Origin of the sequence: Streptosporangium sp. 'caverna' (assembly GCF_003203775.1) — a bacterium.
GTDB classification, from domain to species: Bacteria; Actinomycetota; Actinomycetes; order Streptosporangiales; family Streptosporangiaceae; genus Streptosporangium; species Streptosporangium subroseum.
Window position 1 is genome coordinate 3,100,421 of sequence record NZ_CP029711.1, and the last position, 57,671, is coordinate 3,158,091.

General features: G+C 69.2%; 41 protein-coding genes (2 of these 41 running past the window's edge). 12 read left to right on the top strand and 29 right to left on the bottom strand.

Going from position 1 to position 57,671, the window contains the following annotated elements; genetic code table 11:
• The 3 genes from DKM19_RS13760 to DKM19_RS13770 all read right to left on the bottom strand — a co-directional run.
• Positions 1-1,058, bottom strand: partial view of an APC family permease gene (locus DKM19_RS13760; RefSeq protein ID WP_110696031.1) — the 5' portion only. 415 nt of this gene lie to the left of the window's left edge; the window shows 1,058 of its 1,473 coding nt (coding positions 1-1,058); it begins with the start codon at positions 1,056-1,058; its stop codon lies beyond the left edge, outside the window.
• Between the two features lie 28 nt (positions 1,059-1,086).
• On the bottom strand, positions 1,087-1,692 hold the full coding sequence (locus DKM19_RS13765; protein WP_110696032.1) for a GPP34 family phosphoprotein: 606 nt from the start codon (positions 1,690-1,692) through the stop codon (positions 1,087-1,089).
• Positions 1,693-2,513: 821 nt separating this feature from the next.
• Positions 2,514-3,257 carry a LysR family substrate-binding domain-containing protein gene (locus DKM19_RS13770; RefSeq protein ID WP_239514243.1) on the bottom strand — a complete coding sequence of 248 codons (744 nt, stop codon included), beginning with the start codon at positions 3,255-3,257 and terminating at the stop codon, positions 2,514-2,516.
• An 88-nt stretch (positions 3,258-3,345) separates the two neighbouring features.
• Between DKM19_RS13770 and DKM19_RS13775 the strand changes: the two genes are divergently transcribed.
• Both DKM19_RS13775 and DKM19_RS13780 read left to right on the top strand, forming a co-directional pair.
• Positions 3,346-3,684: a DUF5997 family protein gene (locus DKM19_RS13775; RefSeq protein WP_239514244.1), complete on the top strand. Its 339-nt coding sequence runs from the start codon at positions 3,346-3,348 to the stop codon at positions 3,682-3,684.
• Positions 3,685-4,057: 373 nt separating this feature from the next.
• Positions 4,058-5,029: a zinc-binding dehydrogenase gene (locus DKM19_RS13780; RefSeq protein WP_110696034.1), complete on the top strand. Its 972-nt coding sequence runs from the start codon at positions 4,058-4,060 to the stop codon at positions 5,027-5,029.
• 86 nt (positions 5,030-5,115) lie between these two features.
• Here DKM19_RS13780 and DKM19_RS13785 read toward each other — a convergent pair whose 3' ends face one another.
• Positions 5,116-6,039, bottom strand: a complete 924-nt coding sequence (locus DKM19_RS13785) for a LacI family DNA-binding transcriptional regulator (RefSeq protein WP_110696035.1) — start codon at positions 6,037-6,039, stop codon at positions 5,116-5,118.
• Positions 6,040-6,135: 96 nt separating this feature from the next.
• Between DKM19_RS13785 and DKM19_RS13790 the strand changes: the two genes are divergently transcribed.
• Together DKM19_RS13790 and DKM19_RS13795 are read left to right on the top strand one after the other, a co-directional pair.
• On the top strand, positions 6,136-7,149 hold the full coding sequence (locus tag DKM19_RS13790; RefSeq protein WP_110696036.1) for a zinc-binding dehydrogenase: 1,014 nt from the start codon (positions 6,136-6,138) through the stop codon (positions 7,147-7,149).
• Positions 7,150-7,239: 90 nt separating this feature from the next.
• Entirely contained in the window at positions 7,240-7,800 is a 561-nt protein-coding gene (locus DKM19_RS13795) for a cysteine hydrolase family protein (protein ID WP_110696037.1), read from the top strand.
• 211 nt (positions 7,801-8,011) lie between these two features.
• On the opposite strand, the gene DKM19_RS13800 is transcribed toward DKM19_RS13795, so the two are convergent.
• Positions 8,012-8,728, bottom strand: coding sequence for an RNA polymerase subunit sigma (locus tag DKM19_RS13800; protein ID WP_110696038.1), 717 nt, complete (start codon positions 8,726-8,728; stop codon positions 8,012-8,014).
• 216 nt (positions 8,729-8,944) lie between these two features.
• Positions 8,945-9,865, bottom strand: a complete 921-nt coding sequence (locus DKM19_RS13805) for an RNA polymerase sigma-70 factor (RefSeq protein WP_110696039.1) — start codon at positions 9,863-9,865, stop codon at positions 8,945-8,947.
• 398 nt (positions 9,866-10,263) lie between these two features.
• Between DKM19_RS13805 and DKM19_RS13810 the strand changes: the two genes are divergently transcribed.
• Together DKM19_RS13810 and DKM19_RS13815 are read left to right on the top strand one after the other, a co-directional pair.
• Positions 10,264-11,097, top strand: coding sequence for a LysR family transcriptional regulator (locus tag DKM19_RS13810; RefSeq protein WP_204358787.1), 834 nt, complete (start codon positions 10,264-10,266; stop codon positions 11,095-11,097).
• Between the two features lie 333 nt (positions 11,098-11,430).
• A complete protein-coding gene (locus DKM19_RS13815) occupies positions 11,431-12,378 on the top strand; it encodes a TauD/TfdA family dioxygenase (RefSeq protein ID WP_110696041.1) in 948 nt (315 codons plus the stop codon).
• 186 nt (positions 12,379-12,564) lie between these two features.
• On the opposite strand, the gene DKM19_RS51625 is transcribed toward DKM19_RS13815, so the two are convergent.
• On the bottom strand, positions 12,565-14,280 hold the full coding sequence (locus DKM19_RS51625) for a PQQ-dependent sugar dehydrogenase (protein ID WP_110696042.1): 1,716 nt from the start codon (positions 14,278-14,280) through the stop codon (positions 12,565-12,567).
• Between the two features lie 261 nt (positions 14,281-14,541).
• Here DKM19_RS51625 and DKM19_RS13825 point away from each other — a divergent pair, with 261 nt between their 5' ends.
• The gene (locus DKM19_RS13825; RefSeq protein WP_110705703.1) at positions 14,542-15,519 is read left to right on the top strand and encodes a LacI family DNA-binding transcriptional regulator; all 978 of its coding nucleotides are present in this window, start codon (positions 14,542-14,544) and stop codon (positions 15,517-15,519) included.
• Between the two features lie 75 nt (positions 15,520-15,594).
• On the opposite strand, the gene DKM19_RS13830 is transcribed toward DKM19_RS13825, so the two are convergent.
• The 8 genes from DKM19_RS13830 to DKM19_RS13865 all read right to left on the bottom strand — a co-directional run bounded on the left by DKM19_RS13830 (position 15,595) and on the right by DKM19_RS13865 (position 26,557).
• Entirely contained in the window at positions 15,595-17,976 is a 2,382-nt protein-coding gene (locus DKM19_RS13830; protein ID WP_162641477.1) for a glycoside hydrolase family 2 TIM barrel-domain containing protein, read from the bottom strand.
• A gap of 505 nt (positions 17,977-18,481) precedes the next feature.
• Positions 18,482-19,699 carry an RNA polymerase sigma factor gene (locus DKM19_RS13835; RefSeq protein ID WP_239514245.1) on the bottom strand — a complete coding sequence of 406 codons (1,218 nt, stop codon included), beginning with the start codon at positions 19,697-19,699 and terminating at the stop codon, positions 18,482-18,484.
• An 18-nt stretch (positions 19,700-19,717) separates the two neighbouring features.
• Positions 19,718-20,059 (bottom strand): YciI family protein, encoded by a 342-nt coding sequence (locus DKM19_RS13840; protein WP_089212075.1) that lies wholly within the window; start codon positions 20,057-20,059, stop codon positions 19,718-19,720.
• Positions 20,056-20,559, bottom strand: coding sequence for an SRPBCC family protein (locus DKM19_RS13845; RefSeq protein WP_162641478.1), 504 nt, complete (start codon positions 20,557-20,559; stop codon positions 20,056-20,058). The genes DKM19_RS13840 and DKM19_RS13845 overlap by 4 nt, the downstream gene beginning before the upstream one ends.
• A 252-nt stretch (positions 20,560-20,811) precedes the next feature.
• Positions 20,812-21,930, bottom strand: a complete 1,119-nt coding sequence (locus DKM19_RS13850; protein ID WP_110696045.1) for a sugar-binding protein — start codon at positions 21,928-21,930, stop codon at positions 20,812-20,814.
• A 68-nt stretch (positions 21,931-21,998) separates the two neighbouring features.
• Positions 21,999-23,297 carry a multiple monosaccharide ABC transporter permease gene (gene mmsB, locus DKM19_RS13855; RefSeq protein ID WP_110696046.1) on the bottom strand — a complete coding sequence of 433 codons (1,299 nt, stop codon included), beginning with the start codon at positions 23,295-23,297 and terminating at the stop codon, positions 21,999-22,001.
• The gene (mmsA, locus tag DKM19_RS13860; RefSeq protein ID WP_110696047.1) at positions 23,294-24,841 is read right to left on the bottom strand and encodes a multiple monosaccharide ABC transporter ATP-binding protein; all 1,548 of its coding nucleotides are present in this window, start codon (positions 24,839-24,841) and stop codon (positions 23,294-23,296) included. Before mmsA ends, mmsB begins: the two co-directional genes overlap by 4 nt.
• A 702-nt stretch (positions 24,842-25,543) precedes the next feature.
• Positions 25,544-26,557 carry a LacI family DNA-binding transcriptional regulator gene (locus DKM19_RS13865; protein WP_239514246.1) on the bottom strand — a complete coding sequence of 338 codons (1,014 nt, stop codon included), beginning with the start codon at positions 26,555-26,557 and terminating at the stop codon, positions 25,544-25,546.
• 593 nt (positions 26,558-27,150) lie between these two features.
• On the opposite strand from DKM19_RS13865, the gene DKM19_RS13870 reads away from it, so the two are divergent.
• Complete coding sequence (locus DKM19_RS13870; protein WP_110696049.1) at positions 27,151-32,760, top strand: GH92 family glycosyl hydrolase; 5,610 nt, start codon at positions 27,151-27,153, stop codon at positions 32,758-32,760.
• A gap of 348 nt (positions 32,761-33,108) precedes the next feature.
• Here DKM19_RS13870 and DKM19_RS13875 read toward each other — a convergent pair whose 3' ends face one another.
• Positions 33,109-34,977, bottom strand: coding sequence for a Xaa-Pro dipeptidyl-peptidase (locus DKM19_RS13875; RefSeq protein ID WP_110705705.1), 1,869 nt, complete (start codon positions 34,975-34,977; stop codon positions 33,109-33,111).
• Between the two features lie 483 nt (positions 34,978-35,460).
• Here DKM19_RS13875 and DKM19_RS13880 point away from each other — a divergent pair, with 483 nt between their 5' ends.
• Entirely contained in the window at positions 35,461-36,984 is a 1,524-nt protein-coding gene (locus tag DKM19_RS13880) for a S1 family peptidase (RefSeq protein WP_110696050.1), read from the top strand.
• Positions 36,985-37,061: 77 nt separating this feature from the next.
• Here DKM19_RS13880 and DKM19_RS13885 read toward each other — a convergent pair whose 3' ends face one another.
• The 13 genes from DKM19_RS13885 to asnB form a co-directional block, all read right to left on the bottom strand.
• A complete protein-coding gene (locus tag DKM19_RS13885; RefSeq protein ID WP_110696051.1) occupies positions 37,062-38,279 on the bottom strand; it encodes a threonine synthase in 1,218 nt (405 codons plus the stop codon).
• 308 nt (positions 38,280-38,587) lie between these two features.
• A complete protein-coding gene (locus tag DKM19_RS13890; protein ID WP_110696052.1) occupies positions 38,588-38,839 on the bottom strand; it encodes a formate dehydrogenase subunit delta in 252 nt (83 codons plus the stop codon).
• 3 nt (positions 38,840-38,842) lie between these two features.
• A complete protein-coding gene (gene fdhF, locus DKM19_RS13895) occupies positions 38,843-41,638 on the bottom strand; it encodes a formate dehydrogenase subunit alpha (protein ID WP_110696053.1) in 2,796 nt (931 codons plus the stop codon).
• Positions 41,635-43,194, bottom strand: a complete 1,560-nt coding sequence (locus DKM19_RS13900; protein ID WP_110696054.1) for an NADH-quinone oxidoreductase subunit NuoF — start codon at positions 43,192-43,194, stop codon at positions 41,635-41,637. Before DKM19_RS13900 ends, fdhF begins: the two co-directional genes overlap by 4 nt.
• The gene (locus DKM19_RS13905; RefSeq protein ID WP_369988799.1) at positions 43,191-43,712 is read right to left on the bottom strand and encodes a formate dehydrogenase subunit gamma; all 522 of its coding nucleotides are present in this window, start codon (positions 43,710-43,712) and stop codon (positions 43,191-43,193) included. Before DKM19_RS13905 ends, DKM19_RS13900 begins: the two co-directional genes overlap by 4 nt.
• Before the next feature lie 215 nt (positions 43,713-43,927).
• On the bottom strand, positions 43,928-44,851 hold the full coding sequence (locus DKM19_RS13910; protein WP_110696055.1) for a LysR family transcriptional regulator: 924 nt from the start codon (positions 44,849-44,851) through the stop codon (positions 43,928-43,930).
• Positions 44,852-44,991: 140 nt separating this feature from the next.
• Positions 44,992-46,557: an AbgT family transporter gene (locus DKM19_RS13915; RefSeq protein WP_110696056.1), complete on the bottom strand. Its 1,566-nt coding sequence runs from the start codon at positions 46,555-46,557 to the stop codon at positions 44,992-44,994.
• 350 nt (positions 46,558-46,907) lie between these two features.
• The gene (locus DKM19_RS13920; RefSeq protein ID WP_110696057.1) at positions 46,908-47,873 is read right to left on the bottom strand and encodes a PHB depolymerase family esterase; all 966 of its coding nucleotides are present in this window, start codon (positions 47,871-47,873) and stop codon (positions 46,908-46,910) included.
• A 115-nt stretch (positions 47,874-47,988) separates the two neighbouring features.
• Positions 47,989-48,762, bottom strand: coding sequence for a creatininase family protein (locus tag DKM19_RS13925; protein ID WP_239514247.1), 774 nt, complete (start codon positions 48,760-48,762; stop codon positions 47,989-47,991).
• A complete protein-coding gene (locus tag DKM19_RS13930; RefSeq protein WP_089212090.1) occupies positions 48,759-49,448 on the bottom strand; it encodes a FadR/GntR family transcriptional regulator in 690 nt (229 codons plus the stop codon). Before DKM19_RS13930 ends, DKM19_RS13925 begins: the two co-directional genes overlap by 4 nt.
• A gap of 237 nt (positions 49,449-49,685) precedes the next feature.
• The gene (locus DKM19_RS13935) at positions 49,686-51,935 is read right to left on the bottom strand and encodes a hypothetical protein (protein WP_162641479.1); all 2,250 of its coding nucleotides are present in this window, start codon (positions 51,933-51,935) and stop codon (positions 49,686-49,688) included.
• A gap of 500 nt (positions 51,936-52,435) precedes the next feature.
• A complete protein-coding gene (locus tag DKM19_RS13940; RefSeq protein WP_110696060.1) occupies positions 52,436-52,861 on the bottom strand; it encodes a limonene-1,2-epoxide hydrolase family protein in 426 nt (141 codons plus the stop codon).
• Positions 52,862-52,979: 118 nt separating this feature from the next.
• Positions 52,980-54,818 carry an asparagine synthase (glutamine-hydrolyzing) gene (gene asnB / locus DKM19_RS13945; RefSeq protein ID WP_110696061.1) on the bottom strand — a complete coding sequence of 613 codons (1,839 nt, stop codon included), beginning with the start codon at positions 54,816-54,818 and terminating at the stop codon, positions 52,980-52,982.
• A gap of 132 nt (positions 54,819-54,950) precedes the next feature.
• On the opposite strand from asnB, the gene DKM19_RS13950 reads away from it, so the two are divergent.
• The 3 genes from DKM19_RS13950 to DKM19_RS13960 all read left to right on the top strand — a co-directional run.
• Positions 54,951-55,586 carry a TetR/AcrR family transcriptional regulator gene (locus DKM19_RS13950; protein ID WP_162641480.1) on the top strand — a complete coding sequence of 212 codons (636 nt, stop codon included), beginning with the start codon at positions 54,951-54,953 and terminating at the stop codon, positions 55,584-55,586.
• 256 nt (positions 55,587-55,842) lie between these two features.
• Entirely contained in the window at positions 55,843-57,393 is a 1,551-nt protein-coding gene (locus DKM19_RS13955; protein ID WP_110696063.1) for an endonuclease/exonuclease/phosphatase family protein, read from the top strand.
• A 206-nt stretch (positions 57,394-57,599) separates the two neighbouring features.
• Positions 57,600-57,671: the start of an NAD-dependent epimerase/dehydratase family protein gene (locus tag DKM19_RS13960; protein ID WP_110696064.1), read on the top strand. Its footprint extends 924 nt past the window's final position; 72 of the gene's 996 nt are visible here — the first part of the coding sequence; the start codon lies at positions 57,600-57,602; its stop codon lies off the right edge, out of view.

Here is a 57,671-nt window from a genome sequence, read left to right on the forward strand (position 1 = left end):
ACGACGCTCTGCGCCACCGAGCCGTTGACCGGGGCACCGGTCCGGGGGGAAGTACGGCCGAAGGTCGCGGGCAGGACTCTCTCCCTGCCGAGGGCGAAGATGTAGCGGGAGATCGTGTTGTGGAAGGCGATCAGCGCGGCGAAGAGGCTCGTCACGAAGAGGAGGGAGCCGATGGTGGCGATGGTCGCCCCCAGGTGCTGCCCGGCCAGGTTGAACAGGAGGGCCGAACTCTGCTCGCGTGAGGTCTCGACGATCTTGTCCGAGCCGATCGGCACGGTCATCGCCCAGGACGACACGGCGTAGAGCCCGGAGATGACGGCGAGTGCGACGTAGGTCGCGATCGGCACCGTGCGCTTCGGGTCCTTGGTCTCCTCGGAGAACACCACCGACGACTCGAAGCCCGCGAAGGACGCGATGCAGATCGCGACCACCGCACCGATCCCGGGGACGAAGAGGTTCGACGGGTCGAAGACGTCGAGGCTGTAGCCCGAGGCCGCCGGGTTGATCAGGTCTGCGATGTCGAACACGACGACGACGGCTATCTCGGTCAGCAGCAGGACCGACAGGACCTTCCCGTTCACGTCGACCCGCATGAGGCCGAGCACCCCGGTCAGCACCCAGGCGACCAGCCCGATGACCCACCAGGCCGGAGAGCCGCCGAACCAGTCGGCGATCAGCGGCTGGGCGGCCGCACCGATCATGCCGTAGAGACCCACCTGGAGCGCGTTGTAGGCCAGCAGCGCGACCCACGCGGTCGCCACACCCACCGGCCTGCCGAGCCCCTTCGCGGTGTACGCGTAGAACGCCCCGGCGTTGACGACGTAACGGGCCATCGTCACGTAGCCGACGGCGAACAGGCCCAGGATGGCTCCCAGCAGGATGAAGGCGAGCGGCACGCCGGTCACGCCGGTCGCGGCGTAGGCGGCGGTCACCGAGCCACCGATGACGGTCAGCGGTGCCGCCGCCGAGATGACGAAGAACACCACCGACGGCACACCGAGGCGGTCCTGGGCGAGCGCGGCGGAAACGGCGCTGGCCCTTCGTTCTGTGACGGACATTGGGATCCTTGAAATGAGGGGGGTGGGTTCACCGGCGGCTGATGACGGAGTCACCTATGGCAGCCTCGGTCTGGGCGATCAGTTCCTGGAGCGGCGCGGGGAGGGCGGTGATCGAGTCGGAGAGGTATCTCGGGTTCTGCTCCCACAGGACGAGCCGGTTGCCGCCGGTCGCGACGAGCAGCCCCAGCAGGACGCCGTCCTGGACGCTGAGTGGCGCACGGCGTTGGATCGCCAGGTTGACGCGTCCGCCGGGCCACGCCGCGATGTTCACGTCGACCGGCACCTGCCTCCGCGACGGGCGTCTGCCGGGCGGGCGCAGCAGCCCGTCGGCGGTCATCCGGGCCGCCACGTCGGCGAGTGCCGTACGGGCGAGGAACTGCAACCAGGTACAGAAGCGATGCGAGGGTTCGGCGACGATGTGGTCCAGGGCGGTCCTGGTGAGCGCGTCTCCGGGCGGCGCCGCGTCGAGAACGACGAGCCGTGTCTGCCCCGCCGCCAATCCCACGGTTACCCGCCCGGCGAGCATCAGTTCTCCCAGGATGGCGGCGGCCAGCCCCAGACCGGTCAGGCGGGCATGAAGCCTCATCCGGCCGGTCGCGTTGTCATGCATGACAAAGAACAGATCGTTGGCCAATCGGGTTCCTGAAAGATCAACTCCAACCACGAACGGCGATCGTATAGCTAAATCATTAAATTTGTCATTACGCGAACGAAGTTCCGGAACCGGACATAGATCGGCCAGGCGAGAATCGAAGAAACGGACAGATAGCCAATAATCTGGAGCTATGTCGAGAGGTATCTCGAAGACTTCGGTAAATCCAAGAATTTACATATTTATGGCCAGCTGCGGTCGGGCGTCGGGAAGTGGCCCGCCAGGAATCACCGGAGCCGGAACCACCCTGGTCAGGTGGATCCCGAAAGCGCGGCCCCGCGAATCCCGATGGATCTCCATGGGATTTTAATGCGGGGATTTTTGGCAGTTTGGGACTGGCGTAATACTGCGCGGGCTTCCTCATCCCCCGTCGCGGTGGTAACGGGCGTCGTACGCGTCCGCGCGGAGTGCGGAACCGCGCTCGGGTGCCTCACCGTTTCAGATGTTGTGGTCCGTCCGTACCGTTTCAGACGGTACGGACGGACCGCACGCCTTCAAGGCCGCGCTGGTTCAGGCGGCGCGACGGGCCGGCGGAGTGCTTCGGCGACGGTGTGCAGGGCTCCCACGCTCGTCGTGTGGGCGGGCCCGCCCGGCGCCCCCGAAGGATGCGCAGTAGATGTCACCTGCCCACAGTCCGTCGAGCCGGCGGAATTCCGCGTATGGGTCTGTCACCATGACTCCCTAGATCAGACAGGCGTCATGGTGCCAACCGTCACCGACAAGGATCATGCTGTCCGATGGCGGAAGTGGTTCTGACGAGTCCGGGCAGAGGGGATCGCCGAGTGCCGAACTGAGTGACAAGGTCACCGAGGCCGGTTGCCCTTCTTTTTACGGCCGGCCGGCACGGCCCGGCGACCGGAGCCATTCTGCGCGGGTTTTTTCTGTGCGGGTTTTTGTGCCTGCCGCTGTGCCGGTTTCTCCGCAGGCGAGGCGGGAGTACGGCCCCGCGAGCTGTTCACCGTACGGCCGCGGATGATGCCGATGAAATCTTCCACCAGGTCGGTGGTCGCGTCCGTGAGCCAGGTCAGCGCAACCTGGGACTGCGGCGCGTCCGACACCGGCCGGTAGGTGAGATCCCTGCGGCGGTGGAGGCGTGCCAGTGACTCCGGAACCAGGAGAATCCCCGTGCCGGCCGCTACCAGCTCGACCGCGTCCGCCGTTGTGGCCGGGCGGGTGAACGCGGGCAGCCCGGGCCGGACGGTCCACTCGATGGTGTCGTCCAGAGGATGGAACACCTCGTCGTCGACGAGGTCGGCGACGGTCACCTCGTCGGCGGCGGCCACCGCGTGGTCCTTGGGCACCATGACCACCGTGGTCTCCACGTAGAGAGGAATCACACTGAGCCCGTCCCGGTCGACCGGGAGCCTGGCGAATCCGGCGTTGGCGCCGCCGTTCCGCAGGAGTCCCGCCACCTCGGCGGGGGGAACCGCGACCAGGATGATCGGCACGTCCGGTGTTCTCTCGGTCCAGACGTTGACCCATTTCGCGGGTGTCACCCCGGGCACGTACGCCAGTCGAAACAGTCTGCCGATCTCTCCATCAGTCACTTCCTCAGGGTACCGATGTCAAGGGAACCTGTTTCGGCTGACTACTCTTGACGCCATGACCTCGCCCAAACCGAAGAACATTCAGACGATGAAGCCCGCGACCGCGGCCAAGAAGCTGGGTGTCCCCCTCTCGGCCACTCCCGCCGAGTTCCAGGCGAGTGTCGTCTCCAGGGACGAGCTGAACGAGTGGCAGTCGACGCCGCCCGCCTGGCTCGCTGACCTGCGCCGCAACGGCCCGCACACCAAGCAGGTCATCGCCGCGAAGCTCAAGGTCTCCATTGCCGGCCTGCTCAGAGGCGGGATCACCGAACCGCTCACCACCGCTGAGATCGATGCGCTGAAAGCGGAGAACCCGGAGTGGCTGGAACGCGAGCAGTCCAGCCTGATCGCGACCCGCAAAGAGGCACTCCGCCTCAAGCAACGCTAGACAGCTGAGATCCCGCAGGTCTCCGACCCCGGACACGAGAAGATCAGGCTCTCAGCCATCTGGTGAATTTCGCTCGCTGTGGGCGATCGGGCATCTCTCGCGTGCGCCATGGCGGACGCGGAGAGGGTGGAACCCGACGAGCATGGTCTGGAGCGGGATCGGTTGGCCGCCGGGGGCGGCGGATCGAGTTCCTGCTGGAACGGCATCTGCCGCCGGCCCCTGCACGAGCTCTGGGCGTGGGCGTCTGCGTATTGCCGTGGACGGAGTCGGAGCCGTGTGCTGCCGTACATGACCGCTTGACCTCGACCGCGGTTGAGGTTGAAGACTTCTCTGCGCCGGTGTTGAACAGGGTGAGCGCAGGGGAGCGGTTGACGTGCGAGTGGTGCAGGCGACGCAATTCGGAGGTCCCGAGGTACTGGTTCCGGGCGAGGCGCCGGACCCGGTCGCCGGACCGGGACAGGTTGTGGTCGACGTGTCGGTCGCGGGCGTCACGTTCGTCGAGACGCAGATCCGGCGTGGTGTCGACAAGTGGCACGGCAGGCCCGCGCTGCCGTACGTGCCGGGAGGTACGGTGGCCGGCCGGGTGGGTTCGGTGGGGGAGGGCGTGGATCCGAGCTGGTCCGGACGGCGCGTGATCGCCGATCTCGGGGAGACCGGCGGATTCGCCGAGCGCGCGGTGGCCGTCGTGGAGAATCTGATCCCGGTGCCGGAAGGGCTGGGGCTGCCCGAGGCCACCGCCCTGCACACCGACGGCAGCACCGCGTTGGGTCTGGTCGAGGGAGCTCGGATCCTTCCCGGGGAGTGGGTGCTGGTCGAGGCGGCAGGCGGCGGTGTCGGGACCCTGCTGGTGCAGCTGGCCCGGGCGGCCGGTGCCAGGGTCGTCGGAGCCGCGCGCGGCGCGCGGAAGCTGGACCTGGTTCGCGATCTGGGCGCGGATGCCGTGGTCGACTACTCCGATCCGGACTGGGCGGAGCAGGTACGCGAGGCGACCGGTGGCGCGGGACCCGATGTGGTGTTCGACGGGGTCGGCGGAGAGATCGGTCGGGCCGCGTTCGAGGTGGCGGCGGACGGCGGACGCCTCTCCGTCCACGGTGCCTCCAGCGGCGAGGTCACGGCGATCGATCCTGCTCAGGCGCGACGGCGCGGGGTCGAGGTGATCGGGATCGAGCAGCTCTTCGGCTTCGGGCCGAGGATGCGGGGCTGGGCCGAGCAGGTGATGGCGGAGGCGGCGGCGGGCCGGATCAGGCCGATCATCGGGCAGACCTTCCCCCTGGAGCGCGCCGCGGACGCGCACGCCGCGATCGAGTCACGCGGTGCCCTGGGTAAGACCCTGCTCCTGATCTGACGGTGTTCCAGGGCGGCGCTCCCCGCGGTCAGGGTCATCCCGGCCGGGGGACGGTGCGCTCGTCAGGCCCGGTGAGCGCACCCGGTTCAGGCCGAGGCTCGCCGGATCACGCGTGCGGGCGCCGGCATGGCGTCGCCCGCCGGCAGCCCCAGCGCGGCACGGGCGGTGCGCCGGCCGTAGGCCCGGGCGTCGATGTGCACGGTGGTGAGCGCCGGCCGCCAGAGCGACCCGTGCCGGGTGTCGTCGAAACCGATGACCGCGAGATCCTGCGGGGCGGTCAGGCCGAGGTCCGCCATCGCCGCGAGCACGCCGAGCGCCAGGTCGTCGGTGAGGGCGGCCACCGCGCTGATGGGCGCGTGGCGGATCACCGCCCGCAGGTTCTCCACGGTGGCGCCGGCCTCGTCCACGGGGAGCCGCTGCGGCTCCGGCATGTCGAGCTCGCGGGCCGCCGCGCGGACGTGCCTGTCCAGCAGCGCCATGATCGGGTCGGGCCGGATGGGTACCGCGGTCGCGATCACGAGGTGGCCGCGCGAGCGCAGGTAGGAGACCTGGGTCATGGCATGGGCGGCGAGGCCGTCGATCCAGCCGCCGTCGGCGACCTCCCGATCCGGCCGGGAGTAAAGCGCGGGCAGGTCGATGACGGCCCGTGGCGAGACGGCGTCGAGGACGGCGCGGGTGGACTCGCGGGACCGGTCGCCGTAGGAGACGAGCAGCCCGTGCCCGGCTGCGGAGAGCTCTTCGTCGAGGCCGTCGATGAAGCTCTCCAGGCTGTGGCCGCGGGGCAGACCGCCGGCCTCGAGCACGACGATCCGGGACGCGCCTTCGCGTAGCGCCCGGGCGATGGAGTGGGGCACGTAGCCGAGGTCCTCGGCGGCGCGGCGTACCCGTTCGCGGGTGGTCTCGGGGATGGTCTGGTCGGCCGTGTCGTTCAGCACGAAGCTCACGGTGGTCCGTGACACCCCGCTCGCCTGGGCGACGTCCCGCATGGTCGCGCGCCCCGTGCCCGGCATCGACGGCACCTCCTCAAACTCTTTTCCCACGTGTACGCTACCGCATCAGGCAACTAACACGATTTAGTTGACATTGGGTGATTCCGGAGGATGTCAATGAAGACGGTGATGGTCACAGGGCCGGGGCAGACGGCGGTGGTCGACGTGGAGCGCCCCGAGATCGGGCCGAACGACGTCCTGGTGAAGATGCGGGCCTGCGGCATCTGCGGCTCCGACGGTTTCTACATCGCGATCGGCGGCATCCCGCCGCGGCAGGGCGCCACGCCGCTGGGACACGAGCCGGCCGGCGAGGTCGTCGAGGTGGGCGCGGCGGTGGAGGGGCTGGAGGTGGGTGACCACGTCGTGCTCAACCCCATGGCGGCCGGCGACGGCATCATCGGCAGCGGCGGCGCGCAAGGTGGCCTGTCTGAGTACGTCGCGGTCAAGGACGCGAAGGTCGGCGTCCACCTGGTCACCGTCCCGAAGGAGATCCCGTTCTCCGTCGTGGCGCTGAACGAGCCGATGGCGGTCGCCCGGCACGCCGTCAACCGCACCCAGCCCAAGCCCGGCGACAAGGTCGTCGTCTTCGGCGCGGGCCCCATCGGCCTCGGCGCGGCGATCGGCTACAAGCTCCGCGGCGCCCATGTCGTGGTCGTCGACATCGTCCCCAACCGCCTGGAGAAGGCACTCAAGATCGGCGCCGATGCGGTGATCAATTCCGCCGAGGAGGATGTCACCAAGCGGCTGATCGAGCTGCACGGCCAGGCGCCCCCGAGCTTCGCCCAGGGCGAGCGGTCCGGCACGGACATCTACCTCGACGCCGCCGGCGCCCCCGTGGTCATCCAGACCGTGACGGACATGGCCCGGCAGGGTGCCACGCTCGGCATCGTGGCCGTGCACAAGAAGCCGGTCGAGCTGGACTTCGGCGCGATCCTCACCACCGAGCTGACCATCGTGCTCTCCATGGGGTACCCCACCGAGATCTTCGAGGTCACCCGCGACATCGCCGAGAACTGGGAGAAGTACGCGCTCATCGTCAGCGACACCATCCCGTTCGAGCAGGCCGAGCGCGCCCTCGCCCTCGCCTCCACCCCCGGCGCCGCGGAGAAGGTCGTGGTCACCTTCGACTGACGGCCGCCCGCCGCGGACCCGGGTAGGAACAGGATGAACGCCCAGGTCACGCGTCATGATCGTACGAACCCAACTAGAGAGGGAACGACAGTGTCTCAGAGCGCTCTGCTCGTCATGGATGTCCAGCGGGTCGTTGTGGACCGATACCCGGATCCTGACTACCTTCCGCGCCTGCGCGAGGCCACGGAGGCCGCCCGCGCGGCCGGCCTTCCGATCATCTACGTGGTCGTCGGATTCCGCCCGAACTATCCCGAGGTCAGTGCCCGCAACAAGATGTTCGGTGCGCTCGCACTCGGCGGCCGAATGCCCGCGAGCAGCGACGAGGCCACTCGGATCCATCCCGACCTGGCACCGCGGCCCGAGGACATCGTCGTGACCAAGCGCCGCGTCAGCGCCTTCGCCGGCAGCGACCTGGAGATCGTCCTACGGGCGCGCGAGATCGACCACTTGGTACTGACAGGCATCGCCACCAGCGGCGTCGTGCTGTCCACCCTCCGCCAGGCGGCCGACCTGGACTTCGGCCTCACCGTCCTGGCCGACGGCTGCCTCGACGCCGATCCCGAGGTGCACCGGGTGCTGACCGAGAAGGTCTTCCCCTCCCAGGCGGACGTGACGACCGTGGCCGACTGGGCTGCGAACCTTGCCCGCTAGCTCTCGCATGAGAGCGGTCTTGTCATCGGCATTCCGGAGGGTGGCCGCGCGAGCCGACGGCGACGGCCACCACGGGCACGGGCCGGGAGCCGTAGAGCACGCTCCACGTCCCGGTCGTCGGCAGCCGGCAGGGCGATCGCAAGCATCAACCTGGGTCCGGATTGATCCTTTCATGCCGAGGCCGGGCGGGGAGCCTGTGGCGAGGCGCCGGTCACGGACGGTGCCAGCGCTGTAACTTGTCGGGGTTCAACACGATCCACACGGCGGTGACCTTGGTTCCGGCGACACTCAGGCTGACCACCGCCACGGCCTGGCCCGCCCGGCGCAACGCCAGACCCGTCCGGCCGTTCACGGACGCGACGGCCACCTCGGTGCCCGGCTGACCGGCCAGCAGGGCCGTGACGAACCGAGCGACCGCGTCGGCGCCGCAGGTCGGGCGTACCGCGGCACGCAGCTTGCCGCCACCGTCGCTCACGACCATCGCCTCCGCGGTCAGAACCGCCCTCAGCGCCGCCGCATCCCCCGTCGCGCACGCCGCGGCGAACCGGCGCGCGACACGATCATGCCTGGCGAGCATCGCTGGGCGGGACCTGACCTGGTGCCCCGCCGGGCCGATGGGCTCGGGCCGACGCACCGGAGCGCCGGGCGCCGCGGCCGAGCCTCGTCGCGGGACGTCGACGGGGGCGTGGGCCGACGCGGCAGCGGCCAGCACCTCCAGGCAGATGCCTCCGGCGACCCGCGTCAACCAGGCACGCGGCACCGCGATGCCGGAGCGTTCCTCGTCACCGAGGGTGTACCAGCGGCGATAGGTCTCCTGGACGATCCGGTCGGCGGTTTCGGCCGAACCGAACATCCACAGGGCGATCTCGAGCAGATGCTGCCGCTCGTCGAGCATCTCCGCCAGCGTCCCGGCGTTCACCTCGGCCATAACCCGCCGCCTTCGCAGCCGGGAGAGTACGTCTGGGAGCGGCGAAGCTCCTGTGTCCACGTCGTGGAAGGGCCGGCGTGGCCGCCGGCCAACGGGGTCGTCCGCACGATGTCCTCTGTTCTCTGGGCGTCAGCAGCTAAGACCGGATAACCCCTCCCGGTGTGACGGCCACCAGAACGATCACGAGAGGCGGCCGCTCCGATGCGGCGGCCCATGTCAGCCGCGTTGGTGCTCCTTGGAACGTGACCGTTCGAACGCGTCGAGTTTGGCCGGGTTGACGATCCACATGACGTGATGAATGCCCTGCGGCGAACCCTCGATGGTGAGAAAGGCGACGTCGTCGGTGCGATTGCGGGGGACGAGCACGCCGGCGCGTCCGTTCGCTTCGACCCAGGTGATGTCGCCGCCTGGCCAGTACTTCTGCGCGCACGCGGCGATGAATTTCGCCACGCGTGTGCTGCCCAGCAGGGGGAACCGCGCGGACCCCCGGGTACCGCCTCCGTCGGAGGAACTGACGACATCCGCGGTGAAGAGGTCTTCGAGGGCGGCGACGTTTCCTGTCTGGGCGGCGGCGAGGAAGACCTTCAACAGGCGCCGGTGCTCGATCTTGTCGATGGGCTCGCGTCGTACGGCGTTCAGATGTTTGCGGGCGCGGCTCACGAGCTGGCGGGCATTGGCCGGGCTGAGCCGCAGGATGTCCGCGATCTGTGGGTAGGGGTAAACGAAGGCCTCGCGAAGGATGTAGGCGGCCCGCTCCGTGGGGGTGAGTCTCTCGAGCAGCAGCAGGAAGGCGATTTCGAGCGCTTCGCCGCGTTCGGCTCCCACCGCGGGGTCGAGGCTGGTGTCGATGGGTTCGGGAAGCCAGGGTCCTATGTAGGCTTCGCGTCGCGCGCGGGCGGATTGGGCGACGTTGATGGACAGGCGTGTGGTGATCAACGCCAGAAAGGCCGGGGGATTTTTGATGGTCGCACGGTCGGTGTTCTGCCAGGACAACCAGACTTCCTGAAGGACGTCCTCGGCTTCCGCCGCGCTGCCGAGCATCCGATAGGCGATGCCGAACAGGCGCGGGCGCAGCTCGACGAAGGCGGACGCGGCCTGTTCGAGTGCGCTCGCCTGTTCCCGGGGTTCCGCATGCATGGTTACCCGCTCCTTCGCCGCGTCGGCGTCAACTCATCCACATCGGTTCGCAGTCGGGCCATCGCCGCCCGACGATCAGCCACACCGCGGGGCGGAGCGTGGCCAGACTGCTGCCTCATGGCTCCGGCCGCGGCGGCGTCGCGTGCACCTTGGCCTGTCGTCGAGGAGCGTGTCACCAGGCACACGCTCCTCGACCACAGGCCGGGGGTCTCAAGGCGAGGGAACTGCGGCTTCCGGAGAGCGTCCGATCACGCAGTCCTTTTTGCTACTTTTCAGCTCCTTTGACCTTTTTAACGCCTTGGGGGAACCTCCCGTTCCGCAGCGAAGGCGATACTTGGTGAAGACTGTCATCTCGGATCGAGATGGAATACGCCGGGGGGAGTATGGATCTACGACAGATGGAAGTCGTCGTGGCGGTCGCCGAAGAGGGCGGGTTCACCATGGCGGCGCGGCGTCTGCACGTGGTCCAGTCCGCGGTGTCCGGTGCGGTGCGTGCGCTGGAACGCGACCTGGGGACCCCGCTGTTCGACCGCACCACCCACCGGGTGGTCTTGACCCCGGCCGGCGAGGCGTTCGTACCGGCCGCACGCGCGGCGTTGCGGGCCGCGGATCAGGCACGGGCGACGGTCGACGTCGTGAGGGGACGGATCACGGTCGGCACGATGCAGGGTGTCTGGGGCGGTCTCCACAGAGCGCTGGCCACCTTGAGGGAAGAGCACCCGGGCGTGGTGGTCCGGCTCCAGCAGGCGTCGGTGACCGATATCCGGCAGTCGTTGCGCGAGGGCACCGTGGACCTGGCCGTGGTGGCACTGAGTCGCCAGCAGCAGCGGGGACTGGTGACCAGGCTGCTGTCGCGCGAGGAGATGGTGCTGGTGACCTTGGCAGGGCCGCCACTCGACGGCAACGATCCGGTGACGCTCGCCGAGGTGGCCCGCCTGCCCCTGGTGGACTTCCCGCCCGGCTGGGCGATCCGTCATTCGGTCGACCGGGCCTTCCGCGCGGTTCACCTCGAGCGCAGCACCGCGTTCGAGGTGAACGACATCCTCGCGGCCGCCGAACTCGTCCGCCACGATTTGGGTGTCTGCATCATGCCGGAGTCGATCGCCACCCGGTTTCCGGACCTGGTCATGCGCCGGTTCGCCCAGCATGGGCCGAGCTGGAAGATCATGGTGGTACGGCCTCGTAAGGCGCCATCGCCGGCGACCGCCGCCCTGCTGAGGCACATCGCCTGACCTCGACGGGAAGCCGCGTTGGACACGATGAGTCATGGAATGATTTCCATCCGTGACGGCCGACTTCGTCTCGGATGTGTCGAACGACGTGATCACGGCGGGCGGAGTCGCCCCGCCGAGACCGAGTCCGGCCGGCGGATTCCGTCTGGTCGGCAGGGGGTCGTCGGCGGCGCGATCGCGCCTTTGAGGTGAGATGTGGCGACATTTGTGGATCCAGGGTTGAGCGTAGGAAAATTCCCTAGTAAACATGTAGGGATAGTTGACATTGCCTTTTTCGCGGCACACGCTGTGATACGGCCCACCCGCACATCGCCCATCGAAAGGTGTCAGGGAATGACTCAGCTCCATGAACACGAGACGCCCGTCGTCGCCGACGGCTCCTACCAGCACATCGACGTCACGCAGGTCGGCGGGGTGATCGGCGCGGTCGTCGGCGGCATCCGGGTGGGCGGCGACGCCGACGCGGCGGCGGTCGCCGAACTGCGTGCCGCGCTGCTGCGCCACCGTGTGATCTTCCTGCGCGACCAGCAGCACGCCACCGACGCCGACCAGCACGCGTTCACCAGGCTGCTCGGCACCGTCACCAAGCCGCACCCGACGGTGACCGGCGACGGTGAGGCCGTACTCCCGATCGACTCCGAGCAGGGCAAGGCCAACAGCTGGCACACGGACGTGACCTTCGTCGACCGGATCCCGGCGATCAGCGTGCTGCGCGCCATCACGCTGCCGCCCTACGGCGGGACCACGGTGTGGGCCAACACGGTGGAGGCGTACCGGCGGCTGCACCCCGGCCTGCAGGCGCTGGTGGGCCAGCTGCGCGCGGTGCACTCGAACCTGTACGACTACGCGGCGCAGCGCCCGCAGATCGGCGGGATCGACGTCAGGGAACAGGATTATCGCGAGCAGTTCCGGAGCAGCGAGTTCGAGACCGAACACCCCGTCGTCCGCATCCACCCGGAGACCGGCGAGCCGTCCCTGCTGCTCGGCCACTTCGTCAGGTCGTTCGTGGGCCTGAGCAGCGCCGATTTCCACGATCTGTTCTCCCTGCTGCAGCGGCACGTCACCCGCCTGGAGAACACGGTGCGGTGGAACTGGCGCGACGGGGACATCGCCATCTGGGACAACCGGGCCACCCAGCACTACGCCGTCGCGGACTACGACGACCTGCCCCGGCTTCTCCACCGCATCACCCTGGCCGGTGACATCCCGATCGGCATCAACGGTGACACCAGCGTGGTCCGCAAGGGCGACGCCAGCGCCTACTCACCCATCGCCGCCTGAGCGGCGGCCTGTCCGCGGACGTCCCCGGCCGTCCGGCCGGGGAAGCGGCACGGCGATGGACTCGCACGCGATTCGGCGAGGCCTGGCCGAGGGGGCTTTCCTCCTCGGACCTGACGGGGCTGACCGAACGCCACGTACACCGAGAGACGCCACCCGGCGGTTTTGCCGGGTGGCGCGCTGGCTCTCTCAGGTGCGGGCGGGACTCAGGGGGCTCGTGCACTGGTAGCCGGACGGTGTCTGGGTGTTGCCGTTCGGGCGGCTCGCCTGGAAGCCGAAGGTGGTGTTCTGGCCGGGGCTGAGGGCGCCGTTGTGCCCGGCGCTCCTCGCGGTGACGGTCTGCCCGCTGACGGTCAGCGTGGCGTTCCACGAACCGGTGACGGTGTGGCCGCTCGGCAGCGTGAAGGTCACCGTCCAGCCGTTGATCGCGGAGGTGCCGGTGTTGGCGACCGTGACCGGCTGGACCACGTACCCGTTCCCCCACTGCGTCTGGACGGTCGCCGTCACCGAGCATCCGCCGGTGCCTCCGCCGCCGCCCGGGGTGGTGGTGACCGTCGCCGTGTTCGACACCGGCGAGAGGTTGCCCGCCGCGTCGCGGGCCCGGACCTGGTAGCGGTACGTGGTGTTCGCGGTGAGCCCGGTCTGAGCGAACGAGGTGGTGGCCGAGGTGCCCACCTGGGTGAAGGTGCCGCCGGACGCGCCCGGCGCGCGCAGGACGTCATAGCCGGTCACGCCCACGGCGTCGGTGGAGGCGGTCCAGGCCAGGGTGGTGCCGGTGGAGGTCGTCCCCGACGCGGCGAGGCCGGCCGGCGCGGTCGGCGCGGTGGTGTCGCCGCCCCCGGTGGTGGCCGGCGGGACGCGGACGATGCGGTCGTCCTGTGCCACCGGGGTGCCGCGGCCGTCCCGGTTGCTGGTCGTCACCCAGAGCCAGCCGTCAGGCCCGACCGCGACCGTGCGGAGCCGCCCGTAGGCGGACTGGAACTCGGCCAGCGGTGTGCCGGACGGCGTACCGGCACTGGTCAGCGGCACCGTCCAGAGCCGCTGGCCCCGCAGCGCGGCGACGAAGAGCGTGTTGTTGGCCCAGGCCAGCCCGCTCGGCGAAGCCTCGGCGGTCGTCCACGTGACGATCGGGTTGCGGAAGGAGGGGTTGGTGCACGTGCCCTCGCACGTCGGCCAGCCGTAGTTGGAGCCCGCGACGATCTGGTTGACCTCGTCCCAGGTGTTCTGCCCCAGTTCGGCGGCGTACATCCTGCCCTGGGAGTCCCAGGTCAGGCCCTGGACGTTGCGGTGGCCGTAGGTCCAGACGCGGGAGCCCGCGATCGGATTGTCCGCGGGCACACCGCCGGTGGGCGTCATACGCAGGATCTTCCCGGCGGGGCTGTTGACGTTCTGCGCGTTGGCGGAGTTGCCGGCGTCGCCGGCCGCCACGTAGAGCATGCCGTCCGGCCCGAAGGCGATGCGGCCGCCGTCGTGGAAGGTGTTGCTCGGGACCCCGGAGAAGAGCACCGTCTGCGTCTGAGGCGCGGTCAGTTGCAGTCTGACCAGGCGGTTGTCCCCGGCTGTGCTGGTGAAGTACGCGTACACCCAGCCGTCCTGGGCGTAGGCGGGCGACACGGCGATGCCGAGCAGGCCGCTCTCACCCGAGGCGCTCACCCCGCTGATGGTGGCGACCGCCGTGGGCGTCTGGCCCGGCCGCACCTGCATGATGCGTCCGGTGTTGCGTTCGGATACCAGCGCGCTGCCGTCCGGCAGGAACGCCAGGCCCCAGGGCACCTGAAGGCCCGTGACGGAGACCTGCGCCCGGGAGAAGTCGAAGCCGCCTATCACTTGGGCGCGGGCCTCGGGAGCGGTGACGAGCAGCGCGAGCAGAGCCATGATCAGGGCCGGGATGACGCGGGCACGCATGATGGAGACTCCTTGGCCGGGTCACTGTGCGGATGCCAGCACCGTAGGCACGCGGGCCGCGGGATCTCAAACGCCGTGATCGGCTCGCCCTGACAACCTGGGAGGACGACCCCGCGCCGTTGAAACTTTCATATAATCAGCGAAAGTTGCGGACCAGCGGATGCCCCGGTGACCCAATGGTGGAGCTTGCTTTCTCTCGCGGCTGCGCGTTTTCGCCGGCGGTTACCATTGGGCGAGGTCGAGCACCGCGACGAGGGGACCATGACACCAGCCGCCAAGCGCGCCACCAGTGCGGACGTCGCCAACGCTGCGGGCGTTTCCCGAACCACGGTGAGCTTCGTGCTCAATGACAAGCCCGGATACTCCATTCCGGAGGAAACCCGCCGCCGCGTCCTCGACGCCGCCGTGCGCCTCGACTACCGTCCCCGTGCCTCCGCGCGCTCCCTGGCCGCCGGGCGGAGCGACATCGTGCTGCTGGCCATCCCCGACCTGCCGATCGGCGCGGGCATCAGCCGCTTCGTCGAAGAACTCGCGGGCGCCCTCGCGGAGCACGGCCTGACCATGGTCACCCACCTCGCGGGCGCACGCGGTCAACTCCTGCCGGACGTGTGCGCGGCAGTGGACGCCTCCGTGGTGGTCGGCTTCGACGCGTTCGACGAGGACACCGTCCAAGCCCTCTACCGAGCGGGCGCCGACGTGGTGCTTCCACCCCGCGTCGCCTCCTCTCCCGCGTTGCAGCCGATCGGCCGGCTGCAGGCAGACCATCTGATCGGCCGAGGACATCGGCGGCTCGGCTATGCGATGCCTGAGCATTCCAACTTGCGGTCGATGGCCGAGGACCGGCTGGACGGCGTCGTCGGGGCCTGCCTCGATGCCGGTCTCGAGCGTCCCACGGTGCTGAGCACCAGCCTGGAGATCGCGCGCGCGGCCCAGGCCGTGGCCGGGTGGACCGAGCGATCCGTAACCGGTGTCTGCGCCTTCAACGACGAGACCGCGATCGCGGTGCTCGCGGGCATGCGCGCGCACGGTCTCGCCGCCCCCGGCGACCTGGCGGTCATCGGTGCCGACGACATTCCCACGGCGCGGCTGACGGCTCCGCCGCTCACCACCGTCTGCTTCGACCTGCCCGAGGTGGCCCGCCAACGTGCCGAAGAGATCATGGCGGTCCTGTCCGGCCGCGAATCGTCGGCCGTGTCCACCTTGGCTGACCTTCAGGTCGTCCAGCGCTCGTCCACCTGAGCGCCGTGCCCGCGTAGACGTCACGGCCGGCCGGACGCGGCAACGCGCCCGGCCAGACCTGCGTTCCGGTGGACCCTAGGCTGCGGGCTGTACCTGGAACACCGTGCTCGTGTCATGGAACAGCGTTCCCTCGCCCGGCTTCTTGACCGTGATGTCGAGATAGAGGGGTTGCCCGGTGGCCGGGGTGGTGAAGGTGATCGGATACTGCTGACGGCTGCCCAGCCCGACCTTCAGGTCGGCGCTGCCCGAGGCGACCGGCCGGCCGCTCGCGGAACCGGTACGCAGGCTCCACGAGACGGTCAGGCGTTCACCGGAGAGGGAGTCGTTGAACACCGTGAGCCGGCGCGTGGTGGGGCCGGGCGTGATGACCGCGGGCGTGGTCGGCCACGCACCGGCCTCGTTCGACAGCTTGTTGGCGTTCCAGAAGGCCGAGTCGATCACCGCGACGGGGTTGAAGGCGTTCTGGATGAGGCGGAGGGTGGGGTTCGACCAGGGGTCGGGAAGGTTGTCCTCACCGTAGATCGGGTGGGGACCGTTGGGATAGCCGCTCTCCAGTTTCATGTCCGTCCGCTTCACGCCGGGGATGTGCGAGGCCCAGCCGGACAGCAGGGTGTAGGGCCGGGCCTCGGAGCCGCCCTGCTCGCGCATCCGCATGGTGGCGGTGCCGAACCAGGTCAGCCCCTGCGGGGTGCTGTCGGCGGGCCAGATGAACTCACCCTGGCCCTGTGGCTTTCCGGCGGGTCCGTCGCAGACGCTCTCGTCGTACTTGCCGAATGAGGAGTCGTGGTAGTGGCAGAAGACGGTGTAGTTGTCGTGGGGCAGGTCGGGCGACTCACCGTCGGTGCTGATCGGCCGCGTGGTGTCGTAGCGCATGACGGTCTGGTAGAGGGTTTCGTCGAAGGCGGGTCCGGCGCCGGGGTTGGCGAAGAACTGCACCTGAGGCTCGTTGGCCTGGCTCCAGCGCAGCACCGACGCGTGGTTGCGGTCCCGCTGGACGAGAGCGGCCAGGTGATTGACCATGTTGTCGCGGCCGGAGTCGAAGTTCTCGCGGTTGTTCGAGCCGCGGATGGCGGTCTCGTCCTGGATCATGAGCCCCATCTCGTCGGCGACATCGAGCATGTACGGCGTCGCCGGGATCTGGTGGATCCGGACGCTGTTGTAGTTCAGCCGCTGGTAGTTGTCCACCGCCTCGGGCCAGCCGCCGTTGTCGCGCGACGGCTTCAAGAACCCGGGGTGGGTGTCGTAGGCGTCGCTGCGGCCGTGGTAGTCGATGTTGTCGTAGTTCGCGCCCTGCAGGCTGTCGCCGCGGAAATTCACCCGCACGCCGTTGAGCTCGTAGTGGTCGCCGACCTGGGCCAGTTCACGGAACCCGAATCGGACGTCGTACTGCGACGGCTGCGTGTGCCGGCCGCCGGTGGTGACCGCGAGGTGCAGGTTGTGCAGCTCGGCGCGGTAACCCTGGCGGTAGGGCACGTTGGGCCACCAGAACGAATCCGGGCCCGCGCGCCAGGCCGGAGCCTCGACGGTCACCGTGGTCGTCGTGTTGGCCGGGACGGTCACGTCGCGGCGTGGGATCGCGGGGTAGTTCCAGTTCTCCCGGTTCCACGAGCTGAGCGCGCCGCTCAGGGTGACCCGCTGCGACCGGGACGTGCGGTTGGCGATGGACACGTCATAGCTCAGCCGGCGCTTGCTCACCGAGGTACGGACGACCGCGTCGCTGATGGAGACCGCGGGGAAAACCTCGAGGTCGGCCGAACGGAAGATGCCCTGGGCGACGTCGTCGGACCAGGAAGCCCCTTCGGGGACCAGATACCGGCCGTCCGGGCCGACGAGCGCCTTGCGACCCTCGACGGTGACCTCGATGCGATGCGTTCCGCCCGGCCGGACGAAGCCGGTGAGGTCGAACGTGGAGGCGGTGTACGCCGTCATGTTGGTGCCGACGGTGCGTCCGTCGACCTTGAGGGTCGCCCGGTGGTTGACGGCGCCGAAGGTCAGCCGGGTGACCTGATCGGCGGCGAGGTCGGGTACCCGGATGGTCCGGCTGTAGACGGCTCTGGACAGGTCGGCGTAGCCCTGCTTCAGCCAGCCGCCGCCGGGGACCTGGATCGTGGTCCGCTTCCCGCTCGCCGCCGAGTTGACGCACGTCATGGGGCCGGTCGTCGTGCCGAACGAGCCGCCGCCGGTACAGACGGTGTTCGTCACCGGCGTGAAATCCCAGGTCCCGGCGAGGCTGACCGTCTTCGCCGGCGCAGCACCGGCGACGCCGTTGAGATACCCCGCCTCGAACGTCGGTTGGCTCGTCCTGCCGGCGTGCGCCGTGGCGGGACCGGTGGACTGGCCGAACGAAGGTGTGGCCGGGCCGGCGATCAGCCCGATCGCCAGTACGGCGGCCGCGGACCGCAGTCCCTTGCGGAGAACCCGCGCCGGCCAGGGGAGAAGAGCATTCGATCTGCTCACTGAGACTCGTTTCTGTGGGGTGTGCGGTTGCGGAGGAATGCTCCGGCCGCGCGAGTGCCGACACGGCATCGCGTGGTTGCTCATGGGTCGGAAGGCCGCCGTTTTCTCGCGAATCCGGCGGACGCGAAGCGATTCGCTGATGAGGAGTCCGGCGGTGCAGGAGCGGCGGCGACCAGCATGACCGGGAGGTCGATTTGGGGTGTAAAGCTCCTACAGGGCGTTGTTAACGCTAACATCCTCCACTAGTAACGCGCGTTAACAGTGACAAAGCTGGAGTTAACCGCACCTTGTGAGGGTGGCGAAAGCCATGTGGCGACGACGTGGCCAATTTGTTACTGACGTCGCCGCGCCGCCGCGGGCGGCCAGGAGCTCGCCGGCGCTCCGCCGCTCGCACACCGCCACGACGACGGAAAGCCGGAGTGGAGGCGCCTACGGGGCTGAACATGCCGCCCAGGTGCCGCCCAACGGCCAGCCGATGATCACCCGCGCACGGGCGGTTATCCCGTCAGCGAAGCTGTAGCCGGCTGCGCAGGAAACGACGTTCGGCGTCGGTGGGTGCGAGATCGAGCGCCGCGCGGTAGCCGTCGGCCGCCTCCTGGGAGCGGCCGACGCGTCGCAGCAGGTCGGCGCGTGTGGCGTGCAGCAGGTAGTAGTCGTTGAGCTGTCCGGCCCGGGCGATCGCGTCGACCAGCGGCAGCGCCGCCTCGGGACCGTCGGCCATGCCGATCGCCACGGCACGGTTCAGATCCACGATCGGGCTTGGGGCGATGCGCGCGAGCTGTGTGTACAGCCCGACGATCTGTGGCCAGTCCGTTTGGGCCGCGACCGGCGCGGTGGCATGACACGCCGCGATGGCCGCCTGGAGCTGGAACGGCCCGGCCCGGCGCCGGCGTAGCGCTCGTTCGCAGATCGCGGCGCCCTCCGCGATCTGCGCCTGATCCCACAGCGAGCGGTCCTGCTCGGCCAGGGTGACCATGTCGCCGTCCGCGTTCATGCGCGCCGGCCTCCGGGCATCGTGCAGCAGCATCAGCGCGAGCATGCCGTGCGTTTCGGGCTCGTCGGGCATCAACGCCGTCACCACCCGTGCGAGACGGATGGCCTCCTGGCACAGCCGGGCCTTCTGCGGGTCCCCGTACCCCTCGTTGAACAGTAGGTAGAGCACGTGGAGTACGGCGGGAAGGCGGTCCGGCAGCAGGTGCGCGGGCGGCACCCGGAACGGGATGCCCGCGTGCGCGACCTTCTGTTTGGCGCGGAAGATGCGCTGGCCCATGGTGCGCTCCGGCACCAGGAACGCACGCGCGATCTCGGCGGTGCTCATGCCGGCCAGGCTCCGCAGGGTCAACGCCACCTGGGCTTCGAGACTCAGCGACGGATGGCAGCAGGTGAACATGAGCTCCAGACGCTCGTCGGGGATCTCACTGTCGCTCAGGTAGGGCGACGGCTCCGGGTTCATCGCGGCCGCCTTCCGCAGCTTCGTCGCCTCAGTGGAAGCGCGACGCATCCGGTCGATCGCGCGGTGGCGTGCCGTGGTGGTCAGCCACGCCAGTGGCTGGTCCGGTATGCCTGATTCCGGCCACCTCTGGAGTGCCTGCGCGAACGCGTCCTGCGTGCACTCCTCGGCCAGATCCCAGTCGCCGCCGGTGAACCGGATCATGGTGGCCACGATCCGGCTCCACCCGTCGGCGTAGATCCCGGCGATCCGGTCCCTCGCCTGAGCCGTCACCGACGTCGTCCGTCTTCGCTAGTCCTGGTCGTCGGGCCAGAACGGGCGCAGCTCGATCATCCCGGCCCACGCCATCGGGTGCTTGGACGCGATATCGATGGCCTCGTCGAGGTCGGCGCACTCGATGATGTCGAAACCGGCTATCTGGTCCTTGGTCTCGGCGTACGGACCGTCGGTCAGCAGCACCTCGCGGTTGCGGACGCGGACCGTGGTCGCGTCGCTCGCCGGCCGGGTGCGGTTGCCCATCAGCCGGATCCCCTTGCCGTCCATCTCCGTGACCCAGTCCTCCACGTCCGGGGCGCCGTCGTCCTGGCCGGGCTTGTAGTCGGGGTCGGTGCACACCAGCATCAGGTACTTCATCGGACTGCTCCCATCGTGGAATCGGCGGCGGCCATCGCGGAGATCGTGGTGGTCATGTTTCGGCACAGGGTGACCAGACGGCTGTCGAGCATCCGCGGGTCGGCCTCGGCATCCGCGCGGGCGCCGCTGGCGCCGGGGCCGTGGGTGAACGAGTGGTGGACCAGGGTGCTTCCCGGCTCGCCGCCCTCGCGCAGCTCGTAGCGCCACGTCGAGCCGACCAGATCGGCGTCGTCGAGAACGCTCCAGGCGAAAACGCCCGGCCGCTCCGCTTCGATGACCACGCAGGTCACCTTACTTTCAAATCCGCTCGGAAACCGGTTGCGGCCGATGAACCGGGCACCCGGAGCCGGGGCCTGGGTGCCGTCACACCAGCTGCCGCCGGTGGCCTCCGGGCTCCACTCGCCGATCCGGTCCACCGCGGTGACCAGGTCCCACATCCGCTCGCGCGGTATCGGGACGGTCAGGGCGACCGCCACCTGTGCACCAGTGACCATGTCCATGAGTGTTCTCCTCTCGTTGGTCATGTGGATGACGAACGAGAGAGGCCTTCTACTACAGGCTCACCTCAAGATTTTTTGAGAAGCCGGGCGGGCGGGCGTATCCGGATTCTGTGCGAAGCCGGTCGGGCGGGCGCGTCCGGTCACGGGGAAGATCCCTTTGCCGGTCGAGCGACGCCGCCCGGCAACAAATATGGGTCCCCGGCGTGGAGCTTCCGGGGACCCATGAATGCGGCTGACTACAGCCGGGCGCTGCTACTTGGTGAGCGGGGCCAGGTCGGGGTCGTTGGCGTACGCCTCGACGACGTTCTCCTTGGTCACGATCAGGGGCTCCAGCAGGTACGACGGGACGACCTTCACCCCGTTGTTGTACGACTTGGTGTCGTTGACCTCGGGTGCCTTACCGGCCTGCAGGTCCTTGACCATCTGGATGCTCTGCTTGACCAGGTTGCGGGTGTCCTTGTTGATCGTGGAGTACTGCTCGCCGGCCACGATCGACTTGACCGACTCCGGCTCGGAGTCCTGGCCGGTCACGACCGGGATGTCCTTGCCGGCACCCTTGACCGAGGTGATGATGGCGCGGGCCAGCGTGTCGTTGGGGGAGAGCACCCCGTCCAGGGTCTTGCTGCTGTAGGTGGAGGTCAGCAGCGAGTCCATCCGCCGCTGGGCGTTCTCGGCCTTCCAGCCGTCGGTGGAGGTCTGCTTGATCTCGGTCTGGCCGGAGCCGACCACCACGTCGCCGGAGTCGATCTGCGGCTTCAGCACGCTCATCGCGCCGTCGAAGAAGACCGCCGAGTTGTTGTCGTCCGACGAGCCGGAGAACAGCTCGATGGTGTACGGGCCGGTCGGCTTCTTCGCCTTCATGCCATCCAGCAGTGCCTTGCCCTGGAGCTCGCCGACCTTGAAGTTGTCGTACGCGACGTAGTAGTCGAGGGCCTGGGTGTTCTTGATGAGCCGGTCGTAGGCGATGACGGTCGCGCCGGCCGCCTTGGCCGCCTCCACCTGGGTGGACAGCTGCGCGGCGTCGGTCGCACCGATGATGATGACCTTGGCGCCCTTGGTGACCATGGCCGAGATCTGCGCCTGCTGGTCGGCGACGGTGGTGGAGGAGCCGGCGTACTGCACGTCGGACTGGAAGCCGGCCTCCTTCAGGCCGTTGGTGAACAGGTCACCGGCCAGAACCCAGTTCTGCGAGGTCTTCGCCGGCAGCGCGACACCGATCAGAGCGTCGGCCGCGAAGCCCTTAGCGGCTTCGGTCGAGCCGCCGGCGTTGGTACCGGTGCTGGTGTCCGCCGAACGCTCGGAGGCGCAGGCGGTGAGTGCCAGGAGCGCGATGGCGCCGGCCGCCACGCTGCGGACGATGGTATTGCGCATTTTTCAGGTGCCCTTCTTCGAAGTAGGACGGGGCGGAAGCCTTCCGCCCGTCAGTGGTGGTCCGGCTGTCAGCCGGCCACCGGACTTTTGCCGCGCTCCTGGTCCGCTCCGGTGCCAGGCGCAGGGTCGGCCGGTGCCTCCCTGCGGAATGGACGCGTCAGCGATTCGATGATCGAGAAGCGTCCCTGCTTCTTGTTGTAGACGTCGAGTGCGACGGCCAGCAGCAGGACCAGACCCTTGATGATCTGCACCCGGTCGGACCCCACACCCATCAGCTGCAGGCCGTTGTTGAGCACGGCCATGACGAGGCCACCGACGATGGACCCGCTGATCGTGCCCAGGCCGCCGGAGACGGCCGCACCACCGATGAAGACGGCGGCGATCGCGTCCAGCTCCCAGCCGATGCCGTCCTGCGGCCCGGAGGCGGCCGAACGGGCGACGAAGATCATGCCGGCCAGGGCAGCCAGGACCGCCATGTTCATCATCACCAGGAAGTTGACCCGCTTGAGCTTGACGCCGGACAGCTCGGCGGCCCGGGAGTTGCCGCCGACCGCGTAGATGTGCCGGCCGCCGGCCGTGTTGCGGGTGAAGAACGAGTAGATCACGACCAGGACGCCGAGGATGATTCCAGAGATGGGGAAGCTGGTCCCGACTCGTCCGCCGGCGAACTGCAGGGTCGCGAACACCACCACGACGAGGGGGAAGGCGACCCGGATCGCTGAGATCCACATCGGGGCGACGTCGGCCGACATCTGCTGCCGGACCCGGCGGGCCCTCCACTCCCGGACCACCACCGCCACGCCGACCAGCAGGCCGAGCAGGAGCGTGAGGTTGTTGTACCCGGTGTTCGGGCCGATCTCCGGCAGGAAGCCGGCACCGATGGTCCTGAACCCCTCGGGCACGGGAATGGTGTCGGCGTTGCCGATGAACTGGTTACCGCCCCGGAACAGCAACATGCCGGCCAGGGTGACGATGAACGCCGGAACTCCGACGTAGGCCACCCAGAAGCCCTGCCAGGCGCCGATGACGACGCCGACCGCCAGACCGATCAGGATGGCCAGGAACCACGGCACCGAGTAGTCCTGCATGACCTTCGCGACCACGATGCCGACAAACGCGGCGATCGAGCCGACGGAGAGGTCGATGTGCCCGGCGACGATGACCATCAGCATCCCGATCGCCAGGATCAGGATGTACGAGTACTGGCTCACCAGCGAGATGAGGTTGCCGGAGTTCAGCGTCAGGCCGTTGGTCAGGATCTGGAACAGCAGGACGATCGCCACCAACGTGAAGATCATCCCGAACTGCCGGGCGTTGGAGGTCGTCCCTCCGAACAGGGACTTCTGAAGTTCTTTCACGCGGCTCATGATCGCTGTGCCTTCTTCACTGAGGTCATCTGCTTCATCAGGAGTTCCGGGTCGGCATCTCGCCGGGCGATGTCGCCGGTTATGGTCCCCTCGAACACCGTGTAGATCCGGTCGCACAGGCCGATCAGCTCGGGTAGCTCCGAGGAGATGACGATGACGCCCTTCCCCTGGTCGGCGAGTCGCTGGATGATGCCGTAGATCTCGTACTTGGCGCCGACGTCGATGCCCCGGGTCGGTTCATCGAGGATCAGCAGGTCGGGATCGGTGAACATCCACTTCGCCAGCACCACCTTCTGCTGGTTGCCACCGGAGAGCTTGGTGACCCCCTCGTCGACGGTGGGGGCCTTGACCCGCAGGCTCGTCCGGTAGCCCTCGGCCGCCTGATACTCCCGCACCGAGTCGACCACGCCGCGGGTGGAGACCTTGGACAGCTTGGCGGACACCATCGAGGTCTTGATGTCGTCGAGCAGGTTCAGGCCGATCGACTTGCGGTCCTCGCTGACGTACGCCAGGCCGTGCGCGATGGCGTCCGACACGGACCTCAGCACGATCTCCTGGCCGTCCTTGAAGATCTGCCCGGAGACGTAGGTGCCGTACGACCGGCCGAAGATGCTCATCGCCAGCTCGGTGCGCCCGGCGCCCATCAGGCCGGCGAACCCGACGATCTCACCGCGGCGCACGGTGAAGCTGGAGTTCTTGGCCACCAGGCGGTCGGCGGAGATCGGGTGCCGGACCGTCCAGTTGCGTACCTCGAAGAAGACCTCGCCGATCTCGGGGGTGTGGTCGGGGAAGCGGCTGTGCAGCTCCCGGCCGACCATGCCCCGGACGATCCGGTCCTCGTCGACGCCGTCCGCCTTGATGTCGAGGGTCTCGATCGTCCGGCCGTCCCGCAGGATGGTGATGGAGTCGGCGACCTGAGCGATCTCGTTGAGCTTGTGGGAGATGATGATCGAGGTGACGCCCCGCTGCTTGAAGTGGCGGAGGAGATCCAGCAGATGCTGGGAGTCGGCCTCGTTCAGGGCGGCGGTGGGCTCGTCGAGGATGAGGAGCTTCACGTCCTTGGCGAACGCCTTCGCGATCTCCACGAGCTGCTGCTTGCCCACGCCGATGTCCTTGATCAGCGTGTCCGGGTCCTCCTCCAGGCCGACCCGGGCCATCAGCTCCAGTGCCTGGCGGTTGGCGACCTTCCAGTCGATCACACCGCCGCGGCCCGGCTCGTTGCCGAGGAAGATGTTCTCGGTGATGGACATGCCGGGCACCAGGGCGAGCTCCTGGTGGATGATCACGATGCCGGAGCGTTCGCTGGCCCGGATGTCGGAGAACCGGCTCTCCGTGCCCTGGTAGAGGATCTCACCGGAGTAGGTGCCGTACGGGTAGACCCCGCTGAGCACCTTCATCAGGGTGGATTTGCCGGCGCCGTTCTCCCCGGCGATCGCGTGGATCTCGCCGGCCCGCACCACCAGGTTGACGTCGGAGAGCGCCTTGACCCCGGGGAACTCCTTGGTGATGGAACGCATCTCCAACAGGACGGGTGCGTCGCTCATGACCGGCTCACCCCGGTTGGGGCCTGTGCCGGGTACGGCCGCGAGACAGCGTTGTCACCGTCTCTGGGCCGCCAGAGGGATCCGCGCGTGTCCGGCTGCAGGGGTCCGCGCCAGGTCACCACCGACATGGTTGCCTCCGGGGGTTCGTCATCAGTTCGTCCACTTTGCTGCAGCTTGAAACATATCTCGAAGACGAGAGTGTTCCGCAAAGCTCAATTCACTCATTTTTCGAACGATTCGCTTGGTTGGGTAGAGGCGTGTGGTGCTGCCCCTGTCGTACGTGGTTACGCGTAGCCGACCGTCGACGAGGGGCGAGTTCGGCCGCGTCGTCGTGGGTGGCAGGCAACGAAGTCCGCTGGAAGCGATCGTGTGGGGGCACTCGGTCCCGGCGCCTGCCGGCAGGAGGATCCATGCCTGAGCGGATTTGCTGACGAGCCACGGTGCCGCAGGAGGAAAGAATCAGTGATCGTAACGATTTTGATTCCTCCGATCGGTCGTGACATCGTTGTCAGGCAGGCAGCGGATAGAGACTCCTCCCGTGTTACGGGCGTGTCAATCGGACCACCCCCAATGTGGCCATTTCGTGACGTGTCGCAACACACAGTGAGATTTACCCCACATGATCCTTTGGTCGGTCCCGGCCTCGCCGGCGCACCTCGCGCCGGACCGGCGGCGATCGGTCGCGGTGCGTGGTCGTCCGGCTCAGCGCGGCGGGACGCCCCGTTCGACCAGCTCGGTGGGCAGCACCACGGTGCGCGGCCAGGACCGGTCTCCCTCGATCCGCCGGAACAGCAGCTCGGCGGCGGTCCGGGCCAGCTCGCGGGTGTCGTAGGCGATCACGGTCAGCGGATACGGCATCAGGCGGGCCAGGTCGAAGTCGTCGAACCCGACAAGCGCGGCGTCGCTGCCGCGGCGGCACAGCTCCTCGACCACACCGAGCGTGATGCGGTTGTTCATGCTGAAGAAGGCGGTCGGCGGGTCCGGCTGGTCGAGCAGCTCGGCGACGACGCGGGACGCCGCCGCCGGGTCGCGGATGCCCTCCCTGACGAGCCGGGTGTCGTACGGCGCGCCGGTCGGGGCCAGCGCGTCCTGCGCGCCGTCAAGCCGCTCGCGCATCGTGTAGACGCCGATCGAGTCGAGCAGGATGCCGATCCGCCGATGACCCGCCTCGACGAGCCGGCCCACCCCGGCCCGCGCGCCCCCGCGGTTGTCGAGCAGCACCGTGTCGGCGAGCACCCCGCCAGGCGGCCGGTCGAGAAAGACCATGGGGGTGCCGAGCTCGACCTCGGCGCGCAGGAAGGAGTGGTCGTGGCCGGCGGGCACCACGAGCAGCCCGTCGACGCGGCGGGCGCACATGTCCCGCAGCAGTTGCTGCTCGCGCGCCGGGTCCTCCTCGGAACTGGCGATGATGAGCATCGTGTCGTGCTGCCGGGCGACCTCGGCGGCGGCTCCCGCGATCGCCGCGTAGAACGGGTTGGCGATCTCCTCGATCAGCAGGCCGATCGTGGCGGTCGTCTGCCCGGAGCGCAGCGAGCTGGCCAGGTGGTTGCGGCGGAAGCCGAGCTCGGCCACGGCGGCGAGCACCCGCTCGACCAGCTCGGGCTGGACATTCGGCGTGTTGTTCACGACCCGCGAGACGGTCTTCAGGCTCACTCCGGCCAGGGCCGCAACGTCCACCATGGTGGGCCGTCTTGTACGGCCGACGTCGCTGGTCATGTGACGAACCATACCGACACGCCGTCATCCGGCGTGACAACGTTGTCCGGGCTGTAGGAGGCTCCGCGCCCGGTCTCGCCTCGGCCGTCGGCCCCGGCGGAGCAAGGTCACCGCCACGCCGGTCACCGCCGACGGGACCATCGCCGAGCGCAGGGCAACGGCCGGCTCCCAGGACCTCGAAGCGACCTGGCGGCCGGTGGCCGAACGCGCCTCGCAAGCGCCGCGGCGGTCGCGACGCTGCCCCGCTCACCTGACCCGGCCCGGCGACCTGGGGAAACAGACGGACTGTTTCAGGGAGGTTACACGATCGAGTCTTGACAACGTTGTCTTCTGGGGGAAATCTTAGCTGCGCTTTATAGATCCACACCCGGGCAGCTCCTGCGCGAGCCCGCCATCCCCCATGGAGCTTCCGCATGGTCCAAGACCTACGTCCCGGCACCGACGGCGTCTGACGACGTCGATGCCCACACCGGCGTACGGCAAGCCCGTCCCGAGTGCCCGGTAGGCACACTCTCGCTCCATCACGGTCGACCAACCGTTTGCCCCCCGACGTTCGACACTCTCGACCCATATCGAGTCAAAAGGCCCCCGCCATGTCGTATCCCCCCTCTGTCCGCCCCCTGTTTATCCGACGGTTCGCCGCGGTCGCGGCACTGTCGCTGCCGTTGTCACTACTCGTCGCCGCATCCCCCGCTAGCGCATCGGCGCCGCCGGGCAACTTCAACTCCTCGTTCGAATCGGCCGACCCGCAACCCGCGACGAGCACCGTCGAGGTCACGAACGGCCGGCCGGTCCAGGCGAACCTGAGCGGATCGAACCCCGGCCTGCCCGGCAGCCTGCGCGGCCAGGTCGGCGCGGTGACCGCGAGCGCGGAGAACCCGCCGGGCGAAACCGCCGTGAAGCTCAAGGACGACGATCCGTCGACCAAGTGGCTGGCGTTCAACCCGACCGGCTGGGTGACCTACCAGCTGGACAAGCCCGCGGCGGTGGCGAAGTACTCGCTGACCTCCGCGGGCGACGCGCCGGGCCGCGACCCCAAGGACTTCACCGTGCAGGGGTCGAACGACGGCGGCACGTGGACCGACCTGGACAGGCGGACGGGGGTGAGCTTCGGCGGGCGGTTCGCCACCAACGTCTACAGCTTCACCAACACGACCGCTTACGCCTACTACCGGCTGAACGTCACCGCGAACTCCGGTGACCCGCTCATCCAGCTCTCCGAGTGGAACATCAGCGACGGCTCGGACACCAGGCCGCCGGCCACCCCGATGGTCAGCGTCGCCGGTCCCGGACCGGTCGACGGCGCCAACATGAAGCCGGGGGCCGGATTCACCGGAGTGACCGCGCTGCGGTACGCGGGATACGCCGAAGCCGCCGGTCGCTCGTACGCGACCAACAAGCTGTTCGACGTCGACATCCCGGTCGGGCCGAAGACCCGGCTCTCCTACAAGATCTTCCCCGAGTTCACCGGTGCGGACGCTCAGTACCCGTCCACCCATGTAGCCGTTGACCTGCACTTCACCGACGGCAGCTACCTGAGCGCCCGTTCCCCCCTTGACCAGCACGGCTACCCGCTCACGGCCGCCGGGCAGGGCGCGTCGAAGGTGCTCTACGTCAACGAGTGGAACGCGGTGCAGTCCGAGATCGGGTCGGTCGCGGACGGCAAGACGATCGACCGCATCCTGCTCGCCTACGACGCCCCCCAGGCCACCGCCTCGACCCGTTTCCAGGGCTGGCTCGACGACATCACCCTCACGGGCGTCGCCACCCCGATCGACGGCTCCAGCCTGACCAACTACGTCGACACCCGGCGCGGGACCAACGCGACGGGCGGGTTCTCGCGTGGCAACAACCTGCCGATCTCGGCGGTGCCGAACGGCTTCAACTTCTTCACGCCCGTCACCAACGCCGCGTCCAACTCGTGGCAGTACGACTACCAGCGAGGTAACAACGCGGCCAACCTGCCCACGCTGCAGGGACTCGCGATCTCGCACGAGCCCAGCCCGTGGATGGGTGACCGCAACCAGATGTCGGTCATGCCGGTGCCGGCCGGCGGCTCGCTCACCGGAGCGCCCAGCGCCCGGGCACTCGCCTTCAGCCACAACGACGAGGTCGCGCAGCCGGACTTCTACCGGGTCAAGCTGCAGAACGGCCTGATCGCGGAGATGGCGCCCACCGACCACGCCGGGATCATGCAGTTCACCTTCCCGTCCGGGCAGGCCACCGGAAGCCTCGTCTTCTACAACGGCACGTTCACCATCGGTACGGACGGCACGTTCACCGGCTGGGTCGACAACGGAAGCGGCCTGTCGGCCGGTCGCAGCCGGATGTTCGTCTCCGGTGCCTTCGACCGGGCGCCGACGGCGTCCTCCGCCACGTCCGCCACCTTCGACACCTCCGCGAAGCAGCAGGTGACGATGCGCATCGCGACGTCGTTCCTCTCGGCCGACCAGGCACGCAAGAACCTCGACCTGGAGGTCACCGGCAAGAGCTTCGACCAGATCCGCGCCACCGCCGCGGCGGCGTGGAAAGACCGGCTCGGCCGGATCGAGGTGCGGGACGCGACCGAGACGCAGCTGGTCACGCTGTACTCGAACCTGTACCGGCTGAACCTGTACCCGAACTCGCAGTCGGAGAACACCGGCACCGCCGCCCAGCCGCGCTGGCAGTACGCGAGCCCGGTGTCGGCGCCGACCGGCACCTCGACCGCCACGCAGACCGGCGCGAAGATCGTCGACGGGCAGATCTACGTCAACAACGGGTTCTGGGACACCTACCGCACCGTGTGGCCCGCCTACTCGCTGCTGTACCCGGACATCGCGGCCAAGATCGCTGATGGGTTCGTCCAGCAGTACCGCGACGGCGGGTGGGTCGCCCGTTGGTCGTCACCCGGCTACGCCGACCTGATGACCGGCACCAGCGCGAACGTCGCGCTGGCCCAGGCCTACCTCAACGGCGTCAAACTGCCCGACCCGCTCGCCGCGTACAACTCCGCGGTCAAGGACGCGACCGTCGCCTCCGGGCGCGGCGCGGTCGGCCGCAAGGGCATCGAGACCTCGCTGTTCCTCGGCTACACCCCGACCTCCACCGGCGAGTCGGTGTCGTGGGCGCTGGAAGGCTTCATCAACGACTACGGTCTCGGCAACATGGGCGCGGCCCTGGCCAAGGACCCGGCCACGCCGGCGTCGGAGCGCAAGCGGATCAAGGAAGAGTCGCAGTACTTCCTGGAGCGTGCCCGCAACTACGTCAACCTCTTCGACACGAAGACGAAGTTCTTCCAGGGACGCGGCGCCAACGGCACGTTCCTCACCGGCGACCCGCTGGACTGGGGCGGCGTCTACACCGAGACCAACGGGTGGAACTTCGCGTTCACCGCACAGCAGGACGGCCAGGGACTGGCCAACCTGTACGGCGGGCAGAAGGCGCTGGAGCAGAAGCTCGACGAGTTCTTCGCCACCCCGGAGAACGCCGACAAGCCCGGCGGGTACGGCGGCACGATCCACGAGATGATCGAGGCGCGTGCGGTGCGCATGGGTCAGCTCGGCATGAGCAACCAGCCGTCGCACCACATCCCGTACATGTACACCTACGTCGGCGCGCCGGCCAAGACGCAGGCGATCGTGCGGGAGATCCTGCAGCGCCTCTACGTCGGCGGCGAGATCGGCCAGGGCTACCTGGGTGACGAGGACAACGGCGAGATGTCGTCGTGGTACATCCTCAGCTCGCTGGGCCTCTACCCGCTGCAGGCGGGCTCGTCCAACTGGGTCATCGGTTCGCCGCAGTTCACTCAGATGACCGTCCACCGGCAGAGCGGCGACATCGTCGTCAACGCGCCGGGCAACAGCACGAAGAACGTCTACGTGCAGGACGTGAAGGTCAACGGGAGAGAGCAGCGCGATGTGTCCATCGACTCGTCCGTGCTCGCCCATGGCGGCACGATCGACTTCGAGATGGGCCCGAAGGCTTCGTCCTGGGGCGACGCCAAGAACGAGGCACCGCCGTCACTGACCAAGGGCGACGAGGCGCCCAAGCCGTTGCAGGACACCACGGGTCCCGGTCTCGGCACCGCGACCACGAGCGACGGGCAGAACGCGTCGAAGCTGTTCGACGACTCGTCGACCACGCAGATGACCTTCACCTCCGGCACGCCGCAGGTGAACTGGACCTTCCGCAGCGGCAAGCAGACGCCGACGTACTACACCCTGACCTCAGGGGCGGGCCCGGGCGACCCGGCGAAGTGGAAGTTGGAGGGCTCCAACGACGGGATCACCTGGACCGGGATCGACTCTCACAGCGACGAGGTGTTCTCGTCGCGCAACCAGACCCGGCCGTTCAGAATCAGCCATCCGGCGCAGTTCGCGCAGTTCCGCCTGGTCGTGACGGAGACCGTCGGCGCCGCGCAGACCAACCTCGCCGAGATCGAGCTGCTCGCCGGCGGCGACGTCCAGCTGGGTGGCGGCGCCATCACGGTCCTGGCCGAGAGCAGCGTGCACGCGACGTCCGGCGCCGCGGTGTCGGTGCCGCTGGCCTCCGTCACCGGGGGCACCGCGAGCGGCTACCAGGCCACGGTCGACTGGGGTGACGGCTCACCGGCCACCGCGGGCACCCTGTCCCTGAGCTCGCGGGGCGTGTACAGCGTCAGAGGCTCGCACACCTACGCCAAGCCGGGTTACTACCAGGCCGGCATCACGGTGACCGACGGCACCGGCCTGGGCTCGGGAACGGTCGGGGTCGACGTGGCCTACGCGCCGAGCTCCGGCCTCACCGCGGCCTTCGACACCGTCTGCATCGGTGACGAGGGCGTCCAGGCGGCGAACTGCGACGCCAAGTCGTGGGCGTACTCGCGTGCCGCTCTCGCGGCGGCGGGTGTGACCCAGGGCCGCCAGCACGACGTGCCCGGCACGGCGCTGCACTTCACGCTGCCGGCGATCCCGGCGGGGCAGATGGACGACGCGACCGGCAACGGCAAGAAGATCGTGCTGAACCTGCCGGACGACGCGAAGAGCATCGCGTTCATCGGCGCCGGCACGCAGGGCAACCAGAGCACCACCGGCACGGCGACGTTCAGTGACGGCAGCACGGCCGCCGTCCCGATCCAGATGAGCGACTGGACGCTGGGCGGCAACCCCAGTGGTACGCCGTCCTACGGCAACGTCATCGTCGCCAAGACCGCCTACCGGCTGCTCGGCACGAGCCGGGACGGCGCGCAGCCGTTCCTGTTCGCCACCGCGCCGTACCAGATCCCGGCGGGCAAGAAGCTCGTCTCGGTGACCCTGCCGGCGCAGACCGGTGAGCCGGGCTCGACGGGCAGGATCCACGTGTTCGCCGTCGCCGACGACGGCACTCCCACCCCGGTGCTGGAGACCACCGCGCCCCAGGGCCAGACGGCCACCCCCGGTCAGGCCTTCTCGGCGGACCTCGGTTCGGTGACCGGTGGCGTCCCCGGCTCGACGGGCTACCAGGCCCGCGTCCAGTGGGGTGACGGAACGGTTCCCGCCGACGCCACGGTCGGCTCGTCCGGTGCGATGAGCGGACAGCACACCTACACGCAGGAGGGCACCTACACGGTGCACGTCACCACATGGGACACGCTGTCGAGCGGTACCTCGACGTTCACCGTGACCGTGAAGCAGACCGGGGCGCAGCCGTCGATCTCGGTGTCGGCATCCGCCATCGTCGCCGCCGGTGACCCGATCACCGTCGACGGCAGCGGGTTCGCCACCGGAGAGCGGGTGACCGTCAAGCTCGGCACCGAACAGGCGCGCAGCGTGACGGTCACGGCCTCGGAGAAGGGAGCGGTGCACGCGTCGATAGCGGCGTCCGATGACGCGCAGCCCGGCCGGTACTCCGTCACCGCCGCCGGCACGTCCTCGAAGACGCCGGCGACGGCGACCGTCCAGGTGGCCGAGGAGCCGGCGGCGCCCGAGTACCGACCGCAGGTGATGCTGTCGACCACCTCGGGGCCGCGCGGTACGGCGATCGTCGTTGACGGTTCCGGGTTCGCGCCGAACGAGGCGGTCACGATCGGTTTCGGTGACGGCCTCTCGTCCGGCACCGTGCACGCGAACGGCGACGGTGTCGTCTCCGGCGCGACCGTCAGCGTTCCGGGGGCGGCGAAGCTGGGTTCGACCGACATCACGCTGGCCGGCGCCAAGTCGGCGACCCGGGTCGAGCTGACCTTCGAGGTCACCGGCTCGAACTAAGCAAAAACAGTTGAAACCGCAGGAGGGCGGGGGCCGTATCACGGCCCCCGCCCTCCTGCGTTCTGCGTCCTGCGGGTCAAGGGGTCGCAGGTTCACGTCCTGTCATCCCGGCCAGGTTTCGCCGGTCGGAAGGGGCGCCACCCGATAGGGAGACACCGAGTCACCGCGGAACGATCCACAACAAGCGCTGGACGCTCTTCCCCGTGTGTCCCCGATAGGTCCCCTGATAGGGAGGCACCGAGTCCACCGCGGAGGCGCGTGTGCACCGGCAGGAAGCCACTTCACAAAAGCCGGACAGGGCGGGCCGCCGAGTGGCGGCCCGCCCTGTCATCGGGATCGGGAGTGGGATCAGCCGTTCGCCGCGGTGAACGCGGCCGCTCCGCCGACGATCGGCAGCTTGACCGTGCTCTTGACCGTGTCGAGCTGCAGCGTCGCGCCGGGGGCGGGCCGGATGGTGTACTCGTAGTCGCTCGACAGCAGCACGATGCCGATGCGGTGTCCCGTCTGGAACACATAGTCATGCGGCTGCATGTCGAAGTCGAGGTTGTACGTCCTGCCCGGCCTGATCGGCTCGCTCTCCGAGAGCGACTTGCGGTTCTGCGGGTCCCTCCAGCCCCGGGTGATGATCTTCGCCTTGCCGTTCTGGTCGTAGTCGACGAGCAGCGCCGTGACGTTCGCGGCGGGCTGGCCGAAACCAATCTGCAGCGATACCTTCGGCGTGCCGCTGAGCCGGACCGCGCCGGACAGTGCCCCCGACTTGTAGGCCAGGCGGTTGGGAGACGTCACCGCGTCGGCGAGGGTCTGCGCCGTCTTGGACGCGTCGTCGACGATGGTCTCGGTCATCGGCCCGACCCGGGGGGTCTTCTCGCGGGTGAGGACACCGACGGTCCCGTCCGTGCTGGGCGCCAGGTTGAGCTTGGCGTCCGCTGCGGTCGGGTCGGGCCACTCGGGATATGTCACCAGCGTCCTGTCCTCGCGCTGGATCAGAGCCCGAGGGTCGTTCTCCACGCCGTTCTGGTAATCCCACAGGTAGCGGGTGAACCAGCGGTTGAGCACGTCGATGCTGGGGGAGCCACCGTGGCCGCCCTGGTGCAGGTAGATCTTGTGCGGCACGTTGCGTGCCTTGAGCGCCTCGTACCACTGCGCGGCCTGCTTGGTCTTGACGTTCCAGTCGTTGAGCCCGTGCGCGACCAGCACCGCGGCGTGGACCTTGTCGACGTCGTTCATGTAGTTGCGCTCGTCCCAGAAGGCGCTGTAGTCGCCGGTGACCCGGTCCTGGTCCTTCTCGAGCTGCTCGATGACGCTTCGGCAGATCTGCCTGTCCGCGCGGGTGTAGACGTACTCCGCGAGCACGTCGGCGTCCTCGCCCTGGTAGCCGCCGGCGGCTACCACGGCGCCGTTCGCGCGGTAGTAGTCGTACCAGCTTGAGATCGCCGAGATCGGCACGATGGCCTCAAGACCCTCGACACCGGTGCTGGCGACCGCGTTGGGCAGGGTGCCGTTGTACGAGGTGCCGATCATGCCGACCTTGCCGGTCGTCCACGTGGCCTGGACCTCCCCACCGGCGGCGTCGTAGGCCTTCGCGCGACCGTTCAGCCAGTCCACGACGGACTTCGCGCCGATGGTCTCGTTGCGCCCACCGGTGGTCGGACAGCCGTCGGACTTGCCGCTGCCCAGCGACTCGGCGTGGACCACCGCGAAACCGCGGGGCAGCCAGTTGGACTCATGGCTGGTGCTGATGGCGGGCTGCGGGCCTGTGTCGGCGGCGAGCCTGCCGACGTCGGTCCCGCCGGCGGTCCCGTCGGCGGTCGCGGCGGCCATTCGCTCGTCGGTCGCCGGGTCCAGCAGCGAGCCACCGCGCTCCAGCAGGCCCTTGCTCTTGCTCTTGTCCGGGCGGACCGCCTGGTTGAGCTCGTGGTCGACGTTGTGGTTCGTGATCTCGTTGCCGCCCGCGTAGTAGGGGCTGGCCTCGTAGACGACGGGCGACTTCAGGCCGCCGGTCTCGGTCTCCTGGAGCCGGGTGACCTCGGCGTGCACCCGGTCGTTCCGGCCGTCGCCGTCACTGTCGACCGGGGTCTCGACCCATACTTCCTGGCGGATCCAGTCGTTTCGGTTCGACGAGAACACCGGCTGGGCCATGCCGTTCTGGAAGACCGGCTCGACGGGGGCGTTCGCGACTGCGGGGGCCGAGTTCGCGGCAACCCCCGTGAGGGTCATGGCGACGGCGAGACCCAATGCCGCGGCGCCGCGGCGTGCTGATCCAGGATTACGGAGGGCGGTCGGTGTCACAAGACCCGTCACCCGGCGCGATATGGACATCGGTAAAGTTTCCCTAACAATCAGGCGCCCGAAGCCGGAGAAACGGCCTCGGACGAGGGTAAAGGGACCGTAAAGACGGCCCGCCCGAATGTTATGGAGTGGGTGTGCCGAATGTCTATGGATGACCGTTGTTTCTTGATTGTGGCGTTTCCGACAAATGTCGAGATTTCGGCGGCTCGGACTCACGCGCCCTGAGCGCCGCCTGGCGTTCGCGGGGCAGGCCGACGGATCGGCGGGAAATCGGCGCCCGCGTGGCGCGCGGCCTTTGCGGCTCCGAACGGCGCCGGCTGATTTAAGGTTGCATTGCTCATATCGCATGATCAACCTGCGATTGGGGCTATCTCCCCTCATGCTTTGAAGCCGAGGTCGAGGAGAGGTCCCATGTCCCGCAGACATGCATTTACCACGGGATACGTCCTAGCGATCACCGCACTTACCCTGGCCGCGGTTCCGGCGGGCGCCGAACGCCGGGCAGCGGTTCAAATGGTTTTCCCACCCGCCGTGATGACCGCTCCGGCCGCGCTGAGACCGCCGCCGGGCATGCTGGAGGCACTCCAGCGCGACCTGCGTCTCAGCAGGGCGCAGGCCGAGGCGCGCCTGCTCAACGAGGCCCGCCTGGTGCCGATCGAGGCGCAGATTCGCGAGGCGCTCGGCAGTCGCTTCGGCGGCTCCTGGCTCAGGGGAAGCAGCGCGCACACCCTCGTGGTGGCCACCACCAGCGCCGCCGACATTCCCCAGATCCTCGCCATGGGCGCCCAGACGGAGGTCGTGACCAGGTCACTGGCGGAACTGGTCGCGATCAAGGAGAAGCTCGACCAGACTCTGCCCGCGCGGCCGCTGGTGTCGGGCGTGCGCTACGTCGACGTCAAGCGCAACAAGGTGGTCGTCCTGGCCCCGCAACCCGACGAGACCCAGAACGTCGTCGAGAGCGCCGACGTGGAGACCGACGCGGTGCTCGTGCTGCCCTCCACCGAGGTGCCCCTGCCCCTGTACGACCTGGTGGGCGGCAACGCCTACTACATCGGTGTCACGAGCCGCTGCTCGATCGGCTTTCCCGTGCTCAAAGGCACCCAGAACGGTTTCGTCAGCGCCGGCCACTGCGGTAAGAAGGGTGACACCACCACCGGCTTCAACCGGGTCGCCCAGGGAGTCTTTCAGGGGTCCTCCTTCCCGATCAACGACTACGCCTGGGTCGCCGTCAACGCCGACTGGACATCCCAGCCGTCGGTGGACAACGGCGATGGCGGCACCGTGCCCGTCGCCGGCGCCAGGGTGGCCATCGAGGGCGCCTCGGTCTGCCGGTCCGGTTCCACCACCGACTGGCACTGCGGCGTGATCCAGCAGCGCGACGCCAGCGTCACCTATCCCCAGGGCAAGGTCCTGGGGCTGACCCGCACCAACGTCTGCGCCGAACCCGGCGATTCGGGCGGCTCCTTCATCTCCGTCGACCAGGCCCAGGGGGTCACCTCCGGCGGTTCGGGCGACTGCAGTTCGGGCGGCACCACCTACTTCCAGCCGATCGGCGAGATCCTCACGGCCTACGGGCTGTCCCTGAAAACCACCGGCGGCACCCCGCCGCCGGTCACGGGCGCCTGCACCGGCTACCCGAACACCGCCTCCGCCACCCTGGCCAACGGCCGGTCCGCCTACCAGCCGAACAACCTCTACTATCGGTCGACCTCCGGAGGCGTCCACTCCGGCTGCCTGGACGCCAACGCGGGTGTCGATTTCGATCTGTACCTGCAGAAGTGGGATGGCTCGACCTGGCCCACCGTCGCCACCTCCGAGGGCACGGGTCCCGACGAAAAGATCGTCTACACGGGCACGGCCGGCTACTACCGCTACCAGGTGGTCTCCTACAGCGGCTCCAGCCCCTACACCTTCGGGTACAGGGCGCCGTCGTAACCCGCCCCGGCCCCCCGCCTCCGTCGCTGCGGGTACGGAGGCGGGGCAGACAGCACTCGGACGCCTCGGTTCGATCGTCAGGTGAGGTGGGCGTCCACCGCCAGGATCGGCGCGTCCACGGAGACCGTCCCCGGATACTTCAGGCCCGCTCCGGTGTTCAGCACCACGACCTGGTCGTCCGCGCCGATCCATCCCGAAGCGCGCAGCTTGCGGGCCGCGGCGAAGGCCGCCGCGCCTTCCGGGCAGACGAAGGTCCCTTCCAGGGCCGCGACCTCCCGCAGCTCGGCCAGCAGTTCGGCGTCGCTGACCGTGATCGCGGTCCCCGAGGTCTCGGCCAGCGCCTCCAGGATGAGGAAGTCGCCGATGGGCTTGGGCACGTTGATGCCGAACGCCACGGTCCGGGACCCCTCCCAGAACCGGCTCTCCCGCTCCCCGCCCTCGAACGCGCGAACGATCGGCGCGCACCCCTCGGCCTGGACCGCGACCAGCCGCGGCGGCGGACCCGAGATCCAGCCCAGCTCCCGCAGCTCGTTCAGGGCCTTGTGAATGCCGATCAGGCCCACCCCGCCGCCGGTCGGGTAGAGGATCACGTCGGGCATCCGCCAGCCGAGCTGCTCGACGATCTCGATGCCCATGGTTTTCTTGCCCTCGATGCGGTAGGGCTCCTTGAGCGTCGAGGCGTCGAAGACCCGGCCGTCCGAGGCCGCGACCAACTCGCCGACCATTCGCCCGGCATCGCTGATCAGGCCGTCGACCAGGTGCAGGTCCGCACCCGCGGCCACGCACTCCCGCCGGGTGATCTCCGGTGCGTCCACGGGCATCACGATCGTGGCGGTCAGGCCGGCCCGGGCGCTGTAGAGGGCCCAGGCGGCACCGGCGTTGCCGTTGGTCGGCATCGCCAGCCGCCTGACTCCCAGCTCGGCCGCCCGGGACACTCCGACCGCGGCGCCGCGGGCCTTGAAAGAACCGGTGGGGATCAGCCCCTCGTCCTTCATCAGCAGTCGCGGCAGGCCGATCCGCTCGCCGTACCGCGCCATCGGCAGCAACGGCGTCATCCCCTCGCCCAGGGTGGTCACCGACTCCGGGTTCCTCACCGGCAGCAGTTCGTGATAGCGCCACAGGTCGGGGGAGCGTCGCGCGAACTCCGCGGGGTCCAGCGAGGAACGGACCGCCGCCAGGTCGTAGCGGGCGAGCAGCGGTGATCCACATTTCGTGCACAGGTTCTGCGGCCGCTCACTGTCATGATCGGCTCCGCACCGGCCACACTCCAGGTGGGTCAGCTGGCTGAAACTCATAGGTGCTCCCTGGTGCTCTTCTGCTGTCGGCCCTCACGCGGCCGGATCTTCGGCCGCGGCGCGATGGCACGTCCAAGTGTGTATACGGCGATACCAGACAGGCCACGCCGATGTCCAACGCGGGGCGCGGCGCGGGCTCACCGCGTACGGCCCGGTCGCGGTGAGGAGCCGCCGGACCCGTCGCCGAGAGCACGTCCCGTCCTGCGCTCGCGCCGGGTGTGCTCAAAAGCCTGCTGGGGCCCTCCTCGACGAGGAGGGCCCCAGCGCTGTGGTCGGCCGTCAGGGCGCCCGTTCTCCGGCCTGCGGGGTCAGAGCGGCCTGGGCTCCGCGTGGGTGTCGGCGGGTGGCGGCAACAGGGCGGCCGCCGCCACGACCAGCGGGTCCATGCCGCTGCCGGAGACTCCGGCGTCGGCGATCAGCCGGGCCCGCATCCTGGGATCCCAGAAGGTCCGGATGTGGTTGGCGATCTCCCGGGCCGCGAGGTCCGGGTCGCGGCGCTGGAACTGCGCCGCGATCTCGTTCGCCAGGCGAACGTGAGGAGGGGTGTGCGTCGAGGTCACGGTTCACTTCACCAATACCGGAGCGGGATGTGTGGCGACGGGATGCGTCAGCGTCACCTGGACCGCGGTGACCTTGTACTCGGGACAGTTGGTCGCCCAGTCCGAGTTCTCGGTGGTCACCACGTTGGCGCCCGTCACGGGGTGGTGGAAGGTCGTGTAGACCACCCCGACCGGCATCCGATCGTCGATCTTGACCCGCAGGCTGGTCTCCCCGATCCGGCTGGCCAGCGCCACGGTGTCGCCGTCGCGGATACCGCGCACCTCGGCGTCGTGCGGGTGCATCTCCAGGAGGTCCTCCGGGTGCCAGGCCGTGTTCCCGGTGCGCCGGGTCTGGGCGCCCACGTTGTACTGGGACAGGATGCGCCCGGTGGTCAGGATCAGGGGATACTTCCGGGTGCTGCGCTCCTGGGTCGGAACGTAGACGGTCTCCATGAACCGGCCCTTGCCCCGGACGAACCCGTCGATGTGCATGATCGGCGTGCCCTCGGGCGCGCCTTCGTTGCAGGGCCACTGCACGCTGCCGACCTCGTCGAGCTTGGCGAACGACACCCCCGAGAAGGTGGGCGTGGTCATCGCGATCTCGTCCATGATCTGGGAGGAGTCGTCGTACTTCATCGGGTAGCCCATCGCCTGCGCGATCTCGCACACGATCTGCCACTCGTGCTTGCCGGTCTTGGGCGCCATCACCGGGCGTACCCGGTTGATGCGGCGCTCGGCGTTGGTGAACGTCCCGTTCTTCTCCAGGAAGGACGTGCCCGGCAGGAAGACGTGCGCGTACTTGGAGGTCTCGTTGAGGAAGAGGTCCTGCACCACCACCAGGTCCAGGGCCGACAGGGCGCCCGTGACGTGCTTGGTGTTCGGGTCCGACTGGACGATGTCCTCTCCCTGCACGAACAGCGCCCGGAAGGAGCCATCGACCGCCGCGTCGAACATGTTGGGGATGCGCAGGCCCGGCTCGGACTGCAGTACGGCGCCCCACAGCGTCTCGAAGGTGCTGCGGACCGCGTCGTCGGACACGTGGCGGTAGCCCGGCAGCTCGTGCGGGAAGGAGCCCATGTCGCACGACCCCTGCACGTTGTTCTGCCCGCGCAGCGGGTTCACCCCGACGCCTTCGCGGCCGATGTTGCCGGTCGCCATGGCGAGGTTGGCCATGCCCATCACCATGGTCGAGCCCTGGCTGTGCTCGGTGACCCCGAGGCCGTACATGATGGTCGCGTTGCGCGCGCCGGCGTAGAGGCGGGTCGCCGCCCGCAGCTCGGCGGCCGGAATGCCGGTGATCTCCTCGACCGCCTCAGGGCTGTGCTCGGGGTCCGCGATGAACCGCTCCCACTCCGAGAAGTCCTCGCAGCGCTCCGCGACGAACTCGCGGTCCACGAGGCCCTCGGTCACCACGACGTGCCCCATGGCGTTGATCAGCGCCACGTTGGTGCCGGGCATCACCCGCAGGTGGTGCTGGGCCTCGACGTGCGGTGACCGAACCAGGTCGATCTTGCGGGGGTCGGCGACGATGAGCTGGGCGCCCTTGCGCAGCCTGCGCTTGATCCGCGAGGCGAACACCGGGTGGGCGTCGGTCGGGTTGGCGCCGATGACCAGGATGACGTCCGCCTGGTCGACGGACTTGAAGTCCTGGGTGCCGGCCGACGTGCCGTAGGTCTGCTTCAGGCCGTAGCCGGTGGGGGAGTGGCAGACCCGGGCGCAGGTGTCCACGTTGTTGTTGCCGAAGGCCGCGCGCACCATCTTCTGGACGGCGTAGACCTCCTCGTTGGTGCAGCGCGACGAGGTGATGCCGCCGATCGCGCCCACACCGTGCCGGCTCTGGATCTCCAGCATGCGCCGGCCGACGTATCCGATGGCCTCCTCCCACTCCACCTCCCGCCACGGGTCGCTGATCCGCTCGCGCATCAACGGCTTGAGCTGACGGTCGGGATGGGAGGCGTAGCCGAAGGCGAACCGGCCCTTGACGCAGGAGTGTCCCTCGTTGGCCTTGCCGTCCTTGTAGGGGACCATGCGGACGACCTCGTCGCCGCGCAGCTCGGCCTTGAAGGAGCAGCCCACGCCGCAGTACGCGCAGGTGGTGAGCACGGTGCGGTTCGGCATGCCCAGCTGGACCACGGAGCGTTCCTGCAGCGTGGACGTCGGGCAGGCCTGCACGCAGGCGCCGCAGGACACGCAGTCGGACTCCATGAAGGAGCCGCCGGCGCCCGCGGCGATCTTCGTGTCGAACCCGCGGCCCTCGAGCGTCAGGGCGAAGGTGCCCTGCACCTCGTCGCAGGCGCGTACGCAGCGGGAGCAGGCGATGCACTTGCTGGCGTCGAAGTCGAAGTAGGGGTTGGAGCTGTCGGTCGGCTCGTCGAGGTGGTTCTCGCCGTCGAAGCCGTAGCGGACCTCGCGCAGGCCGACGACCCCGGCCATGTCCTGCAGCTCGCAGTCGCCGTTGGCCGGGCAGGTCAGGCAGTCCAGCGGGTGGTCGGAGATGTACAGCTCCATGACCCCGCGGCGCAGCTCGGCCAGCTTGGGCGTCTGGGTGCGTACCTTCATTCCGGGCGCCACCGGTGTGGTGCACGACGCGGGGGAGCCCTTGCGGCCGTCGATGTCCACCAGGCACAGACGACAGGACCCGAAGGGTTCGAGGTTGTCGGTGGCGCACAGCTTGGGGATGTCGATGCCGACCTCGGCGGCGGCGCGCATGACCGAGGTTCCCTCGGGAACCGTCACGGTCTTGCCGTCGATCTCCACGGCCACGGTCGCCTCACCCGGCCGCGCCGGAGTGCCGTAGTCCTTCTCCTTGATCAGGCTCATCGCTGTTCCTCCGTCGTCGTTCCGAAGTCACCGGGGAAGTGCGCGAGGGCGCTCTTCACCGGCATCGGGGTCAGGCCGCCCATCGCGCAGAGGGAGCCCTCGGTCATCAGGTCACACAGGTCGTTGAGGAGCTTCAGGTTGGCCGGCCGGTTCTCACCCGCGACGATCCGGTCGATGACCTCCACTCCGCGCACCGCCCCGATCCGGCAGGGGGTGCATTTGCCGCATGACTCGGCGGCGCAGAACTCCATGGCGAACCGTGCCTGGCCTGCCATGTCCACGGTGTCGTCGAAGACCACCACACCGCCGTGGCCGACCATCGCGTTCGCCGCGGCGAACGCCTCGTAGTCCATGGGCAGGTCGAACTGGGACGTGGGCAGGTAGGCCCCGAGCGGTCCGCCGACCTGGACGGTCCGCACCGGCCGTCCCGACCGGGTGCCGCCGCCGTAGCCCTCCACCAGCTCGCCGAGAGTGATGCCGAAGGCGGTCTCCACGATGCCGCCCCGGGCGACGTTGCCTCCGAGCTGGAAGACCTGGGTGCCCCGGGAGCGGCCCACGCCGTGTCGGGCGAAGGCCTCAGCGCCGTCGGCCAGGATCATCGGCACCGAGCCGAGGGTGAGGACGTTGTTGACCACGGTCGGCTTGCCGAACAGGCCTTCCAGCGCCGGGATCGGCGGCTTGGCGCGGACCATGCCGCGCTTGCCCTCCAGGCTCTCCAGCATGGAGGTCTCCTCGCCGCAGATGTACGCGCCCCCGCCGACCCGGACGAACAGGTCGAAGGAGAGCTCGGAGCCGAGGATGTTCCGGCCGAGCCAGCCCCGCGTGTAGGCGATCTCGATCGCCGTCCGCAGCGTGGCCACCGCGTCCGGATACTCCGAGCGGATGTAGATGTACCCTTCCTGGGCACCGGCCGCCCAGGCGGCGATCGTCATGCCCTCGATGAGGGTGAACGGGTCGCCCTCCATCAGCATCCGGTCGGCGAAGGTGCCGCTGTCGCCCTCGTCGGCGTTGCAGCAGACGAACTTCAGGTCCGACTCGGCCTGCTGGACCGTCTTCCACTTGATGCCGGCGGGGAATCCGGCGCCCCCGCGGCCGCGCAGCCCGGACTCGGTGACCTCGGCGACGACCTCCTCGGGGGTGAGGGACAGAGCGCGCCGCAGCCCGGCCATGCCGCCGTGCGCGGTGTAGTCCTCGGCGGAGAGCGGATCGACGACGCCGACCCGCGCGAAGGTGACGCGCGTCTGATCACGCAGCCAGTCGATGTCCTCGACCGGGCCGAGGCGCAGGCGGTGCTCCGCGCCGTCGAGCATTCCCGCCGCGACCAGCTCTTCGACGTCTTCCGGGGCGACCGGGCCGTACGCGATCCGGCCGGCGGCGGTGGCCACCTCGACCAGCGGTTCGAGCCACAGCATGCCGCGGGAACCCGTGCGGACGACGCGGATCGGGCGACCGGCCGCCGCGGCGGCGATGCCCTCGGCGACCTCGTCGGCGCCCACGGAGCGGGCCGCGGAGTCGCGGGGCACGTAGACGGTCACGGTCTCATCCGGGGCGCTCATGCGTTCACGTCCAGCAGGCGGTCCAGCTGCTGCGGGCTGACCCGGCCGTACAGCCGGTCGTCGACCTGGACCGATGGGCCGATCGCGCAGTTGCCGAGGCAGAAGACCTGCTCCAGGGTGACCGCGCCGTCCTCGGTCGTCTCACCGAAGGTGACACCGAGCCGCGCCTGGGCCTGGTCCGCCAACTTCGCCGCGCCCACCGCCTGGCACGCCTCGGCCCGGCAGATCCGCACCGTCCTGCGTCCGGGCAGGGTCTGCCGGAAGTCGTGATAGAAGGTGACGACGCCGTGGACGTCGGCCCTCGACAGGTTCAGCTCGTCGGCTAGGATGGGGATCACCGCCGGATCGACATAGCCTAGATCTTCCATGACGGCGTGGAGAATCGGCAGCAGAGCACCCCGTTTGTCACGGTGCTCCGCGACGATCGAACGCACCTGATCTTCCAGGGATCGCGTTGGCAATGACGTCATGGCCAGCCCTTCCAATAATAAGACCCTCGCAAATGCAAGGTCATGCATTTTCCGTCGCGCGTCCAATCGTTTTCTGCTATTGCATGATAGACGCCGCCTATCATCCCTGTTCAGGCGGGCGCGGATACGTTCGCGACCTCTCCTCGCTCGGCGGAGACCCCGATATTCGGCCCTACATTCTTTGAACAGGTTAGGCGAAGACGCTATTTACGGGCGGACGGCGCCGGATCCGGCCAACGGGTGGTTCACAAGGGTCACAAGGGCTATGCGAGGTGCCGGTGCACCAGCCGGTCAAGCTCGTCGCGGAGATCGAGCTCGCGGGTGACGTCCAGCAGGGCTCGGGCCAGGACGGGTTCGGGACTGCGATCGGCGACCACCAGGCCGATCCTGGGCGCCTGCGCCGGCCTCTCCATCCGGACCACCCGCATGCCGTCGGGGACGCCGAACATATACAGCCAGGCGTGGGCGATGACGCTGGACCAGCGGTGCGTGGCGACGTGGGCGTACAGGGCCGAGACCGTGTCGGTCTCGATGACGGGGACGGGGGTGGTCCCGAACTCGCGGAAGATGCCGTCCAGGATGCGCCGGTTGCGCATCTCGGGTGACAGGAGGCACAGCGGAAGGGTGGCGAGTTCGGCCCAGCGCACCACCGTCCGGTCGGCCAGCTCCCCGTCGTCCGGGGTGAGGAGGAGATAGCGCTCCTCGTACAGCGGGGTGCCCCGGACGCCGCCGAGCTCCTCGTCGTCGAGGTAGGTCATGGCCACATCGATCTCGAACTCCGCCAGCTGCCGGTTGATCTCGCGGGAGGAGAGCGAGGTGAGGGAGACCCGGGCGTGCGGGTGCCGTTCGCAGAAGGGGGAGGTCAGCAGGGAGGCGGCGGTCAGCGCGGTGGGGATCGCCGCGATGTGCAGCGTGCCCGACAGGCTCCCGCGCATCGTGGACAGGTCCTGTCGCAGCGCGTCGCACTCGGCGAGGATGCGCTGCGCCCACAGCAGTGCCCGCTCGCCTTCCGGGGTGAGCCCGGAGAACCGCTGACCGCGCTGGACGAGGGGCACGCCGAGATCGCGTTCGAGCTTGCGAATGGCCGCCGACAGGGATGGCTGAGAGACGTGACAGGTCGCGGCCGCGCGAGCGAAGTGCCGCTCCTTGGCCAGCGCCACCAGATATTCCAGCTCACGCAACAACACATGAGCGAATATGCCCCGATCGTACGCATGCCGTCTACATCGGCAGGTGGCAGACCTCGGCCGTGCCCCGGCTGCACCAGGGCACGAAGGCGCCGCAGCGGTCCCCGACCGGTCGGGGACCGCTGCGGCCTGGACCCCTTTCAGTTGACCGGAGCGCCTGGCCCCAGAGGGATGCCGAGGGCCCACCAGGCCAGGAAGAGCAGGGTCCAGACGGTGGTCATGGCGATGGCGAGCGGCAGGGTGTAGGAGGCGAGGGTGCCGATGCCGGCGTTCTTGCGGTAGCGCTGGAGGAAGCCCAGGGCCATCAGGAAGTACGGGCTCATCGGGGTGATGGCGGTGGAACCCGAGTCGGCGATGCGGAACAGGGCCTGGGTGGTCTCCGCGGGGACATGGACGAGCATCAGCATGGGGACCAGGACCGGTGCGGCCAGGGCCCACATGGCGGAGCCGCTGGTGACCATGATGTTGACCAGGGTCAGCACGATCAGGATGAGCAGGAAGACGACGACGATCGGCACACCGCTCTGCTTCAGCGCCTCCGCGGCGTTGACGGCCAGGACGTCTCCGATGTGGGTCCAGTCGAAGTAGGCGAGGAACTGGGCGATCGCGAAGAACAGGACGAGCACCGGCGCCATCTGCCTGATGCCCTCCACCATCAGCTTCGGCACGTCACCGGGCTTGGTGATGGAGCCGGAACGCATCCCGTAGACGATGCCGACGAGTCCGAACAGCAGGGCGACGATTGCGGCGATGCCGTCCAGAAGCGGGGACTGGACGATGCTGCCCCCCTCGCCTCGCAGCGGTGAGGACTCCGGCAGGACGATGGCGGTCAGGGCCACCAGGGCGGCCACGAGCGCGATCGCCGCGAACCGGAGCGCGGACCGCTCCCGCGCGCTGAGGTTGAGCTGCCCGATGTCCTCGAGATCCACGTCGGGGTCGGCGTCGAGATCGGGCCGCTTGCTCAGGACGAATTTCGTCACCAGCGTGATGACGGCAGCCAGTACCAGGGACGAGACGATGTTGAAGTACCAGTTGCTCAGGGGCGACACGTAGGCGGCCTCCCCTCCGACGATCTTCGCGGCGGCGGTGGTGATGCCGGCGAAGATGGCGTCGTTGGGGGTGGGGACCGGGCTGGCGTCGTATCCGGAGGCGATGGAGGTGTAGGCGACGACGATACCGAGGATCGGTGAGCGGCCGACGGCGCGGAAGGCCAGGCCGCCGAGGGGCACCAGGATGATGTAGGCGGCCGCCGACGCGACGTGGGCCACGGTGCCCGCGAAGGCGACCGCGAACACGACCCCGGAGGCGGGGACGCGGGAGACCCCGACCTTCATCAGCGCCGTGAGGAATCCGCTGCGTTCGGCCACCGCGACGCCCATGATGACCACGACGATGGTCGCCATGGGCGGGAACGAGGCGAAGTTGTCGATCATCGTGGAGACGGCCATGGCCAGGCCGTCGCCGCTGAGGAGGCTCCGGACCGCGACGGTCTCGCCGTCGCTGGGCGAGACCACGGAGACGCCCAGCCCGGTCAGGGCCGCGCTGATGACGACGAGGATCGCGGAGAGGATCCAGAACAGCCAGAACGGGTGGGGCAGGGCGTTGCCGGCGCGTTCGACGACCGCCATCGCCCTGACGATGCGCGGCAGCGGGGGTTCGGCGGGCTCCCGCGATGTTTCCGGTGTCGCGGGACTGGGGGCGGACATGGCGGCTCCGTACGGGGGGAAGGGCAGCCCGGCATGAACGGGGTGCGGCTGTGGGGGAGGGGGCGTCGGCGTCCCGCCCGCGGGGCGGGACGGCCGCGGCCGAGGGCGCGGCGATGGCGCGGAGGGCCGGATCGCCGCAGGGCGTCAGGAGGCGGACGCCAGGGATGGGAGTGGCGGCGTCGGCTCCGGGAGGCGGGGCTCGGGGTCTGGGAGACGGGGAGTGGCGGGGCCGGCTCGGGAAGGCGAGGCTCGGACTCTGGGGAGACGGGGAGCGGCGGGGAAGTGGCGGGGTCGGCTCGGTGAGGCGAGGCTCGGGGGCCGGGGTGGCGGGGGGTGGTCGAAGGGGTTGGTCAGTGGTTCGTGGCGCGGGGCAGCCGGTGGCGGCGCAGGAAATCCCACAGGACCTGGTGCGCCTCGATGGTCTGGGTGGTGTACCCGCCGCCGCTGTAGATGTCGGCGCCCGGCCAGGTGTGGCCGCCGCCGCTGACCGCGACGTGCCGGACCTCGGCTCCCCTGTCGCAGCCCACCCAGCGGGAGACCGTGATGTCGGGTTCGGTCACCCGGTCGCGGACCCGCTTGGCGCAGTTGTCACGCTGTGCCCACGCGGCGACCCAGTCCGGGATGGCCGGCAGGCCCCGGTCGGCGTCCCCGGTGTAGGGAATCGTGGCGTCGCCCGTCCCGTGGAAGTCGATGACCGGCACGGGGCGGGAAGGACGGCAGTCCTGGCCGGTTTCGGGGTAGAAGGCCCCGGCCACCGGGGCGATCGCGGCGATCCGGTCCGCCATGCGGCAGGCGAGCAGGCCGGTGAACCCGGCGCCGTTGGACTTGCCCGTGGCGTACACGCGCCGCTGGTCGACGCAGAGCCCCTCCTCCAGCGTGTCCAGCAGATCCGAGGTGAACGCGACGTCGTCCACACCGGGCGCCGCGTAGGGCGCGCCCTGCCAGGCCTGCCGGTCGCCGTCGCCGGTGCCGATGACGCCGTTGGGGTAGGCCACGATGGCGGGGAGCGTGGAGAGCTTGGAGAACTCCTCGGTTCCTGCGCCGGTGTTGCCGCGCCCGTGGAAGGAGAGGATCAACGGCCACGCGCGGCGGGGGTTGTAGTTCGGCGGAAGATGAAGCTGGTAGGTCCGTTCGATTCCCTGGCTGTTCAGGGAGTGCAGAGCGCTCGTGCCGGGCGCCTGGGGCGCCGGTGTGCGGCATCCGCCGGACGAGGTGGCCGAGGCTGTGGCGTACGCGGGGGCGGGTGTGCCGCCCAGCAGTAGGCCGGCGGCCGCCGTTGCGGTGAGGGTGCGTAGGAGAACTCTCGCGCCTGTCATGAAGGGCTCCTGTCGTCGGCCGCGTCCATGCGGCCGTTCGGGGGGTTTTGCTGCAGCGCTCAGAGCCGTACGTGCGGGCATGCACGTCGGCGAGCGGTGATGGGCTGGAACGGGGCTAGGCGTCCAGCCAGGTCCTGGTGAAGGCGACGATGCGGGCGACGGCCGCGTCGACGATGGCCCGGCCGTCTTCCCTGGTGGCGTTGCGGGGGTCGCCGAGCACGCCGTTGGGGCTGAGCCGGTCGTAGCGCACCGTGAGGGTGGGGTGGCCGCCACGGAGCGACAGTTGGTGGACCGGGTCGAGTTCGCCGGCGTGGGTGGTGCCGGGGGCGAGTCGCTCGGTGTGCACGAGGTGGGGTGCCAGGTGGAGCATCTGGGCGGTCTCGGCCTCGCCGCTGTGCCCGTGGACCTCGCTGACCCGCATGCCGGCCACCACGTCGGCGGCCAGCGAGGTCAGCGGGGTCCAGGCGAACTGCAGGTCCGGATGGGTGGTGAGCAGGTCCTGGGCGACCGTGGTGAGAGTGGCGTTGTTGCCTCCGTGGCCGGTGATCACGAGGATCTTCCGCCAGCCGTGCCGGTGAAGGCTGTCGGCGTACTCGCGGACCACCGCGGCCAGGGTGATGGTCGTCAGGGTGACGGTGCCCGCGAAGGCGAGGTGGTGCGGTGAGACGCCGACCGGCACCGATGGGCCGATCACCGCGGACCCGGCGAGTTCCAGGGCCACCAGCTCGGCGACGTGCTCGGCGCGAATCGTGTCGGTGGCCATGGGCATGCCGGGTCCGTGCTGCTCGAACGCGCCGGCCGGAATGATGACCAGAGGGCTGGCATGCACGGCCTCGGCCGCTTCGAGCGTCGTCATCTCACCGAGCCGTACGGGGCGCTGCCGGCTCAACGGTCCGCCTCGGGGAACTCGGCGGCCGCGATCGCGTCCCGGATCGCCGTGAGATGCTCGCGGGTGAGCCGCTCGGCTGCCTCCGCGTCGCCGTCGCGTACGGCTTCGAAGATCTCCACGTGCTCGGCGTGGTCTCGGGTCCGGTCGTTGTAGCGGTGCCGGATCTCGACCTGCTCGCGCGCCCGCACGTGGAGCAGCGCCTCGACGGTTTCACGGAGCAGCGCGTTGCCGCTGGCCGCCGCCAGGGCGACATGGAAGTGCACGGACTGGCGGAGCGACTCCTGGGGCGGATGCAGGGCGTTGGCCGACGCCGCCTTCAGCTCCTCGACGGCCTCGGGAACCCTGATCCGGGCGGCGACCGCGGCGATCGCGGGCTCGACGACCAGGCGAGCCTCGACCAGTTCGAGCACCGACTCCCTGGTGCTGCGGGGCAGGTGCGGATTGGCCAGCAGGCGGCGGTCGATGCCCGGCCCGACATAGGTGCCCGACCCGTGCCGGAACTCCACCACGCCGGTCGCCTCCAGCCGGCGCAGCGCCTCGCGCACCGTCGGGGTGGTGACCTCGAAGCGACGCGCCAGTTCCCGAGAGGAGGCCAGCACATCGCCGGGTCCCAGCCGCTCACTGTGGATGATCTCGACGATGTCGTCTGCCAGTCGCTCGGACAACGACTGCTCGCTGTAACTCATAAAGTGAATAGATCACTTGATCTCTTTGTGTGTCAACGGGTGTGACCGGATTGTCTCCGGAGCATCACCCGCTCGATGGGACTCACGTGAGGCGGATTCTCAGGCGGGTCCGCAGGTGGGCGGCCTCCCCGGACCGTTGCCACCGGCGCGGCCGCGACGCGTGGAGGTTTTGGCGGACTTCACCCCGCAGAGGAGATGAGGTGCGATCCGCCGACGGGAGGGCACCCGTGTCGGCCCTCACGCCGGCCTGGCGAGCCGGGCGAAGGAGAGCACGACAACCGTCGACAGCAGCCAGCCCAGCAGGCCGGCCACGTTCAACAGTGCCGAGACCGTCGCTCCAGCCGGGCTGCGCGTCTCGGGATACCACGTCGCGCGCTGACCCAGCGAGATGAGCGGGACGACGGTGTCCACCGTGTAGAACAGCGGGTCGAAGCAGCGCACCTGCCCGTCCCCACACGGCCCGGGCCGGGCGTCGCGCCCCGCCGCGGTCGCCGTACCGTCTTCGGGCGTCGCCACGTCGTCCACGGTGACCAGTCGGCCGTCCACCACGTAGACGTTTCCGCGCGGATCGGTGGCTCGAAGGGTCTGCTGGACCGCGGGGGTCAGCATCATGACGCCCACCAGGGCGAGCAGGGCGCCCAGCAGCCACAGCACCCGGCCCGGCCGGTAGCCGTAGCCGACGGTGAGCCCGTAGAGCAGGTCACGGGCGTTCCTGATGAGACGGCGCGGCGAGCGGCCGCCCGGCGACGGCGCCCGCCTGGCCTGCCGGCGCTGTTCGATGAGCAGCCGCTCGGCCTCCACGGAGTGGCCGTGCTGGCGGAACACCCTGGCCGCCTGCTCGTAGGGACCGGCGTCAAAGGGGACCATCTCGCGCAGCCAGTCGCGACGGGCCCGCCAGTCCCAGACGCCGTCGAACCGGTCGTAGACGAATCCCGCGATCATCGAGTCCCGTGGCCACCTGGCCGGGTCGTCGGCGAGCACCGTGGTGGACGCGCCGGTCAGGTTCACCAGCGGCGGGACCTCGGCCCAGTGCAGGTTCACGCCGCCGCGTGCCGTGGCCGACACCGCCTCGATCCCTTCGGCGAAGGTGCCGCCCTTGCAGTCGATCCTTCCCTCCACGACGCACCGGTTCAGCAGCACCCGGCCCTCGGCGGTGAATCCGTCGGTGAGCATTATCGATCCCCGTGCCACCACCCGCTGGAGCGAGAGTGCCTCACGGCCCGGGTTGTGCAGCCGGGCGCGGCGGGCGTCCAGGACGCCGCCGATCGTCGCGGAACGGAATATCAGCCTGCCGCCGGTGGCCTCCACATCCCGCAGGTTCACCCAGCTGTCGACGACCACGCCCTGCGCCGCGATGAGCGAGCCCTTCTCCGGCCGGCTCCACCGGGTCCCCTGGAGAGTGAGGTCGCCCCTGATATGTGTCCCTGCCAGCCGCAGCGTGCCCTGGACCGCCGCCCCCTCCTCGATGACGAAGCTGGAGCGCAGCTCGGCGTTGGTCAGGTCGAGGGCGCGCCCCCCACCGACGGTGAACTCGCACCCCCGGTGGATCCGGATGGTGCTGAAGGAGCCCATGGAAAGGTCCACGCCGCCGCCGATCCGGCACTCGCCCTCGATGCTGAGGTCCCCGCCGACGAAGAGGCCGGGGGCGCTGATCGCGGTCGCGCCGACACGCCTGTTGGAGTACCCCGCGCGCCGGACCGCCTCGGTGGGCTCGAAGACGGCATCGCGGATCAGGAACTGGCCGGAGATCCGGGCGTTGCCCAGGTCGACGCGGCCGCGGATCAGCGGGCGGCGGCCCGTCTGGTCGTCGATGAGGAAGACGCTGCCGCCGATCTGCGCGTCGCCCAGGTCCAGCGCCAGCCCGCGGTCGGGACGGGTCAGCCGGGCGCCGGTCAGATCCAGCGAGCCCGCCACCTGAACCCCCAGCAGCCGTAGCCCGCCGCGCGCCTCGAAGCCGTGCAGCAGCCGGATCGTCCCGCCGACCCGCATCCGGTCGGCCTGGACGGCCCGCATCGCGGAGTCGATGACCGTGTCCAGACAGAGCAGGCGCCCGCCGATCTCCGACTCGCACAGCCAGACGGCCGCGCTGCAGGAGGTGCTGGCCGAGGTCCACAGATCGCCGGTGATGCGCGATCTGGACAGGTCCAGGTCGCGGCGGACCCGTAGTCCGTTGGCCATGACACCGGGGATCGTGCAGCCGTCGAACGCCAGCATGTGCAGGTCGGCGCCGTCCAGGTGGACGGGCCGGTCGAACACGCAGTCGGTGAAGCGGAGCGGGAAGGAGATCTCCATCCCGCTCAGATCGAGATCGCCGCCGATTCTGGCGCGCTCGATCGCCAGCCCGCGCGGGTCGATCTCCCCGCGGTCCCGCCGGCACAGCTCACGGACCAGACCGCCTTCGACGACGAGTTCCTCGCCGTCCTGCGCCCGCAGTACCCGGCCTGCCGCGCAGGCCCGCAACAGGGACGCCTCATCGATGACGGTCACGCTGCCCGGGCCCCTGCCGACCCGTGAGAAACAGGGCGCAGGCCCCTCTCCGGGCCGGGCGGTCCGGCCACCTCGTCCAGGCGGATCCGTGACCCGGCCCCGATCATTCCCGTGGCACGGGACCGTCGCCGCGCGCGGCCGGGCACCTGTCCGGTGACTGCGGCACCCATGGAGCCGACCGACCCGAGATTTCTCCACCGCCACATGGGCTCAGGCTAATCCCGTCGTTTTCCGCATGCGGAGGTGATCGGAACAACAGGACGATCAGCCTGTGCCGGGGGCGCGTGTTCGGGTGTTCACGACGGTTCCGCGGTGGTGCGCCGTGAGAAGAGCGGAACGCGCCGGCCGTCGGGGTCCACGCCGTGGCCCGTGGCCACCGCACGGTCTCCGGTCGTCTTCACGAACTCCGAATGATCATTCGGTGGCGATCTGCGTGCGACCCCGGCCCAGGAAGATCGCGAAGTGTCACCGGAGGACCGGAGCCCGGCGACCAAGGGTCCCTAGCCGAGGGCGTTGTCGCCGTCGTTCCAGCCGCCGGCCATCTGCCGGGTGTCGAAGAAGTAGTCGGTGAACCGGCGGATCTTGCCGTCTTCGACCTCGAACACGCCGACGACGTCGAAGGCGGTCAGCGGCTTGCCGTCCTTGTCGAGCATCGTCTCGTGCCGCTCGGCGAACACCACGTTGCCGTTGGCCGCGACGTTCGGCAGCTCGACCGCATACCCGTGGATGCCAGCGTTGGCGCGTGCGCGTTCGAGGTCCTCGAGCATCGCGTCGAGCTTCTTGATCGGATTGTCCGGAGACATGAACGAGACCAGCTCGAGGTCCTCGTGCAGCCAGCGCCTGGAGGACGCCACCGCGTCGTCGAAGGTCGGGCCGAACTGCGCCCAGTAGTTGCGGACAACATCCTCAGGGGAGATATCAGTCATGGGGCAACCGTGTCGCACCCGTGTCTACAGATGGTTCACATCTCATGCATGGGCGTCCTCGCCCCGGCCCACCGGTCTCAGCGGGGACGGGGCGAATCAGCCGTCAGGGCGGAGCAGGTCATGAGGTGGTGATGGTCGGCTTGTAGATGTCCAGCCAGAGCGAAAGGTCGAGGGCGCGCTCGATCGCGCGGCGGGCGAGGGGCATCGCCTGCGGGGTTTCGGCCTCGACGGCGCGGCGCAGCCCCTCGCGGTCGATGATGTCGAACACCGGGTTGGCGGCGTCCGCGAGGACGTCACGTGCGCTGTCCCGCAGCGTCGTCGCGTACGCCGGATCCTGGGTGGAGGGGTAGGGGCTCTTGGTCCTGTCCACCACCGACTGGGGGAGCACGTCGGCGGTCGCGCCGCGCAGGAGGCTCTTCTCCCGGCCGTCGTAGGTCTTGAGCGCCCACGGGGCGTTGTAGACGTACTCGACGAGGCGGTGGTCGCAGAACGGCACGCGGACCTCGAGGCCGACGGCCATGCTGGTGCGGTCCTTGCGGTCCAGCAGCACACGGACGAAGCGGGTGAGATACAGGTGGGAGATGCGGCGCATCCGATACTCGAAGTCGCTCTCGCCGTCCAGCCTCGCGATCGTGGCGACGGCGGCGTCGTAGCTGTCCTGGATGTAGCGGCCGAGGTCGAGGGCCCGGCCGAATTCCTGGTTGAGGAAGCCCCGCGTGCGTGATCCACGGGGGAAGGACGCCAGCCACGGGAAGGTGTCCGCCTGCTGGACCTCGGGGCTGAAGAACTGCTGGTATCCCCCGAACACCTCGTCGGCGGACTCCCCGGACAGCGCGACGGTCGAGTGCCGGCGGATGGCGGAGAACAGGAGGTAGAGCGAGGCGTCCATGTCTCCCAGGCCCATCGGGGTGTCCCGGGCGCGGATGATGTTCGCTCGCGTCTCGGGGTCGGCGAGGGCGGCGGAGTCGAGCACGATGTCCTCGTGGTCGGTGCCGGACTGCTTGGCGACGTCGTGCACGTAGGGGGTGTCGGGCGTGGCGCGCAGCGCGGTGGCGACGAAGTTCTCGGCCTGCCCGGCGAAGTCGACGGCGAAGCTGCGCAGGTTCTCCCCGGTGCCCGCCAGCTGCCCGGCGGCGATCGCGGTCAGGGCCGAGGAGTCCAGGCCGCCGGACAGGAGCACGCAGCGCGGGACGTCGGCGACGAGCTGGCGGCGGACGATGTCGTCGAGCAGGTCGCGGACGTGCGCGACCGACGTCTCACGGTCGTCGAGGTGGGGCGCCGTCCGCAGCGACCAGTACCTGTCGATGCGCAGACCGTTGCGGTCGACCCTGATGACGGTGCCCGGCTCGACCTCGCGCATGCCCTTCCAGATCGCGAGGCCGGGTGTCCTGACGAAGGCGAACAGCTCCCGGAGTCCGTCGAGTCCCACGGCCGTCTCGGCCAGCGGGTTGGCGAGGATGGCCTTGGGCTCGGAGCCGAACAGCACCCCGTCGGGGGTCGGGTAGTAGAAGAGCGGCTTGACGCCCATGCGGTCCCGGATCATGACCAGTTTGTTGTGCCGGCCGTCCCAGATGGCGAAGGCGAACATGCCGTTCAGCTGTTCGGCGACCGCTTCGCCCCACTCCAGATAGCCGTGCAGCACGACCTCGGTGTCGGAGGTCGTGCGCAGGACGTGGCCGCGTCGCAGGAGCTCGTTCCGCAGCTCGGGAAAGTTGTAGGTCTCGCCGGAGTACACCAGCGTGACGTCACCGTCGGGAGTCCGCACGCTCATCGGCTGCCGCCCTCCGGGCAGGTCGATGATCGCAAGCCGGCGATGGCCGAGGGCGGCGTGCTCCGTCACCCAGATCCCCTCGTCGTCCGGCCCCCGGCGAGCCATGGTCATGGTCATCGTCTCGACGGTGGGGCGTTCCTCCCGCAGATCGCGCTCGAAGGACACCCATCCCGTGATTCCGCACATGTTCGATCCCCTGTCTCACCGAGGTTGTATCGCCAGTTGTGTCGCAATACTCCCATTTTCGCTACCCTTAGTGTAAGAATGCCCTTAGTGAAGTCAAATGGCGACAAGGTCGAAAACCGGTAGGCTGTGACCATGCGAGCAGGTGGACTGCGGGAGCTGAAGAAGACCCAGACACGCCAGCTCATCGCCGACACGGCGGCCTCGCTCTTCCGCGCTCAGGGATATGACGAGGTCACGGTCGACGAGATCGCCGCGGCCGCCCAGGTGTCGAAGAAAACGGTGTTCAACCACTTCCCCACCAAGGAGGACCTGGTCTTCTACCGGGCCGACGAGCGCGAGGCCATGTCGCTGGCCGCCGTCCGTGAGCGTCCGCCCGGGATATCCATCCTCGACTCGTTCCGGCAGCTCTGTTCCGAGCAGGCCAGGCTCATCCCGGGGATCCGGCGGGACCTCGCGCGTCCTCGTGGGTTCTACGACCTCGTGAACGGCAACCCGTCTCTGCAGCGCAAGATGTACGAGGTCAACGCCCACCTCATGAGCACCCTCGCGGAGGCGCTGGCGTCCGAGGCAGGCGCGGAGGCCGACGATCCCATCCCGTCCATCGTCGCCTCCACCCTGATCGGCGCGCAGCGGGCGCTGTACCGCCGGCTGCGCGAGCGGGTGGCGAGCGGCGACGACGACGAGACGATCGAGTCCGCCCACCAGCGCGATGTCCGCCGGGTCTTCGACCGGCTCCGCGACGGTCTGGGGGACTACCCTCCGCAGTGAGCCGGGGCGGGAGCGGCCGGTGGGTCGCCTCGTCCGATCCGGCCGGCCTCACCCGCTCCGCGGCCGGGCGGTGGGCTCCACGGCGGTAGGTTCCGCGATCTTATTCGATGGCGGTTCAGGGCGAGTTCTCCCAGCGGACAGATGATGCGGGAGGCAACGGCCTCCCGCCTGCCCCTAGCGTTGTGCCCGCTCGAGGCGGCCGGGGGGCCGCCAGGGCACGAGCGAGGACAGGGCGATAACTGTGCGAAAAAGACGGATGACGGCCTTCGCCGTGACGCTGCTCGCGACCGTGATGCTCTCGTTGGGGTCGGCATCCGCGTTCGCCACGGCGAATGGCCAGGTCTCCGCACGGCACGAACAGCTGCGGGTGATGAGCCTCAACATCTTCTACGGCGGTGACGAGCTTGATCTCGCCACCCATGATTTCTGTGCGACGGCGAACGGGTGCCCGCAGACCCTGCGGCAGGTCGAACGTGTCATCCGGGATGCGCACGCCGACGTGGTGGGGGTGCAGGAGTCGGAGCGGAACACCGAGCGGATCGCGTCGGCACTCGGCTGGTACGGCAGCGATCGTGCGCACGTGATGTCCCGGTTCCCGATCATCGACCCGCCCGGCAGCAATGGTCTGTACGTGTTCGTCCAGGTGGCCCCGGGCCGGGTGGTGGCCGTCGCCAACACTCACACGCCCTCCGACCCCTACGGCCCGTACCTCGTCCGGGACGGCGGCAGCCTGAACAAGGTGCTCGACCTGGAGCGCAAGGTCCGCCTGCCCGCGGTGCAGGACCTGATCCGGGTGCTCCCCAAACTGGCCCGCGAGGGGATCCCGGTCATGCTGACCGGAGACTTCAACAGCCCCTCCCACCTGGACTGGACGCCCGCGGTCGCGGCGGTGCGCCCGGAGGTCCGCTACCCGGTGGCCTGGCCCGTCAGCAGCGCCCTGGCGAAGGCGGGCCTGCGGGACACCTATCGCGAGGCGCACCCGGACCCCGTCGCCGTCCCCGGTTTCACCTGGACGCCGGGCGGCCCGGAGGGCGACCCGCACGAGGTGCACGACCGGATCGACTGGGTGCTGAGCGCCGGCCCGTCCCGCACGATCGACAGCAAGGTGGTCGGTGAGGTCGGCGGACCGGACGTCGGGGTGGAGGTCTCGCCCTACCCGACCGACCACCGTGGAGTCGTTTCCACGCTGGACGTCGTACCCGCGGTGCCGCCGGTGCTGGTGGCACCGGACAGCCGCCGGGTGACGATCGGCAAGACGCTGTCCGTCACCTATCACGCACCCGGCCGGCGGGGAGAGCAGGTGGCGCTGCTGGACGGTCGCGGCCGGATCGCGGCCTCGCACCCGACGAGCACGGACGGAAACCGCGACGGCACCGTACGGATGTCGACGAAGGGCCTGGCCCGCGGGCGTTACGACGTCGCCCTCTCCTCCGGCGGCAAGGTGCTCTCCCGGACGCCGGTCTGGCTCTATCCCCAGGGAGAGCCGACCAAGGTGTCGGTCGACAAGCGTCGATACAAGGCGGGGGAGTCGATCGGCGTCAACTGGTCGAACGCGCCGGGCATGGGACTGGACTGGGTCTCGGTCTTCGCCTGCCCGGCCGGAAAATGCAAGGACTCGTCCGAGTATCTCGTCTACACCTACACCGCCTCGGCGATCGAGGGTCACGCCAAGATAGGACCGCACTCGATCGGGAGCGAAGACTCGTGGCCGCTGCCCCCGGGGCGGTACGTGGTGCGGCTCCTGCCCGATGACGGGGTGCTGCCGGTGGCCCAGTCGGCCATGTTCACGGTGACCAAGAAGTCGTAACCGGGCCACGGGCGGCCCTGCCCCGTGCACGCCGACCGGCCTGGTCCGGTCGGCGTGCGCGGAGGTCACACCCGGCCCGTCCGCGCACTCGACGTCCACCGCACTCGACGTCCGCCATGTCCGGCCGGCTACGCCTCGGGTGAACGCGGTCATGCTCTCGGCGAATTCGAGACGCCGTTGACTCCTCCGGAGCCAGGATGGCCGGTATGAGGCTTCTTGTCCTTGGTGGGACGCATTTTGTGGGACGAGCCGTCGTCGAGACGGCACTGGCGCGGGGT

Coding starts and splice junctions, on each gene's coding strand:
- DKM19_RS13775 (WP_239514244.1), top strand. CDS start 3,346: ATGAAGCCCGCGACCGCGGCCAAGAAGCTGGGTGTCCCCCTCTCGGCC.
- DKM19_RS13785 (WP_110696035.1), bottom strand. CDS start 6,039: ATGCCGGGCACGGGGCGCGCGACCATGCGGGACGTCGCCCAGGCGAGC.
- DKM19_RS13790 (WP_110696036.1), top strand. CDS start 6,136: ATGAAGACGGTGATGGTCACAGGGCCGGGGCAGACGGCGGTGGTCGAC.
- DKM19_RS13800 (WP_110696038.1), bottom strand. CDS start 8,728: ATGGCCGAGGTGAACGCCGGGACGCTGGCGGAGATGCTCGACGAGCGG.
- DKM19_RS13805 (WP_110696039.1), bottom strand. CDS start 9,865: ATGCATGCGGAACCCCGGGAACAGGCGAGCGCACTCGAACAGGCCGCG.
- DKM19_RS13810 (WP_204358787.1), top strand. CDS start 10,264: ATGGAAGTCGTCGTGGCGGTCGCCGAAGAGGGCGGGTTCACCATGGCG.
- DKM19_RS13815 (WP_110696041.1), top strand. CDS start 11,431: ATGACTCAGCTCCATGAACACGAGACGCCCGTCGTCGCCGACGGCTCC.
- DKM19_RS51625 (WP_110696042.1), bottom strand. CDS start 14,280: ATGCGTGCCCGCGTCATCCCGGCCCTGATCATGGCTCTGCTCGCGCTG.
- DKM19_RS13825 (WP_110705703.1), top strand. CDS start 14,542: ATGACACCAGCCGCCAAGCGCGCCACCAGTGCGGACGTCGCCAACGCT.
- DKM19_RS13840 (WP_089212075.1), bottom strand. CDS start 20,059: ATGAAGTACCTGATGCTGGTGTGCACCGACCCCGACTACAAGCCCGGC.
- DKM19_RS13845 (WP_162641478.1), bottom strand. CDS start 20,559: ATGGACATGGTCACTGGTGCACAGGTGGCGGTCGCCCTGACCGTCCCG.
- DKM19_RS13850 (WP_110696045.1), bottom strand. CDS start 21,930: ATGCGCAATACCATCGTCCGCAGCGTGGCGGCCGGCGCCATCGCGCTC.
- mmsB (WP_110696046.1), bottom strand. CDS start 23,297: ATGAGCCGCGTGAAAGAACTTCAGAAGTCCCTGTTCGGAGGGACGACC.
- mmsA (WP_110696047.1), bottom strand. CDS start 24,841: ATGAGCGACGCACCCGTCCTGTTGGAGATGCGTTCCATCACCAAGGAG.
- DKM19_RS13865 (WP_239514246.1), bottom strand. CDS start 26,557: ATGACCAGCGACGTCGGCCGTACAAGACGGCCCACCATGGTGGACGTT.
- DKM19_RS13870 (WP_110696049.1), top strand. CDS start 27,151: ATGTCGTATCCCCCCTCTGTCCGCCCCCTGTTTATCCGACGGTTCGCC.
- DKM19_RS13875 (WP_110705705.1), bottom strand. CDS start 34,977: ATGACCCTCACGGGGGTTGCCGCGAACTCGGCCCCCGCAGTCGCGAAC.
- DKM19_RS13880 (WP_110696050.1), top strand. CDS start 35,461: ATGTCCCGCAGACATGCATTTACCACGGGATACGTCCTAGCGATCACC.
- DKM19_RS13885 (WP_110696051.1), bottom strand. CDS start 38,279: ATGAGTTTCAGCCAGCTGACCCACCTGGAGTGTGGCCGGTGCGGAGCC.
- fdhF (WP_110696053.1), bottom strand. CDS start 41,638: ATGAGCCTGATCAAGGAGAAGGACTACGGCACTCCGGCGCGGCCGGGT.
- DKM19_RS13900 (WP_110696054.1), bottom strand. CDS start 43,194: ATGAGCGCCCCGGATGAGACCGTGACCGTCTACGTGCCCCGCGACTCC.
- DKM19_RS13905 (WP_369988799.1), bottom strand. CDS start 43,712: ATGCATGACCTTGCATTTGCGAGGGTCTTATTATTGGAAGGGCTGGCC.
- DKM19_RS13915 (WP_110696056.1), bottom strand. CDS start 46,557: ATGTCCGCCCCCAGTCCCGCGACACCGGAAACATCGCGGGAGCCCGCC.
- DKM19_RS13920 (WP_110696057.1), bottom strand. CDS start 47,873: ATGACAGGCGCGAGAGTTCTCCTACGCACCCTCACCGCAACGGCGGCC.
- DKM19_RS13930 (WP_089212090.1), bottom strand. CDS start 49,448: ATGAGTTACAGCGAGCAGTCGTTGTCCGAGCGACTGGCAGACGACATC.
- DKM19_RS13940 (WP_110696060.1), bottom strand. CDS start 52,861: ATGACTGATATCTCCCCTGAGGATGTTGTCCGCAACTACTGGGCGCAG.
- asnB (WP_110696061.1), bottom strand. CDS start 54,818: ATGTGCGGAATCACGGGATGGGTGTCCTTCGAGCGCGATCTGCGGGAG.
- DKM19_RS13950 (WP_162641480.1), top strand. CDS start 54,951: ATGCGAGCAGGTGGACTGCGGGAGCTGAAGAAGACCCAGACACGCCAG.
- DKM19_RS13955 (WP_110696063.1), top strand. CDS start 55,843: ATGACGGCCTTCGCCGTGACGCTGCTCGCGACCGTGATGCTCTCGTTG.